Genomic DNA, 56,789 nt, shown 5'->3' on the forward strand with positions numbered 1-56,789 from the left:
CATCAACGAGATCGAGGCGGCCATGAAGGGCATGCTCGCCCCGAAGTTCCAGGAGCAGATCATCGGCCACGTCGAGATCCGCCAGACTTTCAAGGTCTCCAAGGTCGGCACCGTCTGCGGCGGCTACGTCACCGACGGCAAGATCGTGCGCAACAGCAAGGTCCGCGTCGTGCGCGACAACATCGTCGTGTTCGAGGGCGACCTCGCGTCCCTGCGCCGCTTCAAGGACGACGTCAAGGAAGTCGCCGCCGGTTATGAGTGCGGCCTGCAGGTCGATAAGTACAACGACGTCAAGGTCGGCGACGTGATCGAAGTGTATGTCATGGAGGAGATCAAGCAGTAAAAGGAGTTTCCTATGGCTTCCAACAAACTGGCAAGAACGAATGATGATATCCAGCGCGTGCTGGCAAACCTGCTCACCCAGGTCAAAGACCCCCGGGTGCAGCAGGGGATGATCAGCGTCACCCGCGTCGAGACGACGGGCGACCTGCGCTATTCAAAAGTCTGGCTTTCCGTGCTCGGCATGGAAAACGAGAAGGAATTCAAAAAGGGGCTGCGTTCGGCTTCCGGCTGGCTGCGCCATGAGCTGGGCACCGTGCTGGACCTGCGCTACACCCCGGAACTGGTGTTTGAGATCGACCACTCGATCGAGGAGGGCGCGCACATCAGCGCCATGATCGAGCATCTGCACGACAAGGACACCGGAAATGAGGCTTGAAGTATGAATGATCGGGAGTTTGCCGCGGCGCTGCGCGACCGCGACGCAATTCTGATCCTGTCGCACCTGCGCCCGGACGGAGACACGCTCGGGAGCGGTGCGGCGCTTTGCAGCGCACTGCGCCGCATGGGCAAGACGGCGTATCTATTCCCCAATCCGGAGACGACAGCGCGCTATCTGCCGTATGTGGCGCAGTTTTTTGCGCCTGCGGATTTTGTGCCTGCGTGCGTGGTCGCGGTCGACATTGCGACGCCGAACCTGTTCCCGCAGGGCTTTTCCGGCGCGGTCGATCTGTGCATCGACCACCACCCGTCGAACGCGCTGTATGCCGGCGATACGCTCCTGCACGCGGAAAAGTCCGCCTGCGGCGAGGCGGTGCTCGATGTGATCGAGCTGCTGACCGGCAGCGTCACCGAGCAGGAGGCAAACCTCCTGTACATCGCCGTTACGACGGACACCGGCTGCTTCCAGTACGCGAACACGAACGCCGCCACTCTGCGCGCGGCGGCGCGGCTGCTGGAGCTCGGCGCCGATAACCGGAAGATCAGCATGGACTTTTTCCGCAAGATCTCCCGCGCGCGCATGGCGCTCGTGGGGCAGATCTACTCCGGCATGCGCTTTTTCCGCGGCGGTCAGGTCGCCATTGCGGTCGTCACGCGCGCGCTGATCGACAGCGTACACGCGACGGAGGATGACTGCGACGATATCGCCGGTCTGCCCGGCCGGGCAGAGGGCGTGGTCGTGAGCGTCACGATCCGCGAGCTGCTCGACGGCCGCAGCAAGATCTCCGTGCGCTCGAACCCCGAGGTGGATGCGTGTGCGATCTGCGCGGTCTACGGCGGCGGCGGCCACAAGATGGCCTCCGGCTGCACACTCGACTGCGGCACGGAAACGGCCGTGGAGAAAATCCTTGCAGCCATCGACCAGGTGTGGCCCGCATGAACGGGATCCTGCTGGTCGATAAGCCCGCGGACTGGACGAGCCACGACGTTGTGGCCAAGCTCCGCGGCGTGCTCGGCGAGCGGCGCATGGGCCATTCCGGCACGCTCGACCCGATGGCGACCGGCCTTCTGGTCGTGTTTGCCGGCCGCGCGACGCGCGCGGTGTCGTTCTCCGAAAATCACAGCAAGTGCTATGAGGCGCGCCTGCGCCTCGGCCTCACGACCGACACGCAGGACACGACCGGCACGGTGCTCAGCCGCTGTGACCGGCGCGTCACCCGCGCGGAGCTGGAGGCGGCGCTGCCGCAGTTTCGCGGGGATATTCTGCAGACGCCGCCGATGTATTCGGCGCTCAAGGTCGACGGGCAGAAGCTCTATGAGATCGCCCGCCGCGGCGGCGAGGTCGCGCGCAAGGCGCGTCCGGTCACGATCGAAGAACTGACCGTGCTCGGCGAGGCGGACGGGGACTATGTCCTGCGCGTCCGCTGCTCGAAGGGCACTTACATCCGCACGCTCTGCCACGATATCGGCGCGGCGCTCGGCTGCGGCGGCGTGATGAGCGCCCTGCGCCGGACGGAAGTCGGCGGGTATCGCGTGGAGGATGCGCACACCATGGACGAGCTGTGCGTGCTGCCGCGCGAGGCGGCGCAGCGCCTGCTCCTGCCGGTTGACAGCCTCTGGCCGGACGCACCGCGGATCACCGTCGATGCGCGCTCGGAGCGGCTTGCCCGCTGCGGCAATCCGTTTGCACTCGGCGTGCCGGACGGAACTTATCGCATCTATGCTGCGTCGGGGGAGTTTCTCCTGCTGGCGCAGGTCACGGACGGCATGGCCGTCACGATCAAAAGTTTTTTCGAGGTTTCTTGACGTATGGAAAACCAGAAACGGGTCATTGCCCTGGGCTTTTTTGACGGCATTCATATCGGCCACGCCGCGCTCATGCGCCGCACGGTCGCGCGCGCCGGGGAGATGGGCGCCATCCCCACGGTCATGAGTTTTGACGTGCACCCGGACACGCTCGTGCGCGGCACGGAAGTCCCGCTCATCAACAGCGCCCATGGCCGCGAGGAGCTCATCCGCCGCCTGTTCGGCATTGAGAGCGTGGTCTTTATCCACTTTGACCGCACGGTCATGCAGATGCCGTGGCAGACGTTCATCCAGACGCTCGTCGATGAGATGGACGCGGCGGCGTTCGTCGTCGGGCACGATTTCAGCTTCGGCTGGCGGGGCGAGGGCACGGCGGAAAAGCTCGCCGCTTACTGCGCCGAGCGCGGGCTCGGCTGCGACGTCATTCCCGCCGTCACGCTCGACGGCCGCGTCGTCAGCTCCACTTACATCCGCGAGCTGCTCGAAAACGGCGAGGTCGAGCGCGCCAACGCCTTCCTTGGCCATCCGCACACGCTGTCGGACACGGTGCACTACGGCTACCGCCTCGGCACAAAGATGGGCACGCCCACGATCAATATGCAGTTCCCGGACGGGGTGCTCGTGCCGCGCCACGGCGTGTATGCCGCGAAGGTGTATCTCGACGACGGCAGCGAGCATTATGCCGTCACGAATGTCGGCGTGCGGCCGACGGTCAGCGGCGGCCAGCGCGTGAGCGTCGAGAGCTTTATCCTCGACTACCACGGCAATCTCTACAACCGTCAGGTGCGGCTGGAGTTTTACAAGTTCCTGCGCCCAGAGCGGAAGTTCGACTCCGTCGATGCGCTCAAGGCCCGCATCCTCTACGATGCGAACACGACCCGCGCCTATTTCGAAGCGCAGACCCAGCACGCATAAGAACATACAAAACCCGCGGCCCCGGTACTCAGTACCGGGGCCGCGGGTTTGCGTTTTGGGTTATTGCGGGGCTGACTGCGCGGTCTTGGCCGGCCGGCGGCGGGATTTGCCGCGGCCGCGCTTGCGCGGCTGGGCCGCCTTGGCCTTGTAGTAGCTCTCCATGCTGTCCGTCGCCTGATAGGTCAGGCGCGTGGCGCTCCAGGTGCAGTCGTCCGCCTTGCGGAATTTCAGCCGCACGAGCAGCTTGCCGTCCGTCGGGCACTCGCCGAGCGCCATATAGCGCTGGTCGCCCTGGTTGACCCACTTGCTGTAGCGCACCTCGCCGCTGCACAGCGGGCAGCAGGGCGTGACGAACGCGGCGTCGCCGAAGAGCTCCGACTTCGTTGCATAGGACTCCGACGCGACGTGCTCGATCGGATCTGGGCCGTTATTCTCGCCGTGGTGCTCCTTCGGCAGCCGGGTTGTGAGCTTCTGCGCGGCGTCGTGGTAATCGGCCAGGCCCTTCTCCATATTCAGGTGCGTGCACACGAGCGCAGTGTTGTACGCGTCGCCGAGCGCGTCGTGCGCGATGCGCGTCTGTTCGATGGCAAAGTGCTCCATCGCCGTGGCGAGCGATTTCTGGTTGCGGTCGCCGTCGGTCTGGAGGTTGTAGATGAGCTGGAGGTTGATCCAGCCGGCGATCCAATCCCAGTCCAGATCGTGGATGATGATGTTCTGCTCGAGGATGCCCTGATCGTCGCAGCCCCAGGTGAGGAACGTCACATCGTCCCCGCACCAGGCACGAAACTGCGCCAGCGCCTCCGGAAAGCTCACGCCGGCGGCCAGGCGCTCACGGTCGAAGCCAGTGAGCTTTTTGACCTTGTAGTGCATACGCTTGAAGTACATGGGCTTGACATCGATCTGAAATTCTTCGCCGGGGGTCATGTCCTCGTTGAGCTTCACCGCGCCGATCTCGATGATCTCGCCGCGCAGGTGAATGGGCAGCTTGTTGAATACGGAGGATTTGGAACTCATCGCCTGATTCCATTCCAGATCCATCACGACATAATGCATGGCTCTTTCCGTCCTTTCCTGTAACATTAGAAGTATAGCACACAATGGCGCAACTTTCACGCCCTTTTTTCGGGAATTCTATATTTGAATGCAAGCGCATAGTGTGATATAATCAAACAATACCGTCCGTGGGCGGTACGATGAGAAAACGAAGGGGGTATTCCCAATGAAAATTGCAGTTCTTTGCGGCGGCCTGAGCCCCGAGCGCAACGTCTCGATCTCGAGCGGCACGAAAATTGCCGGCGCGCTCCAGGAGAGCGGCCACCAGGTCGTGCTGCTGGATATGTTTTTCGGTCTTGAGGACTATACCGGCGACATCGCCCATGTGTTTGACGATCCGCCGGCGCTCGGCGGCACGCGCATTGATGAGAGCGCGCCGGATCTGGAGGCCGTGCGCGCGCAGCGCAAGCTCCAGAGCCCGAGCCTGTTCGGCGAGCACGTGCTCGAGGTGTGCGCCATGGCGGATATCGTGTTTCTGGCCCTGCACGGCCGCACCGGCGAGGACGGCCGCGTGCAGGCGACGCTCGACCTGCTCGGCATCCCCTATACCGGCAGCGGCTACCTCGGCAGCGCCATCGCCATGGATAAGGACCTGACCAAGCGCGTCGTCGCACCGCTTGGCGTCAAGACCCCGGCGTGGATGCTCGTCGAGAGCGACGGCATGGACATCGACGCCATCTGCGCGCAGGCGAAGCTGCCCTGCGTCGTCAAGCCCGACGACTCCGGCTCGAGCATCGGCGTGTCCATCGCCAATGACGAGGCCGAGCTGCGCGCTGCGCTGAAAGCAGCCGCCAACGAAGGCAGCCGCATCCTCATCGAGCAGTACATCTGCGGCCGCGAGGTGCAGATCGGCATCCTCGGCGACAAGGCCCTGCCCAGCATCGAGATCATCCCGGCCGAGGGCTTTTATGACTACCGCAACAAGTACCAGCCCGGCGCCGCTCGCGAGATCACCCCGGCCGAGATCCCGGCCGAGACCGAGCAGCGCCTGGCCGATGCCGCGCTCACGGTGTTCCATGCGCTGAACCTGTCGGCCTATTCCCGCGCGGACTTCATCCTCGACGCGGAAGGGGAGCTCTGGTTCCTCGAGATCAACACCCTGCCTGGCATGACGCCTACCAGCCTCGTGCCGCAGGAGGCCGCCGCCGTCGGCATCAGCTACAGCGAGCTGTGCGAGCAGATCATCGCCGCCGCGCTGCACAAGTGAGCCGATGACGGGCTACTGCGTATCGGACATCGCCGCCATCACCGGCGGCGTGCTCTCGGGCGACGGGGCTGCGCTTGTGACCGGCGTCGCCATCGACAGCCGCGCCGTCACGCCCGGCGCGCTCTTTGCCGCCATCCCCGGCGAGCGGGTGGACGGGCACGACTACATTGGCAAGGCGTTCGACCTCGGCGCGGTCTGCTGCCTTGCGCAGCGCGTCCCGGCGGGGGAGACCCGTCCGGTCATCTGCGTGCCGGATACGGCCGCCGCGCTCGAGACGCTCGCGCGCGCCTACCGCGCCCGCTTTTCCATCCCGGTCCTCGGCGTGACCGGCAGCGTCGGCAAGACGACGGCCAAGGAAATGGTCGCCTCCGTGCTCTCGCAGCGCTGGAACACGCTGAAAACCGAAAAGAACTTCAACAATCAGCTCGGCGTGCCGCTCACGCTCTTCCGGCTCGGGCCGGAGCACGAGGCCGCGGTCGTCGAGATGGGCGTGTCGCACTTCGGCGACATGGCGCCGCTGGCCGCCATGGTGCAGCCGACGGCCATGCTCTTTACGATCATCGGCCACGCGCACCTGGAGTTTCTGCGCGACCGCCGCGGCGTCCTGCAGGAAAAGACCTCCGTGCTCGACACCATGCCGGACGATGCCGTCGCCTTCTGCAACGGGGACGACGACCTGCTGCGCGCCATGACCTGCCGCCAGCGCAAGGTGACGTTCGGCCTCTCGGCCGGGTGCGACGTGCGCGCGGTCGACGTGCGCGACCTCGGCGACGAGGGCAGCACCTGCACGATCATTGCGGGTACACGGCGCATCCCGGTGCGCATCTCGGCCTATGGGCAGCACATGGTCTATGCCGCGCTCGAGGGCGCGGCCGTCGGTATCGAATACGGTCTGACGGATGATGAGATCATCCGCGGCATCGCGGCCTATCAGCCGGTCGGCAGCCGCGCGCGCGTTGTGCGCACGGCGCGCTATACGGTCATTGACGACTGCTATAATGCCAATCCCGACTCCACGGCGGCGGCGCTGCGCTCCATGGCGACCTTGCCGGCCGGCCGCCGGGTGGCCGTCCTCGGCAACATGGGTGAGCTCGGCACGAACGCCGCGGCTCTGCACCGGGAGACCGGCGTCTGCGCGGCGAAAGCCGGCGTGTCGCTCGTCATCACCTGCGGGGAGCTGGCAAGGCAGATCGCTGCAGGTGCTGCCGCAGAGGATCCCGCCGTTGCGACCGCGTCGTTTGACACGCTCGATGCGCTGCTCCCGGCCTTGCCGGGCCTGCTGCAGCCGGGGGACTGCGTGCTCGTCAAAGCGTCGCACAGCATGCAGTTTGAGCGCATCGTTCAGGCGCTGACACAGGCGTAAAACTTCATGCATGCGCACTGCACCACGAAAAAGTGCAAATGCCGGTGCATGAAGTCCTTGTGCATCCTTTCCGGTTGCCCTGCAGGGGCGAGGAAATGGCACATTTCTCATTTTGCTGTGCTTTTGCATAGCAAATACAGTGAATTTCCAGCCGGGCGAGGCATTGCTTCGCCCGGTATTTTCGCGTTTCGTCAATTCGTCAAAAACGTAACGTTAAAAATCAAACAGCTTTGTTAAAAAAGTAGAAATGCAAAAAAGGGCTTTTCAAATGGCAAAAATGGCGCTACAATGCAGTTGATAAGAAAATAACAAAGCTCGACAGTGTTCGTTCCGATTCGCCGCAGCGGCTGTTGCCGCCTGTGTGGGAAGTGTGGAAAGCGGAACGCAAGAAGATAAAAAATAAAAACACGTTTGATTTCTTAAAGGAGGAATCTGTCATGGCAAAGACTAAGATCGCAGTTCTGTGGGGCCTGCTCATCGCAATGATGGTTGCCTGCGCGGGCATTTACGCCGCGCTCAAAGCGCGCGAGATGAACCCCTACATAGGCAGCACCGGCACGTATGTGGAGACGGTGCAGCCGAATGGTGAAGCGTCCGCCGTCGTTGCGGACAATGTGGTCACGGTCAATGACTGAGCCCTGACAGGCGCGCGGTTCGCCGCCTGAAAATAGAACGAATATACTAACACGCCGGGTGAAGCAAAACTTCACCCGGCGTGTTTTTTGCCCCAATATCGGGGAATTACTTTTCTTTCCCGCCGGAATATGGTACTTTGAATATTGGAAATGGGAGTAATAAGTTTACATAACGTGGTTTTGGGAGGGAACGACCATGTCGAAAACGAGCAGGATCATCCTCTGGTGCGTGCTGATCGCGGTGCTGGCGATGTGCATTGCGCTGTATATTGCGGCGAAGCGGCCGATAGAGGACACGGCCTACCGCAACGCGGGAAAGACATATGCCGAGTCCCAGCAGCCCGGCGACGAGACGCCGGGCATCACGGGCGGGGACTTCACGATCACGGCGCACACGTTTGAAAACATGTGCACGCAAAACCGCGCCTCCGGCATGACGGAGGATGCCTACTGGGCCTCCATGTTCGAGACACGCAAGCTTATGCTCACGCTCGAAAGCTACACACAGGCGCAGGAGGCGGCCTTCCTTGCGGCGGGGCACACGCGCGACGAGGCCGATGCGTGGCATGATTTTTGCTATGCGCTCACAAAAGCAGCCGTGGACGCGCAGAACATCACGCTCGCCGCGCCGTACACTTGGACGCTCACGCGCGACAATTACAATACCGCAGGCACGTGGCCGGAACTGACGCAGAGCGCCGGCGCGCCCGGATAAAGCAGTTCCCCGCATCTTCGGATGCGGGGAAACGTTTATGTAGGCTAAAAGAGATATTTGATGAGCAGCAGCAGCACCAGCCCCGGAAACCCGGTCACGCCGATGACGAGCGCGTTGATCCAGTTGAGGCCGAGCGTGATGCCGATGGCGCTGCCGAAAAAGTTGAGCAGAAACAGCGCCGCGAAGCCGATGGCCGTGTTGAGCAGCAGCTTCAGGATCCAGCGGATCGGCTTTCGGAACAGCCGAATGACCAGCCAGACGAGAAACACGGCCGCGATCACGACCAGAATGTCCGTAAGTGTTTGCGACATAAGAAACCATCCTATTGTGTCAGATTTTTCAGATCGTGCACGGCGCAGTTGTACTTTGCGCGCAGCGCGTTGATCTCATAGATGCACGCCTCCATCAGCAGGGGATCGGTGATGTTGTCAAACTCGTTGTAGGCCTGTTCGAGCTCGCGGCGCACGCCGAGCATCTCGGCGCGCACGCGCTGCACCTCTGCGCGGTGCGCCCGCTGCTGCTTTCTCTGACTGGACATGGAAAAGCCTCCGTTCGCTTTTCTGTATATTCTATGTCAGCGGCGGTGGTTTTAGTCAGAGCGCAGCGAAATTTTCCAGGTATAGCAGCGGGTGACGCGCGCATACTGTGCCTGGACAACATATCCGACGCGCGCTGCAGCGAAGCAAACCCGCGGAGGCCGCCCGGCACACAGGCCGCGGCGCAGCATCCGATCCCTGCAAGAGCTTTGCAGGCTGTTGCATCCAGCGCGGGAACGACCCGCTCCGGACCACCGGAACGCCGTTCGGCACGGATTGCGTCAAGTGCCGGAGCGGCAGGGGACAGCCCAAAAAGTTCCGGGGCGGCGGGGAGCACACTTTTCGTGTTCCCCGTCTATTTTTTGGAATTCCTTGCATTTCCGGCCTTGATACGCTATACTAGATTAGTTAAGGTATGAAACGAATGCTACCACATCTTGTGATATGAGAGGGATCCAACGACATGGCAAAGGCCCCAACAACGACTTACGGCAATGACAGCATCTCGATGCTCAAGGGCGCGGAGCGCGTGCGCAAACGCCCCAGCGTCATCTTCGGCTCTGACGGGCTGGAGGGCTGCGAGCACGCGGTGTTTGAAATTCTTTCGAACGCGATCGACGAGGCGCGCGAGGGATTCGGCAATATTATAACCGTTACGCGCTACGAAGACAAGTCCATTGAGGTGGAGGATTTCGGGCGCGGCTGTCCGGTGGACTGGAACGAGAAGGAGCAGCGCTACAACTGGGAGCTGATCTTCTGCGAAATGTACGCCGGCGGCAAGTATAAAAACAACGAGGGCGAAAACTACGAGTACTCGCTCGGCCTCAACGGCCTCGGCGCGTGCGCCACGCAGTACGCCTCGGAATACATGGATGTGACCATCTGGCGCGACGGGAAAAAATACACCCTGCATTTTCGCCACGGCGAGGTCGTCGGCGGGCTCGAGAGCGCCCCGGCCGACCGCAAAAAGACCGGCACGACCATCCGCTGGCGGCCGGATCTGGAGGTGTTCACGGACATCGACGTGCCCGAGAGCTATTTTCAGGACGTGCTGCACCGGCAGGCTGTGGTCAACCGCGGCGTGACGTTCCGCCTGCGCGTGCAGCGCGGCGGCGCGTTTGAGACGACGGACTACTGCTACGCCGACGGCATCCTCGACTACGTTAAAGAGCTGGCCGGGGAGGACGCGCTGACCGTCCCTACGTTCATCGAGACCGAGCGCCGCGGCCGCGACCGCGCGGATAAGCCGGAGTATAAGGTGAAGATCTCGGCGGCGTTCTGCTTTTCCAACCGCGTCAATGACATTGAATACTACCACAACTCGTCCTGGCTGGAGTACGGCGGCGCGCCGGAAAAGGCCACGAAGAGCGCCTTCACCTCCGCCATCGACGCCTACATCAAGCAGCAGGGCAAGTACCAGAAGAGCGAGAGCAAGATCAGCTTTCAGGACGTGCAGGACTGCCTGATCCTCGTCACGAACTGCTTTTCGACCATCACGTCCTACGAAAACCAGACGAAAAAGGCCATCACGAACAAGTTCATCCAGGAGGCCATGACGGAGTTTTTCCGCGCCCAGCTCGAGATCTATTTCATCGAGCACAAAGCCGAGGCCGACCGCGTCATGGAGCAGGTGCTCATCAACAAGCGCAGCCGCGAGACGGCGGAAAAAGCGCGTCTGAACATCAAGAAAAAGCTCACCGGCAACGTCGACCTCGCCAACCGCGTGCAGAAGTTCGTCGACTGCCGCTCGAAGGACGTCTCCCGCCGCGAGATCTACATCGTGGAGGGCGACTCCGCACTCGGCGCGTGCAAGCTCTCGCGCGACGCGGAGTTTCAGGGCATCATGCCCGTGCGCGGCAAGATCCTCAACTGCCTGAAGGCGGACTATGCGCGCATTTTTAAGAGCGATGTCATCACTGACCTCATGCGCGTGCTCGGCTGCGGCGTGGAGGTGCAGAGCAAGCAGGCCAAGGATCTCTCGGCGTTCAATCTCGAGAACCTGCGCTGGAATAAGGTCATCATCTGCACCGATGCCGACGTGGACGGCTTCCAGATCCGCACGCTCATCCTCACCATGCTCTACCGGCTCGCACCGACGCTCATCCGCGAGGGCTATGTGTACATCGCCGAGTCGCCCCTGTATGAGATCGCGAGCAAGGGCAAGACTTACTTTGCCTATTCCGACCGTGAGAAGGCGGCCATCGTCGACAGCCTCGGCGGCGCAAAGGCGGACATCAACCGCTCGAAAGGTCTCGGCGAGAACGACCCCGAGATGATGTGGCTCACGACCATGAACCCCGACACGCGCAAGCTCATCCGTGTCATGCCGGAGGACGTCGAGCGCACGGCGCAGGTGTTCGACCTGCTCCTGGGCGACAATCTCGCCGGACGCAAGGCGCACATCGCCGAGTGCGGCAGCCAGTTTCTCGATCTGGCCGATATTTCCTGAGAAAAACTTGCGTAAAGGAACGGTAACGTTATGCCGAGAAAAAAAGCACCGGAAATCAAGAAAACCGTTGACCCCAACGTCGTCGGGCTCAAGGCGGAGGTCATCTCCCAGCCCATCACCGAGACGCTGGAGCAAAACTATATGCCGTATGCGATGAGCGTCATCGTCTCGCGCGCGATCCCGGAGATCGACGGCTTCAAACCCAGCCACCGCAAGCTGCTGTACACGATGTACAAGATGAATCTGCTCACGGGCGGGCGCACAAAATCGGCCAACATCGTCGGCCAGACCATGCGCCTCAACCCGCACGGCGATGCTGCGATCTACGAGACCATGGTCCGTCTCTCGAAGGGTTACGACGCGCTGCTGACGCCATTTGTGGACTCGAAGGGCAACTTCGGCAAGGTGTTTTCGCGCGACATGTCCTACGCCGCCTCGCGTTACACGGAGGCGAAGCTCGCGCCCATCTGCGCCGAGCTCTTCGGCGACATTGACAGCGACACCGTCGATTTTGTCGATAACTACGACGGCTCCATGAAAGAGCCGGCCCTGCTGCCGACGCGCTTTCCCAATGTGCTCGTGTCGGCGAACCTCGGCATCGCCGTCGGCATGGCCAGCCAGATCTGCGGCTTCAACCTCGAGGAGGTCTGCCGCACGACGATCGCCTACCTCGAGAACCCGAACCACGACCTGCTCTCGACGCTCCCGGCACCGGACTTTCCGACCGGCGGCGAGATCTTGTACGACCGCGACGAGATGGCCCAGATCTACCGCACCGGCCGCGGCAGCGTGAAGGTGCGCGCCCGCTGGCGCCACCTGCCGAAGGAAAACATCATCGAGATCTATGAGATCCCGTATTCCACGACCGTCGAGGCTGTCATCGACAAGGTGGCCGAACTCGTCAAGGCGGGCAAGCTGCGTGAGGTGGCCGACATGCGCGACGAGACCGACCTCAGCGGCCTGAAGCTCGCCATCGACCTCAAGCGCGGCGCAGATCCCGAGCAGGTCATGCAAAAGCTCTTCCGGCTCACGCCGCTGTGCGACAGCTTCGCCTGCAACTTCAACATCCTCATCGCCGGCAACCCGCGCGTGATGGGCGTGGGCGAGATCCTCGACGAGTGGATCGCCTGGCGCATGGAGTGCATCCGCCGGCGCGTGTTCTTCGACCTGCAGAAAAAGCGCGCCAAGCTCCACCTGCTGCAGGGCCTCGGCAAGATCCTGCTCGATATCGACCGCGCCATCGCCATCATCCGCAATACCGAGCGCGAGGCCGACGTAGTGCCGAACCTCATGGCGGGTTTTGATCTCGACGAGGTGCAGGCAAACTTCGTGGCCGAGATCAAGCTGCGCAACATCAACCGCGAGTACATCCTCAAGCGCACGGCCGAGACCGACGCGCTGGAAAAAGACATTGCCGACCTTGAGGCGACGCTCGAGAGCAAGCGCCGCATCCGCGGCATCATCATCCGCGAGCTCAAGGAGATCATCCGCAAGTACCCGTCGCCGCGGCGCACGGGCATCGTCGCGGCGGAGTCCGTGGCGCAGATGCCGGCCGAGGATCTTGTGCCGGATTACCCGGTGCAGCTGTTCCTCTCGCGCGAGGGCTATTTCAAGAAGATCACGCCGCAGTCGCTGCGCATGAGCGGCGAGCAGAAGTATAAGGACGGCGACGCGCTCAGCCAGAGCTTCGGCGCGACGAACCGCGGGGAACTTCTCATCTTCACCGACCGTCAACAGGTGTATAAGGCCAAGCTCTGCGACTTTGCGGACACGAAGGCGTCCGTGCTCGGCGTGTACCTGCCGACGGTGCTGTCCATGGACGCCGACGAGCACGTCCTGTGCATGGTCGACCCCGGCGACTACCACGGCGAGCTGCTGCTCGTATTCGAAAACGGCAAGGTCGCGCGCATCCCCGTCTCGGCGTATGAGACCAAGACGAACCGCCGCCGCCTGACCGGCGCGTATTCGGACAAGAGCCCGCTCGTGGCCGTGCTGCCGCTGTACGAGGGCAGCGAGGTCGTGCTCTTTGCGTCCGACGGGCGCGCGCTGCTCTTCCCGCCGGAGGCCGTGTCGCTCAAGGCCTCGCGCACGACGCAGGGCGTCGCCGTCATGGCGCTGAAGAAAAAGGCCGTTGTCACGCAGGCACAGTTTGCGCCCGATACGCTCATCCGCAACCATGCGCGCTACCGCGCCAGGAGTCTGCCGGCCGCCGGCGCGCTGCTGCGCGAGGACGACCGCGGCGAGGAGCAGATGAGCCTGATCTGAGGAGAGAGAGATATGGATCTGCATCGCTTTTCCGCTTTTGATTATATGAAGCTGGTCGTCGGTTCGGCGCTCGTGGCCGCGGCGTTCCAGTTCTTTACATTCCCGAACAGCATCGTCTCCGGCGGCGTGACCGGCATCGCCCAGATCATCCGCCTGCTGACCGGCATCCCCGTCGGCGTGCTGTCGATCCTTATCAACATCCCCATTTTCTATCTCGGCTGGCGGCACCGCCTCGGCACGCGCCGGCTCGTTCTGGCGCTGTGCGTCATGGCGCTCATCTCCGTGCTCATCGACGCGCTCGCGCTGACCGGCCTTGTCGTGACGGACGAGCCGATGCTCGGCGCAGTTTACGGCGGCGTGCTCAACGGTGCGGGCTACGGCCTGATCTATACCACCGGCACGACCGGCGGCGGCACGGACATCGTGGCCAAGATGCTGCGCCGGCGCTATCCGTACATCAACTTCGGCACGCTGCTGTTCGGCATGAACGTCGTGGTCGTGCTGACGTTTGCCTTCCTGTTCAAAAAGTACGACAGCTGCATGTACACCATGATCGAGATGTTCATCAGCTCGAAGGTCGTCAACCTTGTGCTCTACGGCCCCGGCGTGTCGGAGGTGTGCTACATCATCACGAACAACGTCAACGCCATCAAGAGCGCCATCACCTGCACGATGGGCCGCGGCGTCACGCTGCTGCGCGGCGAGGGCGCGTGGTCCGGCAAGGAAATGCAGGTCATCCTCTGCGTGGTCAAGCGGCCGGAGATCGCCCAGCTGCGCGAGGTCGTGCGCTCGGTGGACGAGCACGCATTTGTCATCGTGTCCGAGGCCAAGGAAGTCTTTGGCCGCGGCTTTGGAAACATCTACGGCGACGATTGAAAGGAGCGGGGTATGCACAAACGCTGCATCGCCGGCATCCTGCTGGCGGCACTGCTGGTGTCGCTGTGCGGATGCACGTCCGTGTTTGACAAGGAATATCTGTCGGTGCGCCCGTATGAGGAGCCGTCGAACCTCCTGACGGATGCCGACACGACGCAGATCCGCAATTATGCGGGTCTCATGCGCGCGCTCAATACCATGGCGGCGCAGTACGAGCGCTCGTTCGTGCTGGCCTTCGGCGACTATGACGGCATCATTGCCGACGATCTGGCCGCCGCCTGTGAGGAGCTGCGCACCGGCACTGCCATCGGCGCGTACTGTATCGAGAGCGTCAGCTATGAGACCGAGCAGGTGATCGCCTACTGCGAGGCGAGCATCACCATCACCTACAACCGGCCGGAGAGCGAGGTGCGCTCCATTTACAGCGCCCAGACGCAAAAGAGCATCCTCGACTGCGTGGTCGATGCGCTCGACCGGCAAAAGACGCAGTTTGCCATCCAGATCAGCACCAGCACGCTCGAAACGGACGATGTGGCCGCGCTCGTGCGCTCGGCGTGCCTGAACCAGCCGCAGCTCGTTGTGGATTTCCCGAGCATCGACGTGACGGTCTACAGCGGCAGCAGCAACAGCCAGAAGATCTTCGGCATCACGCTGCAGTACAGTGTCAGCGAATCCGCGGTCAATGACCGCCGCACCCAGCTCGACGGCCGCGTGCGCACGCTTACGTCTGCGCTCACGACAGGCGAGCAGGAGACACCGCTGCAGGCGGCGCTCGTCGTCATGCGCGCCTGCGAGCAGCGGATCTCGCCCGTGAGCACGGCGTATGATGCGCTCGTGAACGGTTCTGCCGACAGTTACGGTCTGGCCATGGCCTACAAGGCGGTCTGCGACGCGCTGAACATCCCGTGCCAGGTCGTCAGCGGCCGCTTCCAGGGGACGGATCGCTGCTGGAACATCGTGCAGGTCGGCGGCAATTACTATCATCTGGATCTGTCCATGCAGTCGGAGACGCTGTGGCTGCGCAGCGATGAGAGCATGCGCAGCACCTATCAGTGGGACGCGGAGGGCTGCCCGGCCTGCGCGGCGCAGTCGTTCATCTGGCGCGAGGGACAGAAGCTGTAACGCCGGATTCGCAAAAAAGATCAAAAAAGGCTTGACAAGTCGGCTTTTTGTGGTAAAATAACGCTTGCATTCACGAAATGCGGGCATAGCTCATTTGGCAGAGCGCCACCTTGCCAAGGTGGAGGTAGCGAGTTCGAATCTCGTTGCCCGCTCCAGATCGAGAACCACACACAGCAAAAACACCGCACACAGTGCGGTGTTTTTGCTGTGCTTTGCTGCGCTCAGCAGCGCGTTTTTGGTCAGATCCAGAGAAAGAAAACACAATCTAAGGAGGAACCTTCATGAACGCAGATGTTGTCATTGTCGGTGCGGGCCCTGCCGGAATCTTCACGGCGCTGGAGCTGCTGCGCCGCGGCTCCCCGGAAAAGATCGTCATGATTGAGCAGGGGCAGGCCATTGAAAACCGCCGCTGCCCGAAGGCCAAGACTGGCCGGTGCATGAACTGCAAGCCGTATTGCCACATCACGACCGGTTTCTCCGGCGCGGGCGCGTTCTCGGACGGCAAGCTCTCGCTGTGCAGCGATGTCGGCGGTGACTTGCCCACGCTCGTCGGCGAGCGGCAGGCGCAGGAGATCATCAATTACGCCGACAGCATTTACCTCGAGTTCGGCGCCGATGCGCACGTTGAGGGCCTTGAGAACACGGAGGAGGTCAAGCGCATCCGCACGCGCGCCATCCGCGCGGGTCTGCGTCTGGTCGACTGCCCGATCCGCCACCTCGGCACGGAAAAGGCGCACGAGGTCTACCTCGGCATCGAAAACTACCTGCGCGACCACGGGGTGGAGATGCTCTTCGGCTGCACGTGCGAGGACGTCATCCTGCGCGACGGCCGCTGCTGCGGCGTCGTGGCGCACGATGGGCACCAGGACTACACCATCGAGGCCAGGCACACCGTCATCGCCACCGGCCGCCGCGGCGCCGACTGGCTGGAGAAGGTCTGCCTCGAGAACGGCGTGGAGCACAAGCCCGGCACGGTCGATATCGGCGTGCGCGTCGAGGTGCGCAACGAGATCATGGAGTCGGTCAACCGCGTGCTGTACGAGTCCAAGCTCATCGGCTACCCGGCCCCGTTCAAGAACAAGGTGCGCACGTTCTGCCAGAACCCCGGCGGCTTTGTGTCGCAGGAGAACTATGATAACGACCTCGCCGTCGTCAACGGCCATGCTTACAAGGAGCTCAAGTCGCCCAACACGAACGTGGCCATCCTCTGCTCGCACAACTTCTCCGTGCCGTTCAACCAGCCGATCGCCTACGCGCAGAAGGTCGGCGAGCTGACGAATATGCTCGGCGCGGGCCACATCATGGTGCAGCGCTTCGGCGATATCCTCGACGGCAAGCGCACCTGGCAGAAGGAGCTCATGCAGTCGAACGTCCGCCCCACGCTGCCGGACGCCGTCGCGGGCGACATCACGTCCGCCATGCCGTACCGCGCCATGCTCAATATCATCAACTTCATCAAGGCCATGGACGAGGTCGTGCCCGGCTTTGCCGCCTATGAGACGCTGCTGTACTCTCCGGAGCTGAAGTTCTACAGCAACCGCATCGCCATGGACGCCGACCTGAACACGAACGTGCCCGGCCTGCACTGCCTGGGCGATTCCTCCGGCTGGACGCGCGGCCTGATGATGGCCTCGGCCATGGGCGTGCTCATGGGCCGCAAGCTCGCCGGGATGCTCTGATCCGCAGCGGGAGGCTTTGTCAGTTTCTGCACAAAAATGCTTGACAAATTCCTGTGATCCGGTACTATAAGAGGGATGGAAAACGGATATATCCGCCCCGGCGGAGGGAAGGAATCGTTTATGGATGGACTGAAAAAAGCATATTACCGTACTTATCAGCAGGTGTTTGACATTGGCATGCGCTGCCTGCACTGGCGCAAGCCGATCGTGATCTCCGGCGCCGGCTGCATCCGGCAGGTGCCGGATGTGCTGGGTAAGTGCGGCGTGACGAAGGTCATGGTCGTCACCGGCTCGCACGTGGTCAAGTCGCTCGGGCCGAAGCTGTTTGCCGCGCTTGAGGACGCCGGCATGCCTTACGAGGTGTTCAGTGAGGTCGAGGCCAACCCCTCGGTGAACACGGTCGAGAAGATCCGCACGCAGTACACGGACACCGGCTGCAGCGGCTTCGTCGCCCTCGGCGGCGGCAGCCCGATGGACGCCACGAAGGGCGCGGCCGCCCGCGTCGCCTGCCCGAAAAAGAGCTGCGACGATATGGCCGGCGTCATGCGCGTCGGCAAGACCGTGCCGCCCATCGTCGCCATTCCGACGACGTCGGGCACCGGCAGCGAGACGACGATCGCCGCCGTCATCACCGACAGCGAAACGCACCACAAGTACGCGCTCATGGATCTCAAGCTCATGCCGCTGTATGCCATCCTTGACCCGGAGCTGACTGTCGGCCTGCCGCCGCGCACGACCGCGACCACCGGCATGGACGCGCTCACGCACGCGATTGAGGCGTACATCAGCTGGACGTATAACACCAAGGAGAGCCTGCGCCTCGCCGAAGAGGCCGTCAAGCTCATCTTCGATAATCTCGAGCTGGCATACCAGCACGGCGAGGATCTTAAGGTCCGCGAGAACATGATGATCGCCGCCTTCAAGGCCGGCTTTGCCTTCTCCCGCGCCGGCGTCGGCAACGTGCACGCCATCGCGCACACGCTCGGCGGCCTGTACAACACGCCGCACGGTCTGGCAAACGCGGTCATCCTGCCGATCGTCCTCGAGGACTACGGTGAGGCCGTGTATCCGAAGCTCGCGCGCCTGTGCGAGATCGCCGGCGTCAAGGCCGACGGCACGGATGCCGAGAAGGCGCAGGCCTTCATCGCGGAGATCTATGCCATGAACGAGCGCATGGGCATCCCGAAGGGCTTTGACTTCATTCAGGAAGAGGACATCCCGCAGATCATCACCTGGGCGCTGGCCGAGGCCAACCCGAACTATCCGGTGCCGGTCGTGTACAATGCCGCGCGCTGCCGCAAGGTCATCGATACCATCCGCGCCAAGGCTGCGGAGAACCCGCCCGCCGAGGCATAAGAACAAAAAAAGCCCGCTTCGCATGGCCGTGCGAAGCGGGCTTTCTTGTCCGGCAGGCTCATGCGGTCTGCCGCTCTTTTTTCCTGCCGATGCCGCCGTGGAGTACAAAGCGGCAGAAGCGATTGTCCGGGTGCGCCGACACGATGCGGTAGATCAGCAGCGTGATCGCATAAGCGATCGCGGCGGCGATCAGCCCCACGATCATCCCGCCGAGCACGTCGGACGGGTAGTGCGCCATGAGATAGTTGCGCGCCACGCCCATCGCTGCCACGAACAGATAGGCCCACCAGCGCGCGGGCTTTTTGCCTGTGAGCACGAGCGCGGTCACGCCGGCCATCGCGGCCGTCACATGGCCGGAGGGGAAGGAGTACTCGCTCTCGGCATACGCGCCGGCGGCCTGCCACCAGGTGCGGAAGGGCTCTACCGTCAGCGGACGCGGCCGGGCGACAAAGTCCTTGAGCCAGAAGTTCGTGATGAGCGCGCCGCAGCACACGGCACCGAACATGCAGATGCCCGCCTTGCGCGTTTTTGGAAACAGCATCAGCACGATGCCGAGCACGAGAAAGAGGATGCCCTTCTCGCCCAGCAGCGTGATGGCCCGGCACAGCGGCGTGAAGAAGCCGCCGACCGCTTCGGCCAGATTGTGCAGCGCCTGCAAAATGGCGTAGTCATAGCCCGCAAACGCGGTGTTGAGCCACTGCGCGATCGCAGTCAGTTCCATAAGAAATCACCGTCCAGGTACAAAGAATATCTATAGAAAAGACGAAAAAGTTCGCCAGAGTGTAAAAAGGATTTAAAATCTCTGTAAAGCGACTTTGCAATCTTACACCGTGCGCATGGATTTTGCAACCGTTACCGGCGGCATCGACCCTTAAAATTTTGGATGAATGTTTTTCAATGAAAACGAAAATAGAATGTTTTCTGCGTTTTGGGCGCGATATCCGGCCGGAGGGCTTGACTTTGCCGGGAAAAATCAATATGCTGGTAAGGAAAAATTCTATCTGGAATAGGAGCGATGTTTGCATGATTCTCGATTGCAGCAAATATGTCGGCCCGTGTCGCTGCGGCCGCGAGCACACACTGGAGACGAAGAAGGTCGTCGTGGAGTATAATGCGCTCGACAAGTTCGACCAGTACATGGACGAGGTCGGCCTGAGCGGCAAGCGCGCCGTCATTTACGATACGAACACCTACAACCTCCCGACGCTCAGGCACGTGCGCGCCGACCAGGAGATCGTCCTCAACGCCGAGGGCCTGCACTCCGAAAAGGGCATGATCGAGGACATGATGCGCCAGCTTGACCATCCGGACGTCATCGTCGCGGTCGGCTCGGGCACGATCATGGACTTCGGCCGCTACCCGGCCTACCACCTCGGCATCCCGTTCGTCGCCGTACCGACGCTGGCGAGCTCCGACGGCTTCACGGCCAACATCTGCTCGATCATCATTGACGGACAGAAAAAGTCCATCCCCATGCAGGCGGCGGCGCTCGTCGTCTGCGACCTGAACGTCGTCTCCGGCGCGCCCCTGTGGCTGACCGTGAGCGGCATTTCGGACATTCTGGCCAAGTACATTTCCCTCGCGGACTGGAAGATCGCGCACCTCGTCTCGGGCGAGTATTACTGCCCGATGGTCGCCGACCTCGCGCAGGAGGCGCTGACCATCATGCGCAAGGCGGCCGACGATATGGCGGCCGGCGGCAAGCCGGACTTTGAGGCCATGACCATGGCGCAGATGATCTCCGGCCTGACCATGCAGCTGCTCAACCACTCCCGCGCCGCCTCCGGCGCCGAGCACCTGATGGCGCATCTGGTGGAGATGAAGCCGCCGCGGTTTGAAAATGCGCACGGCATGCACGGCCAGTGCGTCGGCGTGGGCACGTACCTGTGCGCGAAGGAGTACCACTACCTCGCCTCGCTCCCGACGCCGAAGGCCAAGCCCTTTGAGCCGCTGAGCCGCGCGTGGGTGGACGAGAAGTTCGGCCCGCTCGCCGACGGCATCATGAAGGAGAACGAAAATGACGTGCTCGGTACGTTCGATGCGCAGAACATCGTCGACCACTGGGACGAGATCCGCGCCATCATCGCCGAGATCCCCTCGGCCGAGGAGCTGGCCGCGCTGTGCGAGAAGCTCGGCGCGTTCTACAAGCCCGAGCAGATCGGTATCGATCCGGCCCTGTCGGAGGACATGCTCAGCGTTTCGGCGGCCATCCGCAACCGCCTGACGCTCATCCGCATGCGCCGCGTGCTCGATTTCGGCGAATAATTGCAGACATGTTGTGCGCCCGGAAGCCACTGCTTCCGGGCGTTTTCCGCTTGTGAAACAAGGCGGATGGTGGTATAATATTCTGATTTGATTTTTCACGAAGGGAGGCCGTTTCGTGCCGGATTTTGAAGTTGTTTCGCCCTACGAGCCGTCGGGCGACCAGCCCGAGGCGATCGACACGCTCGTGCAGGGGCTGGAAAACGGCATCGACGAGCAGGTGCTGCTCGGCGTGACCGGCTCCGGCAAGACGTACACGATGGCCAAGGTCATCGAGCGCGTCCAGCGGCCGACGCTCGTGCTCGCGCACAACAAGATCCTCGCGGCGCAGCTGTGCAGCGAGTTCAAGGAGTTTTTCCCGAACAACGCCGTGGAGTATTTTGTCTCCTACTACGACTACTACCAGCCGGAGGCGTACATCCCGCACACGGACACGTTCATTGAAAAGGACGCCTCCATCAACGATGAGATCGAGCGCCTGCGCCACTCGGCCACGTCGAGCCTGTTTGAGCGGCGGGACGTGATCGTCGTCTCGTCCGTGTCCTGCATCTACGGCCTCGGCGACCCGATCGACTACGCCAACATGGTCATCTCCCTGCGCACCGGCCAGCAGCGCGACCCGGAGGAGCTCATGCGCAAGCTCATCGACATCCGCTACGAGCGCAACGACATTGCCTTCGCGCGCAATATGTTCCGCGTCCGCGGCGATACGATCGACATTTTCCCGGCCTATTCCTCGGACCATGCCGTGCGCGTGGAGTTCTTCGGCGACGAGATCGACCGCATTTCGGACATCAACGTCGTCACCGGCGCGCCCATCCGCACGCTCAGCCACGTGGCGATCTATCCCGCGTCGCACTACGTCACGACGCACGAGAAGATGGAGCGCGCCATCAGCGAGATCCGCGCCGAGTGCGACGCGCGCGTGAAAACGTTCGAGCAGCAGGGCAAGCTCCTCGAGGCGCAGCGCATTCGCCAGCGCACGGACTATGACATTGAGATGATGCAGGAGCTTGGCTACTGCTCCGGCATCGAGAACTATTCGCGCATCATCAGCGGCCGTGCCCCCGGCAGCGCGCCGATGACGCTGCTGGACTATTTCCCGAAGGACTTTCTGCTCTTCGTCGACGAGAGCCACGTCACGCTGCCGCAGGTGCGCGCCATGTACCGCGGCGACCGTGCGCGCAAGGACTCGCTCGTCGAGTACGGCTTCCGCCTGCCGAGCGCGTATGACAACCGCCCGCTGAAGTTTGAGGAGTTCGAGCAGCGGGTGCATCAGGCCATCTACGTCTCGGCCACGCCGGGCGACTATGAGCGTGAGCACGCGGGCCAGATCGCCGAGCAGATCATCCGGCCGACCGGCCTGCTCGACCCGCAGATCTTCGTGCGGCCCATTGAGGGACAGATCGACGACCTCATCGGCGAGATCAACGCGCGCATCGCCAAAAACGAGCGCACGCTCGTGACGACGCTCACGAAGAAAATGGCCGAGGATCTCTCGGCCTACCTCACGAATGCGGGCATCCGCTGCCGTTATCTGCACCACGACATCGGCGCGATCGAGCGCATGGAGATCATCCGCGACCTGCGCACCGGTGCGTTTGACGTGCTCGTCGGCATCAACCTCCTGCGCGAGGGGCTTGATCTGCCGGAGGTGTCGCTCGTGGCGATCCTTGATGCGGACAAGGAGGGCTTCCTGCGCAGCGAGACGAGTCTCATCCAGACGATCGGCCGCGCGGCGCGCAACGCCGAGGGCACGGTCATCATGTACGCCGATCAGGAGACGGCCGCCATGCACGCGGCCATCCTGGAGACGAACCGCCGCCGCGCCAAGCAGGCGGCGTACAATCAGGCGCACGGTATCGTGCCGAAAACGATCGTCAAGAGCGTGCGCGAACTGCTTGAAATTTCGAGCGACGTCGAGGTGCCCAAACGCGCCGACGGCGTGAAGATGACGGAGGCCGAGCGCCGGGCCGAGATCGCGCGGCTCGAGGCGCAGATGAAAAAGGCGGCCGAAATGCTCGAATACGAGTACGCCGCCGTGCTGCGCGACCGGCTCATTGAGCTGCGCGGCCAGTGACGTGCAAGGAGGACACCCAAATGAAACTCATGATTCTCGACGGCAACAGCATCGTCAACCGCGCCTTTTACGGCATCCGCATGCTCAACGCGCCCGACGGCACGCCGACGAACGCGGTCTACGGCTTTCTGACCATTTTCCAGCGCATTCTCGAGCTCGAGCAGCCGCAGGCGGTGTGCGTGGCGTTCGACGTGCACGCGCCGACGTTCCGTCACGAGCAGTACGCGCCCTATAAGGCCCAGCGCAAGCCCATGCCGGAGGAGCTCGTCGTGCAGATGCCGCTGCTCAAGCAGACGCTCGACCACATGGGCATCCGGCGGCTGGAGCTGGCCGGGTGGGAGGCGGACGACCTGCTCGGCACGGTCGCCAAACGCTGCGAGGCCGCCGGCTGGGCGTGCGAGATCGTCACCGGCGACAAGGACAGCCTCCAGCTCATCACGGATACCACCCATGTCTGCCATGTCAAGACCCGCATGGGCCAGACGGAGACGATCGAATACACGCCCGAAGTCTTCCGCGCCGAGTACGGCTTCGACCCCATCCACATGATCGACCTCAAGACGCTCATGGGCGACAGCTCGGACAACATTCCCGGCGTGCCCGGCATCGGCGAAAAGACGGCGAAGGATCTGCTCGTGCGCTTCGGCACGGTGGCGGATATTTACCGCGATCTCGACACGCTGGACATCAAGCCCGGCGTGCGCAAAAAGCTCACGGAAGGGCGCGAGAGCGCGCAGCTGTCGTTCGACCTCGCCACCATCCGCACGGACGCGCCCATTGATTTCGCGCCCGAATCCGCCGTCTGGGATCGGGACTACCGCCCCGAGCTCTATGACTGGTTCCGGCGGCTGGGCTTTTTGAAGCTCTCGGAAAAGTGGGGGCTGCAGCCGGCTGACGGCGCGGCCGCGCCGGAAAATGCGCTGCCGCCCCTGCCGACCGTCGACGTGACGGACAGCGCCGCGCTGCACACGCTCGAGCAGGCGGTCACGGCGGCACCGTATGTCGCGGTGCTCGCGCCAGAAGGGCTCGACGCGCTCACGCTCTGCGACGGCAAGGCGTGCTATGCGCTCGCGTGGGCGCAGCTCGGCGATGATTACAATGCATTTCTGCGTCTGCTGTTTTCTGACCGCGTGCATAAAGCGGGCCACAACATCAAAGACCTCATGCGCGCGCTGCTCGCCGAGGGCCTGCCGACGGACGGGTTCGTGTTTGACACGGCGCTGGCGGCCTATCTACTCGACGCCACGGCCGGGAACTATGATCTCCCGCGTCTCGCGCAGGCGTATCTCGGCGGGGAAGCGCCGGATGCGCAGACCGTCTGGGCGCTGCAGCCGGTGCTGCTGGAAAAGATGGACGCGCTCGGCATGCTGCCGCTCTATACGGACATCGAGCTGCCGCTGTGCCCGGTGCTGGCGCGCATGGAGCACACGGGCTTTCTCGTGGACCGCAAGGCGCTGTATGATTTCGGCGAGAGCCTCACGAGCGCCATCGAGCAACTGCAGCAGAGCATTTGGGCCTGCGCGGGCGAGCCGTTCAATATCCAGTCGCCGAAGCAGCTCGGCCACGTGCTGTTTGACCAGCTCATGCTCCCGGCCGGGAAAAAGACCAAGACCGGCTGGAGCACGAATGCCGCCGTGCTCGAAAAGCTGCGCGGCAAGCACCCGATCATTGACCAGATCCTCGACTACCGCATGCTCACGAAGCTCAAGTCCACCTATGCCGACGGGCTGCTCAAGGAGATCTCGGCCGACGGGCGCATCCACACGAACTTCCAGATGACCGTCACGGCGACAGGACGCCTGTCGTCCACCGAGCCGAACCTGCAGAACATCCCCGTGCGCCGCGAGCTCGGCGCGCAGATCCGCAACATGTTCGTGGCCTCGCCCGGCAAGGTGCTCGTCGACGCGGACTACAGTCAGATCGAGCTGCGCCTGCTGGCGCATATTGCCGATGATGAGACCATGATCGCGGCCTTCCGCAGCGGGGAGGACATCCACGCCGTCACGGCGTCGCAGGTGTTCGGCGTGCCGCTCGACGAGGTTACGCCGCTGCAGCGCTCACACGCCAAGGCCGTCAATTTTGGCATTGTCTACGGCATTTCGGCCTTCAGCCTCGCGCAGGATATCGGCGTGTTCCAGAGCGAGGCCAAGGCGTATATGGACAGCTATTTTGCCAAGTACCACGGCGTGCGCGACTATATGAAGCGCATTGTCGAGCAGGCGAAGGCCGACGGTTACGTCACGACGCTTTTCGGCCGCCGGCGCGACCTGCCGGAGCTGAGATCGTCGAATTTCAACCTCCGCAGCTTTGGCGAGCGCGTGGCGCTCAATATGCCCATTCAGGGCACGGCGGCGGATATCATCAAGGCTGCCATGGTGCGTGTGGACGCGCGTATGCGCGCCGAAGGACTGGAGGCAAAGCTCCTGCTGCAGGTGCACGACGAGCTCATCGTCGAGTGTCCGGCGGCGGAGGCCGAAACGGTCCGCGCCATCCTCATCGAGGAGATGGAGCACGTGGTCGATTACCGCGTGCCGCTGCTCGTGGACGCAAAGATCGGCGCGAGCTGGGCGGAGGCGCACTGATGGACTACACGATCTGCGACGCCGCGGCGGCGCACCTGCCGCAGCTCGCCGCGCTCGAGCGCGCGTGCTTTTCCGCGCCTTGGACGCGCGCGCAGCTGGCCGGCCAGCTGCCGGACGACCGGCACGTGTTTCTCATCGCGGCTGCGGGGGAGACGGTGCTCGGCTACGCAAACTTTCTGCACGTGCTCGATGAGGGCGACATCGGCAATGTCGCCGTTGCGCCGGAGCACCGGCGGCAGGGCATCGCGGACGCGCTGCTCGACGCGCTGTGCGCGCGGGCGGCGGCGCTCGATCTCGCATTCCTGACGCTGGAGGTGCGCGCATCCAATGCGCCCGCCATCGCGCTGTACCGCAAGCACGGGTTTCAGACCGTCGGTCAGCGCCGAAATTACTATCAGAAGCCGGACGAGGACGCGCTCCTCATGACCTGGTTCCGGAGAGAGGCAGAGACGATATGATTATTCTTGCGATTGAATCCTCCTGTGACGAGACGGCCGTCGCCGTTGTGCGCGACGGGCGCGAGGTGCTGACCGATCAGGTCTTTTCCCAGGCTGACCTGCACGCCATTTACGGCGGCGTCGTGCCCGAGATCGCCTCGCGCTCGCACGTGGAGGTCATCTCCCAGCTGGCCGACCGCGCGCTGGCAGTGACCGGTCTGACCCGCGGTGACATCGACGCCGTGGCCGTCACCTGCGCGCCGGGGCTCATCGGCGCGCTGCTCGTCGGCGTGAACTTTGCCAAGTCCGCCGCGCTCGCGCTCGGCGTGCCGCTCATCCCGGTGCACCATGTGCGCGGCCACATCGCGGCCAACTACATCGCCTACCCGGAGCTGAAGCCGCCGTTCGTGTGCCTGGCTATTTCGGGCGGCAACACGCTCATCTGCGACGTGCGCGACTATACCGACCTGCGCATCCTCGGCGCCACGCGCGACGATGCGGCCGGCGAGTGTTTTGACAAGACCGCGCGTGTGCTCGGCCTGCCATACCCCGGCGGCAAGCCCATCGACGACCTGTCCAAGACCGGCGACGACCGGAAGTACAAGCTCCCCATCGGCCACGTGGACGGCTGCCCGTATGACATGAGCTTCAGCGGTCTGAAAACGGCCGTCATCAACCTTGCCCACACGGCGGAGCAGAAGGGCGAGCCGCTCGATAAGCCCTCGCTCGCCGCGTCGTTCTGCCGCGCCATGAGCGAGAGCCTCGTGCCGCGCACGATGGCGGCGGTCCGCGAGCTCGGCTATGACAAGCTCGCCGTGGCGGGCGGCGTCGCGGCCAATTCCCGCATCCGCGGAGATTTTCAGGCCGCGTGTGACGCGGCCGGCATCCGCCTGTTCGTCCCGCCGCTGAAGCTCTGCGGCGACAATGCCGCCATGATCGGCTGCCAGGCGTATTATGAGTATCTGCGCGGCGCGCGCGCCGGCAGCGAACTCAACGCCTGGGCCAATATGGAGATCTCCGAGGTGCCGTTTTATGGGCGTGCATGACGGCCACCGCGCCCGTATGAAGGCGCGCTTCGTGCGCAATGGGCTCGATAATTTCGATGACCACAGCGTGCTCGAGCTGCTGCTGTTTTACGCCGTGCCGCGGCGCGATGTCAACGAGCTCGCGCACGCGCTGCTGGATCATTTCGGCACGCTCGACGCGGTCTTTGAGGCAAGCTGCGAGGACATGATGCGCGTGCCCGGCGTGGGGGAGAACGTGGCCACGCTCCTCACGCTCATCCCGCAGGTCGGTCGCCGGTACCAGATGGCCAAGCGCCGCCAGCAGACGATCCTGCGCTCGAGCGAGGACGCCGGGAACTATCTCGTGCCGCTGTACCTGTATGAGCGTACGGAGGTCGTCTACCTCCTGTGTCTGGACGCCAAGTGCGGCCTCATCAGCTGTAAGGAGGTCGGCCGCGGCGTGGTCAATGCCGCAGAAGTGTCCGTGCGCGCCATCGTCGAGACGGCCCTGTCGCAGAAGGCGGTGTCCGTCATCCTCAGCCACAACCATGTGGACGCTTATGCGCTGCCGTCGCGCGAGGATGAGCTCACGACGCGCCGCATCCGGGACGCACTTTTGCTCGTAGGAATCACGCTCGCGGATCATATCATCGTCTGCGGCGAGGATTATGTGTCGTTTGCCGACAGCGGCCTGCTCTGAATCATCACCAGCGGCACAAATCTTGCATTTTGCCTGTCAAGCTTTTTTTCAAATCTCTCGCGGCTGCGAGAGATTTGTGTTATGGTAACAAAATCGGTTTTTGCGAAATCCACAAAGTCCGTTTCCACCGTTTCCTTATTTATGCAGAATCGGAGCAAACACTTGAAATAGAAAAGAAAATCCGGTGTTGAAAAGTCGGTTGAAAATGTTGATAACTCACAGCAAACAGGAAGTCGGCAAAAAGTTATGTAAACATATTGTCACGGAAATGTAAGAACTTTGATCTTCTCCGCGGGCGGGAAAGCCTGAAACAGCGCGTGTTTTTCGGGGGGGTGTAACAGTGCAAATTCTGCACAACTGACAGGAAGCGAAAAAAATCGACAACTTGTGCAGAAATGCGACATTTTTTCATGCATGAAAACAAATAGTAATCGTCGAACTTTTTTGTTGACATCCATTGAGACATGTGATAGAATGTGCAAGCTGTAAGAAATGTGCTAGTGTAGCTCAGTCGGTAGAGCAGCTGATTCGTAATCAGCAGGTCGTGTGTTCGAGTCACATCACTAGCTCCAGAAACGCCCTGTGGTCTTTGGCCGCAGGGCATTTTTGTACTCTGCCGCTTGACGCGGCGGCAGGGGCACGGTATAATAAAGTATACATAGAGCCGTTTGGAACGGCGCTTTTATTTTCCTACTAAATTAGATACATCTAACTAAAAACGGGAGGTGCGGCGCAATGGCCACAGCAAAACAAAACGAAACTTTCGCGGACACACTGGCGACGGTGCTGCATCAGGATGCCGAGCACACGGTCTATCGTCTCGGCGGCGCCGATGGGGAAGTGGTGCAGACGGTCTACCCGGTTTTCCCGGGCATTGAGATCGTGTATCACGACGTGCACGCCACGGCCTGCGCCATGCAGCGCACACGCGCGCCCGGCTGTCTGGAGATCCACCACTGCCGCGAGGGGCGCATCGCCTACCCGTATGGCGACGCGTGCTTTTTCCTTTCGCCGGGCGATCTGGCGATCGTGCAGCGCTCGGCGGCAGCGGCCCCGGCGCGCTTCCCAACCGGGCACTACCACGGCATCACGGTGTCGATCGACCCGGCACGCGCACCGGACTGCCTGTCGTGCTTTCTCGAGGATGTTGAGGTGCGGCCGAGCGCACTCATCGAAAAATTCTGCGCGGACTCAGCCTGCTTTGTCACGCGCTCGTCACAGGGCGTGGCGCACATTTTTGCCGAGCTCTACTCCGTGCCGGAGGCCATCCGCAAGGGCTATTTCAAAGTCAAGATCCTGGAGCTGCTGCTGTTTTTGAGCGCGTTCCCCGTGCAGGCGGCCCAGCCGCAGCACAGTTACCCCCAGTCGCAGGTGCAGCTCGCCGAGCAGATCGGCGCATATCTGCTCGAGAACACGGAGCGGCGGCTGACGGTCGCGGAGCTCTCGCAGCGCTTCGGCGCCTCGGCCACGCTCATCAACAGCAGCTTTCGCGGCGTGTACGGCATGTCGCCGGCGGCGTTTCTGCGCGCGCAGAAAATGCATGGCGCTGCCCGGCTCCTGCGGCAGACCGACCGCACGGTGCTGGATATTGCCGGCCAGTTTGGGTATGATAACGGCAGCAAGTTCGCCAAAGCGTTCCGGGATGTCATCGGCGTCTCGCCCAACGCCTACCGCAGCGGCATCGACTGCGACAGCTGCGCGCCGGAGGCGCCGGCGGTCTGACGGTGGGGCGGACGACATTTTTCATTTTGGAGCCATGTTCCGATGATTTGGAGCGGATGCCGGGTGTATCATGCAGTATCATAGCATCAGAAAGCAACGAAACGCGCAGCTTTTCACACATGAGTTAGGCAACTTTAACTATCAATCGCGCAGCATTGCTCACTGCGCGAAAACCGGTAAACAACCACAGATAAGGAGGCAAGCCATGTCGGAGGAAAACGTCGTACGGCTCTGCGCGCCGACACTGGCCGGGATCAAGACCGGCAGCCTGTTCCCCTGTCCGTATGAAAACCGGGAGACTTTGCTCATGGAGATCCGCCAGTATAACCAGGTGCTGGTTCCCAAAGGACTCTGCCTCCTCCCGCTGCGATTCACGGACAAGAGCGCGCTGCTGTATCTGTACCGCCCACGCGATCTGGAGCGGGATCTGCAGGACCAGTTGGCAGCAGAGATCCTGCGGCACGCAGGCTATGTCTGCGGCAGCAGCGAGCAGTGCCTGATGAAGCTCATCGAGCGGCTGCGCGCGTACGACGAATTCCCCCACGAGATCGGCCTGTTTCTGAGCTATCCGCCGGAAGACGTCAAAGGATTCATCGAGCACCACGCGGCTGATTTCAAGTACGCCGGCCTCTGGAAGGTGTACGGCGACGAGCAGCGGGCGCGCGACCTCTTTGCAAAATACCAGCGGTGCACGGAGATTTATTGCCAACGTCTGCACGCTGGCTCGAGCATTGCGCAGCTCGCCGTGAACGTGCAGCAGCGAAATACAGCACAAAATGAAAGGATGTTACCATCATGAAAAAAGCAGCAGTCATCTATTGGAGCGGCACCGGCAACACCGAGGCCATGGCCAACGCCGTGCTCGAGGGCATGAAAAGTGCCGGCGCGGACGCGGTGCTTCTGACCGCCTCCGATGTGGATGGTTCCGCCGTCGGCGGATATGACGCCGTGGCGCTCGGCTGCCCGGCCATGGGCTCTGAAGTTCTGGAGGACATGGAGTTCGAGCCGATGTTCGACGGCTGCAAGTCCAGCCTGAAAGGCAAACGTGTCGCCCTGTTCGGCTCTTACGGCTGGGGCGGCGGCGAGTGGATGCACAACTGGGAGCGCGACTGCCGCAGCTCCGGTATCCAGCTCGCGTGCGACAGCGTGATCTGCAACGAAGCGCCCGATGACGCGGCCCTCGCGGCCTGCCAGGCGCTCGGCAAGGCGCTCGTCGGTTAATTTCTTCCGATCGTACCCGGAATCTCTCCGGTTACCGATACCAACAACAGACGCATCAAGCCAAATCACCTCACCTCTCTTCTCTTCCCCCATTCCCTGCAGCGGTGTGACACCACGCACTTTGCCTGTGCGTGACCGCTGTCCCCAACAAAGAATCGTCCGCCGGATTCCCCTTCCGGGCGGACGATTTTTTTGCTGCCCGCGCTTGACAACGCGGCGCATATCTGCCTATCATAATTCAGAATGCAAATCCGGGAGGGACGTCCATGCGCATACATGAATTCGGAACCGAACACGAAAAGACTGTCCTGCTGCTGCACAGCGCCTGCCTGAGCTGGCGGATGTTCCAGCCGGCGGCAGAGCGGCTGCAGACGCAGTACCATCTCATCATACCGGCGCTGCCGGCGCATGACCCGGACGAAAAGACGCCCTACACGAGCGTGGAGGCCATCGCGGCCGAACTGGGCGACTGGCTGGAGCAGCGGGGCATCAGCGCGCTCTGGGGGCTGTACGGCGTGTCCATGGGCGGTGCGGTCGCGCTGCGGCTGCTGGCAGACGGGAAGGTGGCGGTGCGCACGTGTGTGCTCGACGCGGCCATCACGCCGTACCGCGCGCCGCGGTGGCTGACGCGGGGCTTTTCCCTGCGCAACTATCTCGTCATCCGGTTTGCGCAGCGGCACCTGGCGCTGATCCGCCGGGCGTTTCCGGCGCAGCGCTTCGGTCAGGCGGCGGTGGAGGATGTCTGCATGATCTTGGGGCGGATGGACCGGCGCGATGTCTGGCGCGTGTTTGACTCCTGTTTCCACTATCCGCTGCCGAAGCGCCTGCAAACGGCGGCGCGTGTGTCGTACTGGTATGGGAGCAAGGAATATTTCCAGCGTGCACTGAACATCCGCCATGTGCGCCGCCTGCTGCCGGAGACGGCGTTCGTCGCGTTTCCGGACTGCGCGCACGCGGAGTTTGTCGCCGGGCAGCCGGAAGCTTTTGCCGCGCGGCTGGCCGAGACGCTCGAGCTGGACGGAAGCGATATCTAAAGAATCAGCGCCCTGTACAGGAACGTTTTCCCGCACAGGGCGCTGTTTTCGCTTTTCATTGTGCCGTGACGGCAGCGGCAATCTGCTCTGCGCCGTTGCGCGGCAGCCAGGCGGCCTGCGCGGCCAGCATACGTTCGGCACATGCCGGGTCATAGATGAGCCTGTCGGCAAAGCGCGCCGCCTCGTCCACGCTGCGCGCGAAAAACGACAGGCCGTGGCGCGCGAAGAACGCGGCGTTTTCCGTCTCCACACCGGGGATGGCCATCGTGTGCACGAGCGGCACGCCCAGCATGGCGGCCTCGGAGCTGGAGATGCCGCCGGCCTTGCTCAGCAGCACGTCGGCCGCGTGCATATAGGCCGGCACCTGATCCGTGAACGGCACGGTCAGCACGCCCTGCCCATGATAAGCGTCCTCGAGCGCCTGCCGCAGCGCCTCGTTCCGGCCGGGTAGCACGCACAGCAGCGCGTTTTCATCCGGCACGCGGCGGATCGCGTCGCACAGCGACACGGCGTCGCCGCAGCCGATGCCGCCGGTCATGATGAGGTAGATCTTTTTGTCTGCCGGCAGTCCCAGCGCGGCGCGCGCGGCGGCCTTGTCCATCGGCGCGAGAAAGCGCGCCGCCACCGGCATGCCGGACACGATGAGCTTTTCGGCCGGCATCCCGGCCTGAATGCACAGCTCCCGCACCTCGCTGTGCGGCAGAAAGTAAGCGTCGAGGTCGGTCTCGGCGAGAAACGGGATGCACGTATAATCCGAGAGGATGCCGCAGCATTTCACCTCGCAGCGCTCCCACCGGCGCAGGAACGTGAGCGTTTCCATCGGGAACAGGTGCGAGCAGACAACGGCGTCGTAACCGTTGTCGCGGATGTAGGCGTTGAGCTGCCGTGCGTGGCGGATGTTGGCCATGTAGACCGGCGAGGTGACGCCGGTCGCGCTGTACATCGCACCCGCGTGGTACATCATGCCGAACACGTCCGGCGCCTTGGTCGAGATGCGGTTGAGGATTTTGTCAAAGCTCAGCGGCCCGGGGGCGCCGAACATGTGCAGCATATCGAGGAAGGATGTCTCGTGTCCGCGCGCGTCGAGCGCCTCCTTGACGGCGAGCGCGCAGTGGTTGTGCCCCTCGCCGGTGCTGCAGCTCAAAAGCAGGATTTTCATACCGTTGCCTCCTGTGTGTTTCGTAGCGTGCTCGCCGTCAGCGGCCGGCGCAGCCGAGGTTACTTGCGGAAATGCCCAGAACAGAGGCGGCGAGGCATTTGCCGCTCGCGGTTTTCATGACCGTGTCCATGAAGTGCATGACGCTCTGCTTGCTGTATCCGTTTTCGGATGCGTTTGCGATGTAGTCGGCTTCGATGAGGATCTGGTAGTCCGGGCCGTGAATGTTCCGCAGCGTGTGGTGATGGCCCACAAGGTAGGCCACGCGCGCGATCTGCGCCTCCGTCATGCCGGTGTCGGCCAGAAAGCTGCGCACCAGCACAGCGCCTTCCTGCTCCTGATATTTTCCGTTGGTGTTGCCGTATTTCTCGCGGCAGAGCGGGCAGGCAATGTCGTGCGTGATGGCGGCGACCTCCAGAAGATACTGCGTCTCCGCGTCCAGCCCCTCCAATTCGCCGATCGTGCGGGCGTAGGCCCAGACGCGCAGGAGGTGGTCAATGTCGTGGATATTGCCATTGGATGCGGCAATCATTTTGCTGAGAATTTGTGCGATGGTCATGGGATGCCTCCGTTGGATGTCAGTTAAAATGCCCGTCGTTGGCGGCGAAGAGCCGTGCGCACTGGGCGCGCAGCGCCGCGTGCTCGGGCGCGGAGAGCGTCGGGTCGGCGGCGAGCACCGTGCGGGCCGCGTCGCGCGCGTCGTTGACGGCGGTCATGTTCGTGCCGAGGTCGGCAATGTGCAGCGCCGGCAGACCGTGCTGCCGGTTGCCGAAGAAGTCGCCCGGGCCGCGCTGGCGCAGGTCGGCCTCCGCGATCTGAAAGCCGTCGGCCGTGTCGCACAGCACCTTCAGGCGCGCGCGCGCTTCGTCCGTGTGCGCGTCCGACACGAGCACGCAGTATGACTGAAACGGCCCACGCCCGATGCGCCCGCGCAGCTGGTGCAGCTGCGAGAGGCCGAAGCGCTCGGCGTTTTCGATGATCATGAGCGCCGCGTTCGGCACGTCCACGCCGACCTCAATGACCGTCGTCGAGACGAGAATGTCCGTCTCTCCGGCGGCGAAGGCGGCCATGCAGGCGTCCTTGTCTTTGGCCTTCATGCGGCCGTGGATGCAGGCCACGCGGTGCTGCGGAAACGTCCGCTGCAGCACCTGCGCGTGCTCTTCGGCGGACTTGAGATCGGACGGAACGTCGTCTGTCTCCTCCACCTTCGGGCAGACGACGAACACCTGCCGCCCCTCGCCGATGAGCTTGTCGATGAAGGCGTTGAGCCGCGCGCGGTAGCGCTCGTCCACGCACACGGTCTGCACCGGCTGGCGGCCGGGCGGCAGCTCGTCGATGATCGACACGTCCAGATCGCCGTACACCAGCAGTGCCAGTGTGCGCGGGATGGGCGTCGCGCTCATGACGAGCGTGTGCGGCTGCTCGCCCTTGCGCACAAGCGCGGCGCGCTGCTCGACGCCGAAGCGGTGCTGCTCGTCCGTGATGACGAGACCGAGACGGAAAAACGTCACCGAGTCGCTGATGAGCGCGTGTGTGCCGACGACGACGTCGAGCAGGCCGCCGGCGAGCGCCTCTTTTACTTCACGCTTCTGCCGCGCGGTCATTGCGCCCGTCAGCCGGCCGACGCGGATGCCGAACGGCTCGAGCAGTGTACGCAGCGTGTGTTCATGCTGCTCGGTGAGGATCTCCGTCGGCGCCATGAAGGCGCTCTGGCAGTCGTTTTCGTGCGCAAACCAGATGCACGCCGCGGCGACGAGCGTCTTGCCCGAGCCGACGTCGCCCTGCACGAGGCGGCTCATCGGCACGCCGGAGATCATATCCTGCACGGCGGCGGCGACGGCGCGCTGCTGCGCCCCGGTGGGCGAGAAGGGGAGCGTGCGGTAAAATGTCTCGAGGTCGGCGGCTTTCATACGGATGCCGCCCTCGGCGCGCCGCTGCGAGCGGATGCGCGCCATGGCGGTCGAGAGCACGAACAGCTCCTCGAACACCAGCCGCTTGCGCGCTGTGTCGAGCGCCTGCGCATCGGCCGGCTGGTGGATGTTCTGCAGGGCATAGTCCTGCTGTGCGAGGTGATAGGTGCGCGCAATGTCCGCCGGGATCACGTCCTGCAGCTGCCCGATGCAGGCGTGCAGCGCGGGCGTCATGGCCTTGCGGATGTCGTTTTGCGTCACGCCGGTCGTCAGCGGGTAGACCGGGTAAAAGCAGTTGGTCACGCTGCCGCAGCGCGCCGCCTGCTCGCAGACGGGGTTCGTCATCGTCTTGCGAAAGCCGTTGGCTTCCACCTTGCCGTAGAAAATGTACGTTTCGCCCGCGTGCAGATTGTTTTTGCGGTAGGGCTGGTTGAAGTAGGTCACGTCCAGCGCGCCGGTGTCGTCCGCGATGCGCACCTTGACGAGCGTGAGCCCGCTGCGGACATACTGCGCGCGCGGCTCGGCCGCGACCGCGGCGCGGATGCACACGGCCTCGCCGGGCTGTGCGTCCGCGATCGTGCGAAACTGCGTCCGGTCCTCGTACCGGCGGGGGTATAATCCCGCCAGATCGCGCAGCGTCGCCACGCCGAGCTTTTGAAATGCCTGCGCTTTTTTCGGCCCGATGCCGGCCAGCGCCTCGAGTGGGGTGTCCGGTGTGTAGGTCATGTGCAATCCTCCTGTGCGCCGCATTTCCAGCGCCAGAGCCGCGCCTGATCCTCGGGCGCGGCATAGCCGATGCCGACGCGCGTATCGGTCTCGAGCGCGAAGTGCCGCCCGTCGTCCTCGATCCAGAGTTCCGGGCAGGTTGTGATATCGCCGTCGTTGAACGCCTTGTCGATCTGCAGTCGCCTGGTCAGCTTGCCGGGGCCGTTCGCGCCGTCTGCGCACGCGCGGATGAGCACGGCCTGCGGCTCGTCCACGTGCCCGGTCACGATGTTGAGCATCCAGTGCATGCCGTAGCAGAGGTAGACGTAGATCGTGCCGCCGTCGTGATAGAGCACCTCCGTGCGCTTTGTGCGCCCGTGACAGGCATGACAGGCCGTGTCCTGCGCGCCGCGGTAGGCTTCCGTCTCCGTGATGCGCGCACGCAGCAGCGTGCCGTCCGGCAGCCGGCGCACCAGAATGCGCCCAACCAGGTCCGGCGCGACGCAGAGTACGTCGCGCCGGAAAAATTCCCGATCTTGCAGTTTCCTATCCATCAGCTTTCATACTGGACGACATAGTTGTCGCCGTTGGGCGTGAATTTTCCGTACAGGCCGTTGGTGAGGATGACATGGCCGTCGGACTTGACGAGCACCATCTCAAACCCGCCGTAGGTGCGCCAGTAGTTGAGCGCTGCCTGCGGCCCGAGCACGAACATCGCGGTCGACAGGCAGTCGGCCATGGTGCCGTCCTCGCACACGATCGTCACAGACAGCAGGCCGTTGTTCACCGGCAGCCCGGTCTTGGGGGAGAGGATGTGGTGGTATTTCTGCCCGCCCTCGGTGAAAAAGCGCTGGTAGCTGCCGGAGGTGATGACGGCCGTCTCGCCCACGGTGAGGTAGCCGAGATAGCTGCCGGTGTCGTTCGGATCCTGCACGGCGATGTTCCAGTCGCTGCCGTCCGGCTTTTTGCCGAGCGTCTGCACGTTGCCGCCGAGGGACACCACGCCGCTCGTGACGCCGGCGGCGCGCATGGCCTGAATGGCATAGTCCGACGCACAGCCCTTGGCCACCGCGCCGAAGCTCAGCGACATGTCCGCCGGCATGGTCACGAGCGAGTTTGCGCTGTCGTCCGTGCTCGAGAGCTGTACCTTGCTCATGTCCACGCACGGGAGCAGACGCTCGATCTCCGCGTCCGACGGCACGCGGTAGTTCTGGTCGATGAAGCCCCAGAGCTTGCTCAGGGGGTAGGTCGTCAGGTCGAGCGCGCCGTCCGAGCGCTCGTATACCGTCTGCGCCGTGCGCAGCATCTTGGCGATCTGCTCGTTGACGACGACGGAGCCGCCCATGGCGTGGTTGATCTCATAGGTCTTGCTGCGCTCGTTTTCCGGGTCGAGCAGCGTGTCCATGCTGTTGATGATGCTGATGGCGGCGTTGATGCCGTCGTCGGCCTTCTTGCCGTAGGCGGTCAGGTCCATGACGGTGTCCATGGCAAAGATCTGCTGCGTGGTGCTTTTGTCCTCGCCGCAGGCGCTCAGCGGCAGCACGAGCGCACAGCACAGCAGCAGTGCGAGCAGGCGGGTATGCAGGCGTTTATGGTTCATAGAGGGTGTGTCCTTCCGATACAGGTTTCTTGCGACCAGTATAGCATATCCACCGTCAAATGGGAACAGAAAATCCTGCTTTACATTTTGTCCGGACTTTGCTATAATATCTCCTGCTGAATATGCGCCCGTAGCTCAGCTGGATAGAGTGACAGACTCCGACTCTGTAGGCCAGCGGTTCGAATCCGCTCGGGCGTACCACAAAGGAAGCATCCGAACCGGATGCTTCCTTTTTCATATCGTGCATAATGACAAGCGCCTCAGAGTTTGACTCTGAGGCGCTTGCGTATCTGAGATGCTGTAAGGGGGGGATTACAGCAAAGCCTGATCGGTGACGGCGCGGCCGGCGATGCGTCCATAGAACAGGGCGCTGCCGATCGACGTGCCGCAGGTCGGGTACTGCGTGCCGTACATGCCGGTGCCGGCAACTTCGCCCGCGGCGTACAGGTGCGGGATCACGGAGCCGTCGGGCTTCATGACGCGCGCGGAGACGTCCGTCTCGAGGCCGCCGAACGTGACGGTTACGCACGGGTGCATGCGCAGGGCCACGAACTTGGGCCCCTTGATCGGGTGCAGGAACTCGGCCGGCTTGCCGAAGTCTTCGTCGACACCCTTTTCGACCAGCTCGCAGTAGCGGTCATAGGTCGCCTGCAGCGTTGCCGGGTCGCAGCCCATCTTCTTGGCCAGGCCCTCGATGGAGGTGGCGCAGGGATCTTTGGACTTGCCGGCGACAGCGGACTTGTAACCGTACTGCACGCCGCCGTAGGGCTCTTTGCCGCTGGTGATGTACCAGCCGCAGTTGCTGCCGGAGCGGGCGATGGCGTCGCTGACCGTGTACTGATAGCTCCACTCGTTGACGACGCGCTCGCCGCGGTCGTTGACGATGAGGCCGGACTCGTCGTTGATGCCGATGCCGCAGGTTAGGCTCGTGTACACGACCTGCACGGCGGGATGCTCGTAGTTGAGCGCGCCGATCTTCTCGGCGGCCGTCAGACCGTCGCCGACGTTGCCATGCGGCACGTTGCTGAAGTAATGTGCGACGGGGTAGCGCGCGACCATTTCCTTGTTGCGGGCATAGCCGCCGGTCGCAAGGATGACGCCCTTTCTTGCGTAGAGCGTGAGCTTGGCGCCGCCCTTGCGCGTGCACGTCACGCCGGTGACGACACCCGCCTCGTCCGTGAGGATCTCGTTCATGGCGGTGTCGTAGATGATCTCGCCGCCGAGGTCGTTTTCATAGTACAGCGTCAGGGGCGTGGAGATCTCGCCGCCTTCGCCGTTGGTCTGTCCGCCGCCGCCGGGGGAGTTGTGCACGCGCCACGGCTGCAGGCTGACGTGGATGGGTTCGACATCGAGCACGTCAAAGTGCGTCTTGAGCACGCCGTCCTTTTCCACGGGCTTGGACAGCGGCTGCCACGGCTCTGCGAGCACTTCCGCGGGGTCGCCCTTCACGGTCGCCTCGATGGAGGTGAGCCAGTCGAGCGTCTGGTTGAGGTGATCGACCAGATAGCGGTTTTTCGACTCGTCCATGAACTTGCCGTTGCGGTTGCCGACGTCCATGAGGTAGTCGTAGACCATGTCCGTGTTGTCGTACAGGCCCTGCTTTTTCTGCCACTTCGTGCCGGCGCCGAGGAGCTTGCCGCCGCTTCTCGCGGTGGCGCCGCCGGTGATGCCCTGCTTTTCGACGATGACGACTTCCGCGCCGGCCAGCTTCGCCTCAATGGCTGCGGCCAGACCGCCTGCGCCCGCGCCGCACACGACCACGTCGACCGTGCGCACTTCATCCTGGTACTCCGGCGCCTTCGGGGCGGGAGCAGCCTTGAGCGCGGCAATGTTCTCCTTGGACGCACCGGCAGCCTTGAGTGCTGCCGCCGTCGCGTCGAGGATGGCGGCGCACGTCAGATCTGCGCCGTCGACCGTGGGGATGTTCAGCGTCTGGTACTCCACGATCAGCTTGGGGTAGCGCTCTATCGGCGTCGTGTTCAGGCCCCAGGCAATGCCGCGGTATTCCTTGTGCTGCGTCACTTTTACGGATTCGATCCGGTTTTCCGATACCGTCACGCTGACGATGAGCTTACCGCCGTAGCCGCGGCCGGTGCCCTCGTAGGTTCCGGGATTGTAACTAGCCATATTTGGAACCTCCGTTTTGATTTATGGTTATATGGTTATAGGATGCTTTTACAGATCCAGCTTTTCGGCCTGGTCGTCTCTCCAGAAGAACTGCCAGTCCTTGAGGTGCCACTGGATGGCTGTCTCGCGTGGATCCATGGTCGCGGTCACGCCCTTGGCGTACATGTCGTCGATCTGCGCTTCCGTGTAGCCGAGGAACTCCAGCACCTCGCGGCTGTGCTCGCCGAACGTCGGCGCGGAGGCGACGATCTGCGCGGGGTTCTTCTTGAATTTGTTCGTGATGCCGATGCCCTTCATCTCGCCGTAGACGCTGTCGGTCCAGGTGGCGATGTCGTGGCGGGCGGCGTACTGCGCGCTCTTTTCGATGTCCGCGGGGCCGAAGGCCTTCTGGTTCGGGATGCCGGCCTTGTTCATGATGGCCTCGACCTCATCGACGGTGCGCTCGGCGCAGAACTTCGTGATGGCCGCCTCGATGCGCTGGCCGCGCGGCAGGGACTTCAGCGAGCCCGTCATGCCCTCGGGGAAGTCGGGGTCCGTGCCGTCGCCCGGCGTGGGCAGACCGACGAGCGGGTAGCCCTTTTTCGTGTTGCCGGCGCCGACCATGCCGATGAAGATCGTGCCTCCGTCCTTGCAGTCGTAGAACGAGAAGCCTGCCGCGATGTCGCTGACGTTTCCGGTGCGGTACTTGACCGGCTCGCCCGGGCCGGGGTAGCCCTTGTTGAACCACTCGGCCGGGTAGCTGCCCAGCAGGCGGAACATTGTCTCATACTGCGACACGTCGCATGCGTCGCCCTCGCCGGTGATGCGCGCGTTGGTCATGATGGACAGCGCGCAGATGCAGGCGTTGTAGGCGGTGGCATAGTCGGACAGGTACGGGTTGACCTTCAGCGGGGGAGACGTGGGGCTCGTGCCGTTCATGTACATGTAGCCGCCCATGGCCTGGCCGGAGACGTCGTAGGCCGCCTTGTTCTTGTCCGGGCCGGTCTGGCCGTAGCCGGAGACGTGGACGATGGCGAGCTTGCGGTTGATCTTCCACATATGCTCGTCGCTCAGGCCGTTTTTGGCATACGTGCCGGGACGGCCGGACTCGATCCAGATGTCCGCCCACGCGATCAGCTTCTCGAGCACCTCTTTGCCCTTGGCGGTGCGGGTGTTGAGCGTGATGGAGTACGTGTTGCGGTGATCCTGCGAGTAGCCGTAGTTGCCGCGGGTCTGGCAGGGCATGTTCGGGGACTCGACCTGCACGACCTGCGCGCCCATCTCGGCCATGATGCTCGCGGCGAAGGGGCCGGCGATGTTCGTGCCCGTCATGAGCACTTTCACGCTCGAGAGAACGCCGAACTTCGGGAACTGACCGAACGGCATATGGGTGCCGTAGTAATCTTTATAATGCGTCGACATAGTAGCGTTTCCTTTCTCAGCAGATGTGGGCGGTTACATGTTGAGCCAGCCGGCGTCGACCTTCAGCTCCGCACCGGAGATGTAGCGAGCGGCAACGTCGTCGGCCAGGTAAGCGATGGCGTTGGCGCAGTCTTTCGGCTTGCCGAGGATGGGCTTCTTCTCGCCGGGCTTCGTGATGGTGTGCAGCGGAGCAGCCTTGCCGGCGCGCATCTGCCATTCGAGGATGCCGATGCCCTTTTCGCGCGGCACCTTGTTGATCTCGGTGAGGATGTTCGCGGGCTCGATGCAGTTGCAGCGGATGCCGCGCTCGAAAAACGAGGCGGAGATGTTGCGCGTCAGGCCGAGCACGGCGTGCTTGGTTGTGACGTACATCGCGCCGCCCTTCAGACCGCGCAGGGACGCTGCCGAGGCGACGTTGACGATGTTCGCCGGCGTGCCCTGCTCGAGGAAGATCCTGATGGCGCGCTGGCAGCACAGGAACACGGCGCGCTGGTTGGTCTCGTAGATCATGTCGTAGACCTCCGGTGTCGTCTCATGGATGGGGAGCTGACCGTCGAGCACGCCGGCGTTGTTGACGAGGATGTCCAGATGGCCGAACTCCTTGAGGCAGGTGTCGAACATGGCCTCAATCTGTGCCGGGTCGCGCACGTCCGTCTTGACCGGCAGGATGACGCCGGGGGCGTTTTCCGCCGCGACCTTATCGCGCAGGTCTTCCAGCCGTTTCAGGCGGCGCGCCGCGGCGACGACCTTGGCGCCCTCCATGGCGAACAGCCGCGCGGTCGAGCGGCCAATGCCCGAGCTCGCGCCGGTCACGATGACGACCTTGCCTTCAAAACGCATCTTTTCCATGGTATTTGTCCTCCTTATGAAACGGAATGTTTGATGACCCTTGAACGGGTGTGACTTGATGCTCGTCTTGTTAAAATTGTATCATTTTTATAGAGCGCAGTCCAATATCGTTTTATGACCTTGTCAGAAGAAAAAGTTATGGATATAATAAAAGAAAGCAATATTTCGCTGCTGAGCGTTGCTTATTCGACAAGGAGTGTGGAAACTGTGAGCATTCAGCGCCTTCCGGTGTTCTTATCGGCTGCAGAGCACCTCAATTTCACCCGTGCTGCCGAGGAGCAGTGCATCTCGCAGACGGCAGTCAGCCAGCAGGTCAAGCTGCTCGAGCAGGAGCTTGGCTATGCGCTGTTTGTGCGCGGCAAGCGCGGCGTGAGCCTGACGCCGGCGGGCGAGGTGTTCTACCGGCAGTGCCGGCAGCTCATGATCCGCTACAACGGCGCCGCGGCGCAGGGCAAGAAGGTTGCGCTCGGCAACGCGACGGATCTGCGCATCGGTTATGCCGGGGCCTATGAGCTGTGGACCATCGTCTCGCAGATCCGCAAATATCACCGCCAGCACCCGGAGGCGGAGATCGAGTTCCAGCTCGGCAGCAATCAGAGCCTGCTCGGCGCTCTGGCCGAAGGGCAGCTGGACATGGCCGTGCTCTCCGGCTTCGGTGTGGAGCTCGGCAAGGAGCTCGACAGCCGCGTCACGCTCTCGGATCCGTGCATGGTCATGATCAGCGCTTCGCACCCGCTGGCGGCGAAAAAAGAGATCCACCCAAGAGAGCTCAAGGGCATGCCGATCGTGCTCAACCGCGCGCAGGACAGTCAGCCCTCGGCCGGGCTGATCGCGGGCATGTATGCCAACATGGGCCTGCGGGAGAATAAGCGCATGTATGCCGACGATTTTTACAGCATCGCCCTCATCATCAACACCGGCATCGCCTTCAGCATCATGCCGGCGAGCGTCGCCTGCTGGGGGATCGACGGTGTGGTGTTTCGCCCGGTGCAGGGCTTCAAGGCGAAGGCGCGCACGCTGCTGGTCTATCCGCGCGGCTCGCAGGATACGGGCATCCGGTCGTTCGTGTCGCTCATCAAGCCCAAGCGCTGAATAACAGAAAACCGGGGCGTCCGCGCACATTGGTGCGGGATGCCCCGGTCGTTTATGGTTGTTCTGCGGCGAGATAGCGCGCGAGCGCGTCCTGCCAGTCAGGCAGCGGCCGGAAACCGGCGGCTGCCAGCTTGGCCGTGTCCAGCCGACTGTTGTGCGGCCGCACGGCAAGGCTGCGGCCATATTCCTCGGTCGTCACCGGCAGCACGGTCATGGGGATGCCGGCGGCGCGGAAGATCTCGCAGGCGAAGTCATACCAGCTCACGTAGCCGCCGCTGTTGACCGCGTTGTAGCGGCCGTATCGGTCGGTCTCGACCATGTCGGCGAGCAGCCGCGCGAGATCGGGGACATAGGTCGGCGTGCCGACCTGATCGCATACGACGCGCAGCGTATCGTGCGTGCGGCTCAGCTGCAGCATGGTGCGCACGAAGTTTTTGCCGCCCGCGCCGTAGAGCCACGAGGTGCGCACGATGAAGTGCTGCGCGAGCGTGCCGCACACGGCACGCTCACCGTCGAGCTTGCTCTGCCCGTAGACATTCAGCGGGGCAAAGTGGTCGTAGTCCGCGGGGTAGGGGGCGGGATACGTCCCGTCAAAGACATAGTCCGTCGTCACATACAGCAGCTTGCAGCCGTGGTCACGGCTGGCCTCGGCCACGTTTTGCGTGCTGTCCCGGTTGACGGCAAACACCTGCTCGCGGTTTTCCGGCAGCTCCGCACCGTCCACGTCCGTCCATGCGGCGCAGTGGATGACCGCGTCCGGCTGCACGCCGACAAAGAGCGCCTGCACAGCCGATGCATCGCAGAGGCCTGCCTGCACATACGCCGCCGCGTCTGTGCTGCGGCACTGCGGCGCGCGCCCGACGGCGATGCCGTGATGACCGCGCCGGCGCAGTTCCGTCATAACGGAGCTCCCGAGCAGGCCGTTTGCACCGGTGACGAGTATGTTCATGATCTCACCTCCGCAGCGCTTGTTACATCACAGCTCGATGCCGAGCGCACGCAGCGCCGGCCAGTTTTGATCCTTTTCGCTGAGGATGGGCGTGTCCTGTCCCGGCCAGACGATGCCGATGTCCGCATCGTCGTAGCGCAGACCGCCCTCGTCCTCAGGGTGGTACACGTCGCCGCACTTGTAGGCAAAGACCGCCTGCTCGCTCAGCACCTGAAATCCGTGGGCAAAGCCGCGCGGGATGTAGAGCTGGCGGCGGTTTTCCGCGCTGAGCACGACGCCGACCCAGCGGCCGTAGGTCGCGCTGCCGCGGCGCAGATCCACGGCGACGTCAAAGATCTCGCCCGAGATCGCGCGCACGAGCTTTGCCTGCTGGTGCCGCTTTTGAAAGTGCAGCCCGCGCAGCACGCCGCGGTGCGAGCAGGACTGGTTATCCTGCACGAACGCATCCGTGATGCCGGCAGCGGCAAAGTCGGCCGCCCTGTAGGTTTCCATGAAATAGCCGCGCGCATCGCCGAAGCTCTTTACGTCGACGATCTGCACGCCGGGAATATCCGTGGGCGAAAAGGTGAAATTGCTCATGGCTGCTTCACCGTCTCGTAGGCGTACTGCGCCGGGTCACCGTAAAAGTCGAGCAGCATGTGCGCGAACTTGTCGTGCACGCCGTGCTTGGCCGGTGCCTGCACGATGTTCATGCCGGGGTTGTGGTTGCCCTCGATGAGCTCCAGTTTGCCGCCGGGCAGAATGGCCACGTCCCAGCCGACGACACGCAGGCACGGCAGCGTCTGCGCGGCGCTGCGGCAGAAATCGCAGATCTCCTCCCACTGAGGGATCACCTCGCCCCGGAAGGGCACGCCGGTCATCGGGTGGCAGAGATAGCTGTTGCCGTGCTCGTCGAGACCGTCGGTCATGATGACGCCGGTGGCCGGGTCGATCTCGCAGAAGATGCCGCCGCCGTGGGCGTTATCGACGTGCAGGCCGTTGTTGCCCACGCGCAGGCCCGCGCCAAAGACCTCAAAGCGCTCGCCGCGGCGGAACGTGATCACGCGCAGCGTGTTGAGCGACTCCGGGTGAAAGCGCGCGAGGGAGGCATCCGACTGGATGAATTCCTCGGCCAGATACTTGCCCGCGCACAGCTCGTCAAACAGCGCCTGCCGGTCGGGGGCTGCGTTCCACTCAGCCTCCGTCAGCTTGCGGAAACCGATGCCCCAGCTGGAATACTGCGGCTTGAGCGCGATGCTGTGGTACCGGCGCACAAAGGCGTCAAAGGCCGCAAGATCGCTCTCCGGCAGGTACAGCCAGCCGCGGCTGACAAACTGCGTGAAATTTTTCAGGAATGTTACCTTACTCTTGAGATACGGCTCGGCGGCGCTGTTGTACGGGCGCATGAGCAACGTCGCCTCCACGTCGGTGAGGTACTGCTTTTGCTGCGCGGTCGTCAGGCCGTAGAAGCCGAAGATCATGTACTCGGACATGGACACGCGCTTTTCCGGGTTGCTGCGTCGCACCTTGAGGTAGTCGTGAAAGAGCTGTTCGGCCGTGAAGCCCTCCGGCAGTTCACGGACGCCTTTGACGTAGTCGCACCAGCGCTTGTGCAGCACGGGGTAGGCGCGGAGATTTTTGACCAGTTTATTTTCAGTGAGGATGTTCTTCATCGGTTTCACCTGCACAGTCCCGGAGCAGCGGATATTTGCCCACTCCGTCGAATTGAATGATGTTGCCGCCCGGCCAGTGCCAGTTGCCCTCAATGAGCTCCGGCCCGTCGGGCGTGACGGCGATGTCCCAGCCGACGTAGCCCATGCCGGGCACGCGGTCCATGGCCCGGCGCACGCACGCGGTGAGCTCGGGCCAGAACGGGATCTGGAACCCTGGCAGATACGCACCCGATGCCGGGTGGCGGGTATAGTCGCCGAGATCGGTGTTGTTGCGGCCCGGGCCGGACACGCGGCCGGACGCCAGCTCCAGCGGGTAGGCGATGCCGCCGGTGTGGAAGTTGTCGGTCGCGGCGCCTTGACCGCCGCACTTGAGGCACGCGCCGATGAGCCGGACGCGGCCGCCGCGGCCGCGCGCGGCGTTGACGCGCACACTGTTGACGCACCCGGGGCTGAGTGCCTCGAGCGCGGGGTGCTGCCGGATGGGCGCCTCGAGCAGCAGCCGCTGCGCCCGGCAGTCGTTGTAAAATGCGGCACGGTCGGGGATGGCGGCGCTGCGGCGGCGCTCGATGCCGCGGCCCATCGTGCCGCCGACGGGCTTGAGAAAGAACGTGTCGTTTTCATCCAGAAAGGTGCAGAAAGCGGCAAAGTCCGCTTCCGGCGCGTAGACGTGTGCCCGCCGGACATCGGGCGCGAACACCGTGAGAAAGCGCGCCTTGCTTGCAAGGGCTTCCTTTTCCGCCGCCGCGGCATTGCGGTTGAGCGCCCGGTCGAGCGCACCGGAGCGGCCGGATGTGAGGAAGGCCGCACGCTGCCAGTCCGGCAGGGCAAAGAAGCGGAGCACAAAGTAGTTTTCCGGCGATGCGCCGTGCCGCACACTGCACCACAGCGCGTCGAGCAGATAGCCCGTCCGGCTGCCGCCGCGCTGCGCGCGTAGGCGCGTGCACATGCGGTAAGTCTTTTTCAGTGCGTTCCAGCGGGACATGGTTCAGCGCCCCTCTCTGCATCGTCCAGAATGGCCCGGATGTTGTCCCGGCCGAGCCGCTCGATCGTGCGGCCCTGCGCGCGCAGGTCACAGCCGAGCGCCGCCGAGGCGATCTCGATCAGCGACGAGCACACCGGCGTCGGCACACCCAGCGCCGCACCCAGCGACTCCAGCAGGCCGAGCCCCTGCGGCACATCCTCCATGATGTAGCGCGAGCGCACGGTCAGCGGCCCTTTTGCCCGCTCCGGCATGGCGGCGTAGGCGAAAAAGACCTCCTTCGCGTCACGCGCATCGTCGAGACTGTTGCGGAATTTACACGCCTCGACATACGGCACGGGGTCGCAGCCAAGGTGCTCGAGCACGCGCATTTTCTCGCCGTCGAGCGCCTCGAGCAGGTTCCAGGTCGACGGCGTGAACGCCTCGTGGTACATGCAGAAGTCGCCGTGCGTGGCCTCGATGCGCGGGATGCTCATCACGGCGCCGACCGTGTGCACGATCATGTTCGGGTTGTGCAGCGCGGCCTCGGCCACGCTCCTGAGATACACAAACGGCGTGCCCAGCCGGTCGAGCACTTCCCGTGCCGCCGGGAGCGCGTTGTGCGGGTAGACGCCGATGGGGTTGCGCACGTTGCGAAAGCCCACCTGAAACTCGCCCGGCGCGCCGATGCGCCCGTCGATGAAGTTGCTCTCCGCCTCGGCGAAGATGACGCCGTCGGCCGGGTGCAGCCCGAGCGCATAGGCGGTGGAGAGGTAGCCCGGGATCATCAGCAGGATCTGCCCCGGCGTCAGAAACGGCACGACGCGCCGCAGCACGTCCGGGTGGTAGCCCGTCTGCGTGCACAGCAGCACGATGTCCTTGCCGCGCACATCCGCCACGTCGCGCGACAGGTGCGCGATCACGCAGTCCGTGTCCGTGCCGAATTCGTGGATGCGCATCCGGCCGCCGGTCGCGCACAGGTGCGAGAAATTGTCGTCGTGCAGGCTGTGCGAGGTCTTGATGAGCGTGACCTCATGGCCGCGCGCGGCGTAGTCGGCCGCAAGTGCGCAGCCGCTGTTGCCCGCGCCGAGAATGGCAATGTTCATAGTGTTTCCTCCATCCTGCGGCCAAAGCGCAGGTCGGTCTCCGGCAGGCGCTTGTTGTCCAGCGCGGCCGCCGGGGTGAATGTCAGCTCACCGAAGCGCACGCCGCGCGGCGTGAGATACAGATCCACGCGCACGAAGTCAAACGGCTTGCTCAGCCGGTCGGCAATGGCAAAGGCTTCGTCCAGCCCTGCCGGCTTCGGCAGCGTGAAGTCCTCGGGTGCGGCCTGCGAGTCACGGTTGATGCGCAGGAGCCGGAAGTCCCGGTCGAAGAAATAAAACCTCGGCCAGCCCTCGTCGCGCCCCACGCAGAGCATAACACAATCCGCCCGGCCGTGGAAGCAGTAAAATTTATAGTCCTCCGGCAGCGTGCCGTCCGCGCTGCCGATGTACTCCTCCACGAGCAGCTTTTTCTCGACATGGCGGTACTGGAGCTCGGAGTAATACGCCCAGAACGGCTCGCGCCCCCAGGCGCGCAGCTGCTTTTCGGCGGCGTTCGTGTCGAGCGCGCTTTTGTCCGTGCAGATGAGGTTGTAGCCGCAGCCGAAGTTCCACTTGACGGCGAAGCGCTCTGGCAGCGCGTCCCAGTCGATGTCCTCCGGCCGGTCGTACACGGCGAGCAGGCGGTTGAGCGTGCCGCCGCAGCCGCAGCCGTCCACATAGTCGCGCACGCGGTATTTGTCCGCGCACTGGCGCACGACGGGGTCCGTGCCGAAGCGCTCGAGCTTTTGCTTGAGCAGCTTTTCGTTGAGCGTCTGCGGGTGCTTCAGATCCGGCAGACGGCCGAACTTGCGCAGGTATAACAGTTTGGTGTTCCACCGCGGCGAGAGGTAGGACAGCCCGGCGTAAAACGCCCGGGTCGCGCGGCGGGTCTTTTTCTTTTTCATGGCGCGGTGCCGCCTTTCTGCGCGCTCAGGCGTCCGCGAGCGCGACGGTGTTTACCGGCTGCGCTGCCGCGGGCTCTGCCGTCTCGGATGCAAGGATCAGCTCCTCGGCCGCATCGAGCGAGTCGAGCAGGCAGTCGATGACGAATTTTGAGCGCCGCACGATCGAGCGGTACTCCATCTTCGAGGCCACGTACTGATAGTGCAGCACGGAGATCGACGGGTCGTAGCGCACGACGCTGCCCTCCTGGCGGCAGATCCAGTCGAGGATCTCCATCTCGTAGTACATGAACGTTTTCGGGTAAAACGGCTCGGGGTGGCGGGCAAGATAGCGCTGCGAGAAGATCACGCACGAGCCGTGCAGCACGACGCCCTCCGCGGGGCGCGTGGTGTCAATGTGCTGTTTTTTCCGGTTGCGGATCTGCACGAGCCGCCAGATGGCGGGGCTGTTTTTCTCGCCGCTGCTCAGCAGCAGGAGGATGGGATTTTTGCTGCGCGCAACGCACGCACGCTTGTGCCGCACGCTCTCGAGCGTGCAGCCGTGCAGCGTTTTCGGGCTCTGGTGAATGCCGGAGAACACCGACACAATGTCCGGCCCGAGCAGGTCGAACGGGTGCTGCGCGTAAATGCGCGCGATCTGGGGAATGAAGTCGTGCTGCGGGATCTCGACGTCGTTGTTGAGCACGACGGTGAAGTCCGCGTCCAGATGCTCGTACACCCAGCGCGTGCCGACGTTGTTGCCGCGGGCAAAGCCGTCGTTCTTGCCGTGCAGCAGCACGGTCACGTCCGGGCTCGCGGCGAATTCCTCCGCCAGAACAGCGCCCGTGCCGTTCGGGGAGGCGTTGTCCACGATGACGATGTGCTTGTCGCCCGCGAGCGCGCGGATGCTCTTGACGCAGCTGCGGGTCGTGTCGATGGCGCGGTAATGCAAAATGACGAATGCGGTCATGGTGTCTGTCCTTTCTGCTGCCGGCGGGCGCGTAGGCAGTTGGCGAGGTAATAGCTCAGGTCATAGGGATTGTGGCTGAGCCGGAAACTTTTGCGGAAGTGCGCGGCGGCGCGCGCCGGATCGGTCGGGTGGCTGCGCTTGCCGAGACGGCGGTTCATCACGGCGTCGCTGCGCGGAAAGCGTTGGTAGAGCGCTGCGTGCTTTTCATACAGCCGCAGCAGGTGGGGGTAGGATTTGACGACGGCGGAGATGCTGTCGCCGCCGACCTCGGACTCCACCAGTGCCTCCGGCAGGTACACGAGTCGGAAGCGCTCGGCCGCCCGGATGGCAAAGTCCCAGTCCTGATAGCGGCGGATGGTCTCGTCGAAGCGCACGGTCTCCCACACGGCGCGGTGCATGAGCATGGTCTGGGTGCTGGCGCGGTTCTCGGCCAGAAAATCCTCCAGCGCGCGGCCGGGGTGCGGCGCGTGCACGGGATAATAAAACGAGCTGCCGTTTGCGGCGACGCGGTTCATGCCGCAGTAGCACAGATCGGCCCCGGTGGCCGTGAGCAGATCATACTGCTTTTGCAGCTTGTCCGGGTGCCAGAGATCGTCGCTGTCCTGAAAGGCGAGGATGCTGCCGCGTGCCTGTTGCGCGCCGAGATTGCGGGCATAGCACGCGCCGCGGTTGTCGCCGTAGCGCACGTAGTGCACGCGCGGGTCGGTGCTGCGGTCGAACAGGCGCTCCGTGCCGTCGGTCGAGGCGTCGTCCACGACGATGACCTCGATGTTCCGGTAGGTCTGCGCCAGCACGCTTGCAATGCACGCCGGCAGCTTGTCCCTGCGGTTATAGGTCGGGATGACGACCGAGATCAGATCATTCATAGGCTGCCTCCATTCACGGCCGGGTAGGGGAAAGCCGCGCGCATCTGGCGCTTTTTCTCCTCGACCTGCTCCGGCCGGATGCGCCAGCCGTCCCGGATCTCGGCGATGGCGGGCGCTGCGCTCACGCGCAGGTCGCGCGGCGAATGCTGCACGCCATAGGCGGAATAGTAATCATCGAACTTATACCCGTCGCCGAGCGGGCGGTCGGAAAAGACGATGTGCAGATTCGGGATGTGGAAGCTGTCGGCCGCGATCAGCCCGTGCAGACTGCTCGAGAGGATGCAGCGGCACTGCGCGATCTCGGTCAGCACGGCGATGGGGTCATCCTTGACGTTGATGAACTTCGCGTTTTCGTACCGGCCCAGCAGATCCGTCACGGTGGGGTCATTCAGGTCGCAGACGTGCGGCACGATGCCGATATCATACCGTTTTTCGGGCAGCGTGTCCAGCAGCTCGTCTGCGAGAATGCCACCGTCGCCGGTCGGAATGTCGAGCGTGCGGCCGGTCATGCGCTCGACGCTGCGGCGCGTCAGCTCGCCGCGCACGGCGTGAAAGCGCATGTCGCGCTTGAAAAAGCGTCCGCGCGCATCGTCGTAGTTGATGAATCCGGAGCCCCAGACGTCCACGTGCGGGTGCGTCCGGCCGTTGATGCACTGCTGCAGCTTCATGAGCGGATTGCCGTGCAGCTTATACTGTGCCAGACCGCTGCCGATGGCGCACAGGTCGCCGGTGAGAAACGAGCAGCGCTCGACCCGGTAGCCGAAGCAGCGCTCGATGATGAGCGGGTTGAGCAGATCGCCCATGTTGGCGATGCGGGCATAGTACAGATTCAGCGTGTCCGACATGGCGGTCACCTCCGGGGAAGATCACAGCGCGCGGCTGTAGGGAATGGCATAGAAAAACAGGAAAAACAGGCCCACACACAGGCCAAATACGAGGTACACCCGCCACAGCCGCCGGTCCTTTCGGCAGGCGGCGGCCTCCTCCGGGCCGGTGGGCGCATCGAAGAGCCGTTCGCGCGCGAGCTGTTCTGCCTGCGTCGGCGGCCGGAGCGCAGAGCCGATCACCGCGCCGAGGATACTCAGCACGATGCCGATGAAAAACGCATCCGCCCAGACCGGCGGCGTGATGCCGCGCAGGGCGTAGATCGCCTTCGCGCCCACACAGCCGAGAAAGCCGAGCAGCATCCCGAGATACGCGCCGCAGCGGCTCAGGCGGCGACTCCACACGCTGCCGAAAGCCACGAGACTCCACGCGCCCGCGATGACGGTGCCGCCGAAATACATGATGAGGAAGATCTGCGGTGGATTGAGGTAGGCGAGCGCGAGCACGACAAGACTGACCGCCAGCATCGCCCAGCGGGAGCGGGTGAGCTTTTTGCGGTCGCTTTCGGCCTCGGGCAGAATGTCGTTGACGACGGAAAACCCGATCAGCGACAAAAACGTCGACGCCGACGAGATGCCGGCGGCGCTGATGCCGATGAGCAGCAGCATGCCGATGACCGGCGGCAGCACGTGTGTGGCGGCCCAGATCATGGCCTCGCTGCCCGGAAGGCTGCCGTTGATGTTGCGCACGAACGCGGCGGAAAAGTACAGCGCGATCGTCACGACCATGACGCCCATGGACGACCACACGGATGAGCGCAGGACGACGTGCTCGTCCTTTGCCATGAGGTAGCGGCTCGTCTGCCATGGACTGATGGCCACAACGAGCGCCCAGACGATGCCGTAGGTCACCGCCCAGGCGGTGTTGCTCACGCCGTCAGGATAGAGGTAGTCCGGGTTTCCGGCCCAGGAGAGGATGCCGGGCATGGTGTCGCTGTTGGCGAGCGCCTCGATGCCGGCGAACCAGCCGCCGCCCGCACGGATGAGAAACGGGACGGCGACGAGCGCGGCCGCGAGAAAGACGAGAAACATGATCGTGTCCGTCAGCAGCACGCCCGGCGAGCCGGAATAGATCGTGAAGGCGGTGAACGCCAGCCACACGATCACGGCGCACAGGCGGTAGTCATAGCCCGTGATGCTGCTCATGAGCGTGGCCACGCCCTGAATGGCGCTGAGCAGATATGCGCTCACGGACACGAGCAAAATCACGGCCGAGAGTCGGCGCAGATGCTTCGAGCAGAAGCGGCGGCCGAAATACTCCGGCAGCGTCGTCACCTCGCTCCGGCGGATGTACCGGCCGAAGAAGCCGGCACCGTAGATATAGCCCGTCGCCTGAATGACGCCGACGGTCACGATGCCGATGAAAAAGCCGGAGTAGACCTCGCCCGTGTCGCCGAGAAACGCGCCCGTTGAAAGAAACGACGCGATGAGCGACCCGACGATCAGCAGCGTTGGCGCGTTGCGGCCGGAGACGTAGTAGTCGTTCGTATCCTTGACCATGCGCCCCGCGGCGATGCCGACGGCGAAGAACACGACGAGCGCAGCGAGAATTCCCAGGAAATACAGATTCATTTTTTCCGCCCGTCCCCGCGTTTCGGGCCCGTCACGGCCCGGTAGACAAATGCGGTGATGACGATCCAGACACCGAAAGCGACTGAGAGAACAGCTTCCATACCGGAACCTCCGTGAGATGTTAGTCGAGCTTCAAGAGCACGCGCGCATAGTGGTCGTTATTGACGAACGGGCGGCCGTTGAGCTCGTCGAACAGCGGCTGATAGCCATAGCCGTCCGTGACCCAGGCATAGCCGCGGTACTGCGCGGTGTTGAAGCCCGGAATGGTGTTGGCCTCGATGATGAGCGGGCCGTCCGCGGTCATGGTCACGTCCCAGCCGATGTTGGAGATCTTGCTGGCCAGCGGCACGGCGCGGCGCATCATGTCAATGGTCTCGGCCCAGAACGGGAGCTGCAGGCCGGGGAAGGGCACGCCCGTGACCGGGTGCGTATGATAGTCGATGAAATTGTTCTGATCCACGGCGTCCGTGAGAACGACACCGGTGCGGATGTCGATCATCGCGGTCAGTGCGTCCTGGCAGCCGTTGGAGATGTCCTTTTCGATGGCGGTCGTGAGCACCGGGGCAAACAGATACGTCCCGGACGGCGCGGTCACGGTGTAAAAGCGCACGATGCTCACGGCGCCGGGGTTGAGCTGCGCGAGCGTCGGATGCTGCTGGATGTATTCTTCCACGATGCCGCCGGAATTTGCGCGCAGATACGCGAGTGCGTCTGCCTGTTCGGCCTCGGTCGCTGCCGGGAGGATGCGCACGCCCGTGCCCTGACCCTTGCAGTTGGGCTTGTAGACGACCTTCCCGGCGTCACCGGCGAGCGCGCGCAGCAGCGCCGCGTCCACGGCGGACGCCTGCACGCAGCGGCGGCCGTAAAAGTCGGAAAAGACCTTGGAGAAGATGTATTTGTTCATCAGGATCGCAATGTAGCGGCGGTCGGTGAAGTTCTTGCGGAACTCCGCGCGCGTCCAGAGCGTGGACATGGTGCGCTTTTGCGCCTCCGTGCGGTCGTGATAGCCGACCCACTCATATTCGTTGAGCGAGATGTGGTTGCGCTTCTTGGCCTGCAGGATGTCCTTTTCGATCTCGGCGGCGTTCTCGCCGTGCCGGGCAGCGTAATCCGCGGCGAAGTCGCGGATGTATCTGCGTGCGGAGATCCAGCTGCCCAGTGTCCGTTTTTGTTCCATGTTGCATTCTCCTGCGTCAGATTTGGAGCTTCCTCAGCTTTTCAAAGGCATTCACCGGGGATGCTTTTGAGAAAATGAGGCGGCAGGGAAGCCGCACGAATGTGCGGCTTCCTCGTTTGCTTAGTAGTTTGGTGTGTCCCATTCATCCGGCACCCAGTCCTTGGGTACCATGGTGCTGCGGAAGCTGCCGTCCATCTCGCGATAGGCCATGCGCAGCTTCTGGATGCGCCACGCACCATCGCTGCCCTTGACAAAATCGTCGCAGTAGACCAGCCAGCCCTGCAGGACCTCGCTGTCATCATAATAGCACATATGGTCCTCGTATTGGAATACCCCGCGTGCGTGCGTGTCGTCGATCAGCCAGATCATTGGCTGATGGCCCATGTGCATCGTCTGCATGTCCTTGTTGCACCATTTGGCGTTGCGCGCCTGCAGGAGCTTGTCCTTGACGGCGAGATGGCCATTGAGGTAGTAGCGGAAGTCGTCCGTAAACAGCTCCATCACATACTCTTCTTTTTTCATGTCCATGCACCACCAGTAGAAGTACTTGCATTCGATGATCTTCTGGAGCTGGCACAGCTGCTCAGGCGTGTATTCCTGACGGCGGACGTGCTTGATGACATCGAGCACCATGTCGCGGACTTTGTCCGGGAATGGGATGTTTCTCGTCGCCATGGCGGGATTACTCGATGGTCTCGAAGTAGTCGTAGGACGGATCCTTGACCTTGTCGCGGCCATTGTTGTAGTCAGGCGCGAAATCGGGGTGCAGGATCATGGTGTTGTCGCCGGCGACGGTGCGCTTGACAACGAGCCACTTGCCGTCGCGCTTCTCCCAGAGGTCGATGTCACGGCAGCGTGCCACGACGACCATGCCGTTGCGATACTTGCAGGCGGCGTACATGTAAGCCTCGGCGGCGGCCTTGGTGCCGTCCTCGTTGAGCTTGATGAGGATGTTGGTCATGACGTGGTGCGTGGAGACCATCTTGCGGTGCATCTTGAGCATCATGTCGATGAAGCCGTAGCCGGTGCCCTTGTAGGTCGGGCCGTAGTCGACCTGCGCGTCCTCGGCGAACACGGTCTTGCCGAGCGGGTTGTCGATGCGGTCCAGTGCGCGGGCGTAAACGTAATACTGGTCACGGATTGCGTCTTTTTCTACGAGTTTTTCAAGTTCAGTCATGGTTTTTTCTCCTTTCGATGTTGTCCTTGTTGGCTTCCTTTGCTTATTTACAGCAGTGGCGTCACATCTGCGCGATGAGCGCTTCCAGTTCTGCCTTTCTGCCGGTTTGTGTGATGATCTGCATGCCGCCCATCTGCGCGGTGCAGTTGGCCTCGACCATGCACCAGCCGTGTGTGCTGTAGGCAAGGTCCCAGCCGCAATAGTGATTTCCGGGCACCATGTGCGCCGCCGTTGTGACCATGGCAACGGCTTTGTCCCATTCCGGGAGGCGGTAGCCGTTAAAGCGCACGCCGGTGTCCGGATGGGCCGCGTAGCGGCGGCCCTTTTTGTCCGCGCCGTCGGAGCAGATGCACCCGGTCTCGGGGTCGATGAGTGCGCTGATGCCGCCGGCGCTGAAATTGTCGATGATGCCGTCGCCGCGTCCGACGCGCAGCGTGGGGTGAAACAGCCGCACCTCACCGTCGGCCAGGACGACTGTCGGGATGCGCAGCGTGTTGACCGACTGCGGGTGGATGCGGGAGAGCGCCTCGCCCTGCTCGATGATCTGCTCGAGGATGGCGCCGTGCGCACTGTAGGCGGCGTGCGCAGCCTCGAGATAGGGGTAGTCGCGGATGGACTCGGTATGTACGCCCTTGCCGAAGGCGGCGTAAATGGGCTTGACGATATAATCCGGGTGCGCCTGCGTGAAATCGCGCAGTGCCTCGAGCGCGGCGGGCGTGGGCTGCGCGCCTTTTTTGATGCGCAGCACATCGCGGCCGTAAAAGTCGCGGAATTTCTGGTACGTCAGGTACTTGTTCTCGAGCAGGTTCGTGTTCTTCGGGTCGTTCATGCGCGGGTAGTAGCTCATGCGCACGCCCTCGGTGATGAAGCTGTCGCGGTAGGCGGCGTCCTTCCCCTCGTAGCCGAAGAGGAAATATTCATTGTAGTACGAGCCGTACCGGAACAGGCTCCGGATCATGTCGCGCCGCAGACGGTACAGGCGCTTTTTGTCGCTCAGTACATCCACGCCGCGGTACTGGGCGATGGTCTTGTCCAGATCCCGCCGCTTGCGGTGGTAGTAGTATGCCTTGCGGTACCAGGTCTGAAAACGGATCTTTCGGTAGACTTTGCGCCGCAGTTTTTTCAGCACGGGGATCACGCTCCGTTCGCAGGGATTTTTTCACTCATTTTGGTTCAAGCCGCCATACATCGAATGTACGACGGCTTGAATAAAGCGGGTTTCTTTACTTTTTCTTGATGACTTTCTTTTTCTTCGGGCGGAACATGTTGATGCGGATGCGGTGCGTGTTGTCGCGCTGGAAGGATTCCTCATACACGCGCAGGTAGCCGGTGTCCTCGATCAGCCACTCACCGTCGACCTTGACATACTTGTCGGTGTAGATGGCAGAGCCCTGAATCTGCGTGCCGCAGTAGGGGTTGCCCTCGGCGAAGATCAGGTTGTCCTGCAGATACCACTTGCCGTAGGCGACCGTGTCGCTTTCAAACCAGATGACCGGGTTGTGACCCTGATGCAGGGTGATCTCGGTGTGGGGCATGGACTCCTTGAAGTAGTTGGTGATCTCCTTCGGGCCGTGGAAAACGAGCTTGCCGTTGGAGTAAGCCGTGGAGATGTTCGGGGTCATGGTCGTCTCCAGCTCGTCCCAGTTCTTGGTGTCGAGCGCGCGGAAATACTTGCTCTTGAGCTCCTTAATGGCCTGCACGTCCTTGAGACGCTGCACTTCTTTCTCGAGTGCTTCGAGACGTTCTTCAACTGTCATAATGATAACCTCCTGACTTGTTATCTGTGTTTGACGTTTGCGATCAGACCTTCATGGCGGCGGCGTAAGCGTCGGCGGTGGCTTCGATGCCCATGTCGGCCTTCTTGGCGCTGCCGATCACGTCGCAGGGGATGCCGAGCTCGCTGCACGCATCGGTCAGCTCCTGCGTCGGGCGGGAGTGCATGCCGGTGGCGATGACGAGGGAATCAAAGTGGCGGGTCTTCTCAACGGTCTTCTTGGCCTTGTTCGTGAACGCGTAGGTGATCTCGTGGTCGCCGATGT

Annotated in this window: 54 protein-coding genes, 3 tRNA genes and 1 pseudogene (2 of these 58 only partly in view); 30 read left to right on the plus strand and 28 right to left on the minus strand. The window is 63.0% G+C overall.

The window, feature by feature from the left end; genetic code table 11:
* The 5 genes in view from infB to ribF are tightly spaced (at most 12 nt apart) and all read left to right on the plus strand, a layout consistent with a single transcriptional unit that may run on beyond the window.
* Positions 1-343, plus strand: the 3' end of a protein-coding gene (gene infB / locus OGM61_05305) for a translation initiation factor IF-2 (protein UYI85496.1). 1,997 nt of this gene lie to the left of the window's left edge; the window shows 343 of its 2,340 coding nt (coding positions 1,998-2,340); the start codon falls outside the window, past its left edge; the stop codon is at positions 341-343.
* A gap of 12 nt (positions 344-355) precedes the next feature.
* Positions 356-718 (plus strand): 30S ribosome-binding factor RbfA, encoded by a 363-nt coding sequence (gene rbfA / locus OGM61_05310; protein ID UYI85497.1) that lies wholly within the window; start codon positions 356-358, stop codon positions 716-718.
* A 3-nt stretch (positions 719-721) separates the two neighbouring features.
* The gene (locus OGM61_05315; GenBank protein UYI85498.1) at positions 722-1,660 is read left to right on the plus strand and encodes a DHH family phosphoesterase; all 939 of its coding nucleotides are present in this window, start codon (positions 722-724) and stop codon (positions 1,658-1,660) included.
* A complete protein-coding gene (gene truB / locus OGM61_05320; GenBank protein UYI85499.1) occupies positions 1,657-2,526 on the plus strand; it encodes a tRNA pseudouridine(55) synthase TruB in 870 nt (289 codons plus the stop codon). Before OGM61_05315 ends, truB begins: the two co-directional genes overlap by 4 nt.
* Positions 2,527-2,529: 3 nt before the next feature.
* The gene (gene ribF, locus OGM61_05325) at positions 2,530-3,441 is read left to right on the plus strand and encodes a riboflavin biosynthesis protein RibF (GenBank protein UYI85500.1); all 912 of its coding nucleotides are present in this window, start codon (positions 2,530-2,532) and stop codon (positions 3,439-3,441) included.
* Between the two features lie 60 nt (positions 3,442-3,501).
* On the opposite strand, the gene OGM61_05330 is transcribed toward ribF, so the two are convergent.
* Complete coding sequence (locus OGM61_05330; GenBank protein UYI85501.1) at positions 3,502-4,494, minus strand: exonuclease domain-containing protein; 993 nt, start codon at positions 4,492-4,494, stop codon at positions 3,502-3,504.
* A gap of 166 nt (positions 4,495-4,660) precedes the next feature.
* Here OGM61_05330 and OGM61_05335 point away from each other — a divergent pair, with 166 nt between their 5' ends.
* From OGM61_05335 to OGM61_05350, 4 genes are all read left to right on the plus strand, one after another.
* Entirely contained in the window at positions 4,661-5,701 is a 1,041-nt protein-coding gene (locus OGM61_05335) for a D-alanine--D-alanine ligase (protein UYI85502.1), read from the plus strand.
* A 4-nt stretch (positions 5,702-5,705) separates the two neighbouring features.
* Complete coding sequence (locus OGM61_05340; protein ID UYI85503.1) at positions 5,706-7,064, plus strand: UDP-N-acetylmuramoyl-tripeptide--D-alanyl-D-alanine ligase; 1,359 nt, start codon at positions 5,706-5,708, stop codon at positions 7,062-7,064.
* A gap of 437 nt (positions 7,065-7,501) precedes the next feature.
* Entirely contained in the window at positions 7,502-7,699 is a 198-nt protein-coding gene (locus tag OGM61_05345; GenBank protein ID UYI85504.1) for a hypothetical protein, read from the plus strand.
* 196 nt (positions 7,700-7,895) lie between these two features.
* Complete coding sequence (locus OGM61_05350) at positions 7,896-8,414, plus strand: hypothetical protein (GenBank protein UYI85505.1); 519 nt, start codon at positions 7,896-7,898, stop codon at positions 8,412-8,414.
* A gap of 44 nt (positions 8,415-8,458) precedes the next feature.
* Here OGM61_05350 and OGM61_05355 read toward each other — a convergent pair whose 3' ends face one another.
* Positions 8,459-8,725, minus strand: coding sequence for a pro-sigmaK processing inhibitor BofA family protein (locus OGM61_05355; GenBank protein UYI85506.1), 267 nt, complete (start codon positions 8,723-8,725; stop codon positions 8,459-8,461).
* A gap of 11 nt (positions 8,726-8,736) precedes the next feature.
* Positions 8,737-8,952 carry a DUF2508 family protein gene (locus tag OGM61_05360; GenBank protein ID UYI85507.1) on the minus strand — a complete coding sequence of 72 codons (216 nt, stop codon included), beginning with the start codon at positions 8,950-8,952 and terminating at the stop codon, positions 8,737-8,739.
* Between the two features lie 461 nt (positions 8,953-9,413).
* On the opposite strand from OGM61_05360, the gene OGM61_05365 reads away from it, so the two are divergent.
* The 7 genes from OGM61_05365 (at position 9,414) to OGM61_05395 (ending at position 18,697) form a co-directional block, all read left to right on the plus strand.
* Positions 9,414-11,399: a toprim domain-containing protein gene (locus tag OGM61_05365; GenBank protein ID UYI85508.1), complete on the plus strand. Its 1,986-nt coding sequence runs from the start codon at positions 9,414-9,416 to the stop codon at positions 11,397-11,399.
* Between the two features lie 30 nt (positions 11,400-11,429).
* On the plus strand, positions 11,430-13,664 hold the full coding sequence (locus OGM61_05370) for a topoisomerase IV (protein ID UYI85509.1): 2,235 nt from the start codon (positions 11,430-11,432) through the stop codon (positions 13,662-13,664).
* 12 nt (positions 13,665-13,676) lie between these two features.
* Complete coding sequence (locus OGM61_05375) at positions 13,677-14,540, plus strand: YitT family protein (protein UYI85510.1); 864 nt, start codon at positions 13,677-13,679, stop codon at positions 14,538-14,540.
* Between the two features lie 12 nt (positions 14,541-14,552).
* Positions 14,553-15,662 carry a hypothetical protein gene (locus OGM61_05380; protein ID UYI85511.1) on the plus strand — a complete coding sequence of 370 codons (1,110 nt, stop codon included), beginning with the start codon at positions 14,553-14,555 and terminating at the stop codon, positions 15,660-15,662.
* 79 nt (positions 15,663-15,741) lie between these two features.
* Positions 15,742-15,817: transfer RNA gene (locus tag OGM61_05385), tRNA-Gly, on the plus strand.
* A 126-nt stretch (positions 15,818-15,943) separates the two neighbouring features.
* Positions 15,944-17,341 carry an FAD-dependent oxidoreductase gene (locus OGM61_05390; protein UYI85512.1) on the plus strand — a complete coding sequence of 466 codons (1,398 nt, stop codon included), beginning with the start codon at positions 15,944-15,946 and terminating at the stop codon, positions 17,339-17,341.
* Positions 17,342-17,461: 120 nt separating this feature from the next.
* Positions 17,462-18,697 (plus strand): iron-containing alcohol dehydrogenase, encoded by a 1,236-nt coding sequence (locus tag OGM61_05395; GenBank protein ID UYI85513.1) that lies wholly within the window; start codon positions 17,462-17,464, stop codon positions 18,695-18,697.
* Positions 18,698-18,755: 58 nt separating this feature from the next.
* Here OGM61_05395 and OGM61_05400 read toward each other — a convergent pair whose 3' ends face one another.
* On the minus strand, positions 18,756-19,418 hold the full coding sequence (locus OGM61_05400) for a phosphatase PAP2 family protein (protein ID UYI85514.1): 663 nt from the start codon (positions 19,416-19,418) through the stop codon (positions 18,756-18,758).
* 302 nt (positions 19,419-19,720) lie between these two features.
* Here OGM61_05400 and OGM61_05405 point away from each other — a divergent pair, with 302 nt between their 5' ends.
* The 11 genes from OGM61_05405 to OGM61_05455 all read left to right on the plus strand — a co-directional run bounded on the left by OGM61_05405 (position 19,721) and on the right by OGM61_05455 (position 31,739).
* On the plus strand, positions 19,721-20,962 hold the full coding sequence (locus OGM61_05405; GenBank protein UYI85515.1) for a sn-glycerol-1-phosphate dehydrogenase: 1,242 nt from the start codon (positions 19,721-19,723) through the stop codon (positions 20,960-20,962).
* 115 nt (positions 20,963-21,077) lie between these two features.
* Positions 21,078-23,039 carry an excinuclease ABC subunit UvrB gene (gene uvrB / locus OGM61_05410; protein ID UYI85516.1) on the plus strand — a complete coding sequence of 654 codons (1,962 nt, stop codon included), beginning with the start codon at positions 21,078-21,080 and terminating at the stop codon, positions 23,037-23,039.
* A 20-nt stretch (positions 23,040-23,059) separates the two neighbouring features.
* A complete protein-coding gene (polA, locus tag OGM61_05415; protein ID UYI85517.1) occupies positions 23,060-25,621 on the plus strand; it encodes a DNA polymerase I in 2,562 nt (853 codons plus the stop codon).
* On the plus strand, positions 25,621-26,079 hold the full coding sequence (rimI, locus tag OGM61_05420; GenBank protein UYI85518.1) for a ribosomal protein S18-alanine N-acetyltransferase: 459 nt from the start codon (positions 25,621-25,623) through the stop codon (positions 26,077-26,079). Before polA ends, rimI begins: the two co-directional genes overlap by 1 nt.
* A complete protein-coding gene (gene tsaD / locus OGM61_05425) occupies positions 26,076-27,104 on the plus strand; it encodes a tRNA (adenosine(37)-N6)-threonylcarbamoyltransferase complex transferase subunit TsaD (protein ID UYI85519.1) in 1,029 nt (342 codons plus the stop codon). Before rimI ends, tsaD begins: the two co-directional genes overlap by 4 nt.
* Complete coding sequence (gene radC / locus OGM61_05430; GenBank protein ID UYI85520.1) at positions 27,091-27,762, plus strand: DNA repair protein RadC; 672 nt, start codon at positions 27,091-27,093, stop codon at positions 27,760-27,762. Before tsaD ends, radC begins: the two co-directional genes overlap by 14 nt.
* 496 nt (positions 27,763-28,258) lie before the next feature.
* A tRNA-Thr gene (locus OGM61_05435) sits at positions 28,259-28,334 on the plus strand.
* 163 nt (positions 28,335-28,497) lie between these two features.
* On the plus strand, positions 28,498-29,484 hold the full coding sequence (locus OGM61_05440; GenBank protein ID UYI85521.1) for an AraC family transcriptional regulator: 987 nt from the start codon (positions 28,498-28,500) through the stop codon (positions 29,482-29,484).
* A gap of 205 nt (positions 29,485-29,689) precedes the next feature.
* A complete protein-coding gene (locus OGM61_05445; GenBank protein ID UYI85522.1) occupies positions 29,690-30,283 on the plus strand; it encodes a DUF3793 family protein in 594 nt (197 codons plus the stop codon).
* Complete coding sequence (locus tag OGM61_05450; protein ID UYI85523.1) at positions 30,280-30,705, plus strand: flavodoxin; 426 nt, start codon at positions 30,280-30,282, stop codon at positions 30,703-30,705. Before OGM61_05445 ends, OGM61_05450 begins: the two co-directional genes overlap by 4 nt.
* Positions 30,706-30,971: 266 nt before the next feature.
* Complete coding sequence (locus OGM61_05455; GenBank protein ID UYI85524.1) at positions 30,972-31,739, plus strand: alpha/beta hydrolase; 768 nt, start codon at positions 30,972-30,974, stop codon at positions 31,737-31,739.
* Positions 31,740-31,794: 55 nt separating this feature from the next.
* Here OGM61_05455 and OGM61_05460 read toward each other — a convergent pair whose 3' ends face one another.
* The 5 genes from OGM61_05460 to OGM61_05480 are packed head-to-tail and all read right to left on the minus strand — an operon-like array spanning position 31,795 to position 37,110.
* Complete coding sequence (locus OGM61_05460; GenBank protein UYI85525.1) at positions 31,795-32,898, minus strand: hypothetical protein; 1,104 nt, start codon at positions 32,896-32,898, stop codon at positions 31,795-31,797.
* A gap of 37 nt (positions 32,899-32,935) precedes the next feature.
* Complete coding sequence (locus OGM61_05465) at positions 32,936-33,454, minus strand: HD domain-containing protein (GenBank protein ID UYI85526.1); 519 nt, start codon at positions 33,452-33,454, stop codon at positions 32,936-32,938.
* Between the two features lie 19 nt (positions 33,455-33,473).
* Entirely contained in the window at positions 33,474-35,531 is a 2,058-nt protein-coding gene (gene recG / locus OGM61_05470; GenBank protein ID UYI85527.1) for an ATP-dependent DNA helicase RecG, read from the minus strand.
* Positions 35,528-36,064: a DNA-3-methyladenine glycosylase gene (locus OGM61_05475; protein UYI85528.1), complete on the minus strand. Its 537-nt coding sequence runs from the start codon at positions 36,062-36,064 to the stop codon at positions 35,528-35,530. Before OGM61_05475 ends, recG begins: the two co-directional genes overlap by 4 nt.
* Positions 36,064-37,110: an FAD:protein FMN transferase gene (locus OGM61_05480; protein ID UYI85529.1), complete on the minus strand. Its 1,047-nt coding sequence runs from the start codon at positions 37,108-37,110 to the stop codon at positions 36,064-36,066. The genes OGM61_05475 and OGM61_05480 overlap by 1 nt, the downstream gene beginning before the upstream one ends.
* Positions 37,111-37,234: 124 nt before the next feature.
* Here OGM61_05480 and OGM61_05485 point away from each other — a divergent pair.
* Positions 37,235-37,311: transfer RNA gene (locus tag OGM61_05485), tRNA-Arg, on the plus strand.
* A 111-nt stretch (positions 37,312-37,422) separates the two neighbouring features.
* Here OGM61_05485 and OGM61_05490 read toward each other — a convergent pair.
* From OGM61_05490 to OGM61_05500, 3 genes are read right to left on the minus strand one after another with little or no spacing between them, the layout of a single operon-like run.
* Positions 37,423-39,237: an FAD-dependent oxidoreductase gene (locus OGM61_05490; GenBank protein ID UYI85530.1), complete on the minus strand. Its 1,815-nt coding sequence runs from the start codon at positions 39,235-39,237 to the stop codon at positions 37,423-37,425.
* 48 nt (positions 39,238-39,285) lie between these two features.
* Positions 39,286-40,638, minus strand: coding sequence for a CoA transferase (locus OGM61_05495; GenBank protein ID UYI85531.1), 1,353 nt, complete (start codon positions 40,636-40,638; stop codon positions 39,286-39,288).
* 33 nt (positions 40,639-40,671) lie between these two features.
* A complete protein-coding gene (locus tag OGM61_05500) occupies positions 40,672-41,487 on the minus strand; it encodes an SDR family oxidoreductase (GenBank protein UYI85532.1) in 816 nt (271 codons plus the stop codon).
* A gap of 198 nt (positions 41,488-41,685) precedes the next feature.
* On the opposite strand from OGM61_05500, the pseudogene OGM61_05505 reads away from it, so the two are divergent.
* Positions 41,686-41,868 (plus strand): annotated as a pseudogene (locus OGM61_05505) (LysR family transcriptional regulator).
* A 39-nt stretch (positions 41,869-41,907) separates the two neighbouring features.
* Complete coding sequence (locus OGM61_05510) at positions 41,908-42,579, plus strand: LysR family substrate-binding domain-containing protein (protein UYI85564.1); 672 nt, start codon at positions 41,908-41,910, stop codon at positions 42,577-42,579.
* A 52-nt stretch (positions 42,580-42,631) separates the two neighbouring features.
* Here the strand turns inward: OGM61_05510 and rfbD are convergent, their stop codons facing one another.
* From rfbD to OGM61_05590, 16 genes are all read right to left on the minus strand, one after another.
* Positions 42,632-43,528 (minus strand): dTDP-4-dehydrorhamnose reductase, encoded by an 897-nt coding sequence (rfbD, locus tag OGM61_05515; protein UYI85533.1) that lies wholly within the window; start codon positions 43,526-43,528, stop codon positions 42,632-42,634.
* Between the two features lie 27 nt (positions 43,529-43,555).
* The gene (rfbC, locus tag OGM61_05520) at positions 43,556-44,107 is read right to left on the minus strand and encodes a dTDP-4-dehydrorhamnose 3,5-epimerase (GenBank protein UYI85534.1); all 552 of its coding nucleotides are present in this window, start codon (positions 44,105-44,107) and stop codon (positions 43,556-43,558) included.
* Positions 44,104-45,180, minus strand: coding sequence for a hypothetical protein (locus OGM61_05525; GenBank protein UYI85535.1), 1,077 nt, complete (start codon positions 45,178-45,180; stop codon positions 44,104-44,106). Before OGM61_05525 ends, rfbC begins: the two co-directional genes overlap by 4 nt.
* Positions 45,161-46,162 (minus strand): hypothetical protein, encoded by a 1,002-nt coding sequence (locus tag OGM61_05530; GenBank protein UYI85536.1) that lies wholly within the window; start codon positions 46,160-46,162, stop codon positions 45,161-45,163. The genes OGM61_05525 and OGM61_05530 overlap by 20 nt, the downstream gene beginning before the upstream one ends.
* On the minus strand, positions 46,141-47,244 hold the full coding sequence (locus OGM61_05535) for an NAD/NADP octopine/nopaline dehydrogenase family protein (GenBank protein UYI85537.1): 1,104 nt from the start codon (positions 47,242-47,244) through the stop codon (positions 46,141-46,143). Before OGM61_05535 ends, OGM61_05530 begins: the two co-directional genes overlap by 22 nt.
* Positions 47,241-48,128 (minus strand): hypothetical protein, encoded by an 888-nt coding sequence (locus tag OGM61_05540; GenBank protein ID UYI85538.1) that lies wholly within the window; start codon positions 48,126-48,128, stop codon positions 47,241-47,243. The genes OGM61_05535 and OGM61_05540 overlap by 4 nt, the downstream gene beginning before the upstream one ends.
* A gap of 25 nt (positions 48,129-48,153) precedes the next feature.
* Complete coding sequence (locus OGM61_05545; protein ID UYI85539.1) at positions 48,154-49,074, minus strand: glycosyltransferase; 921 nt, start codon at positions 49,072-49,074, stop codon at positions 48,154-48,156.
* Entirely contained in the window at positions 49,071-49,940 is an 870-nt protein-coding gene (locus OGM61_05550) for a glycosyltransferase (GenBank protein UYI85540.1), read from the minus strand. The genes OGM61_05545 and OGM61_05550 overlap by 4 nt, the downstream gene beginning before the upstream one ends.
* Positions 49,937-50,785 carry a polysaccharide pyruvyl transferase family protein gene (locus OGM61_05555; protein UYI85541.1) on the minus strand — a complete coding sequence of 283 codons (849 nt, stop codon included), beginning with the start codon at positions 50,783-50,785 and terminating at the stop codon, positions 49,937-49,939. The genes OGM61_05550 and OGM61_05555 overlap by 4 nt, the downstream gene beginning before the upstream one ends.
* 21 nt (positions 50,786-50,806) lie before the next feature.
* Complete coding sequence (locus tag OGM61_05560; GenBank protein UYI85542.1) at positions 50,807-52,396, minus strand: sodium:solute symporter family protein; 1,590 nt, start codon at positions 52,394-52,396, stop codon at positions 50,807-50,809.
* A 121-nt stretch (positions 52,397-52,517) separates the two neighbouring features.
* Positions 52,518-53,573, minus strand: coding sequence for a hypothetical protein (locus tag OGM61_05565; protein ID UYI85543.1), 1,056 nt, complete (start codon positions 53,571-53,573; stop codon positions 52,518-52,520).
* Positions 53,574-53,693: 120 nt separating this feature from the next.
* Positions 53,694-54,248, minus strand: a complete 555-nt coding sequence (locus OGM61_05570) for a nuclear transport factor 2 family protein (GenBank protein ID UYI85544.1) — start codon at positions 54,246-54,248, stop codon at positions 53,694-53,696.
* 7 nt (positions 54,249-54,255) lie between these two features.
* Positions 54,256-54,750: a nuclear transport factor 2 family protein gene (locus tag OGM61_05575; GenBank protein ID UYI85545.1), complete on the minus strand. Its 495-nt coding sequence runs from the start codon at positions 54,748-54,750 to the stop codon at positions 54,256-54,258.
* Between the two features lie 61 nt (positions 54,751-54,811).
* On the minus strand, positions 54,812-55,879 hold the full coding sequence (locus OGM61_05580) for a hypothetical protein (protein UYI85546.1): 1,068 nt from the start codon (positions 55,877-55,879) through the stop codon (positions 54,812-54,814).
* A 94-nt stretch (positions 55,880-55,973) separates the two neighbouring features.
* Positions 55,974-56,507, minus strand: coding sequence for a nuclear transport factor 2 family protein (locus OGM61_05585; GenBank protein ID UYI85547.1), 534 nt, complete (start codon positions 56,505-56,507; stop codon positions 55,974-55,976).
* 43 nt (positions 56,508-56,550) lie between these two features.
* On the minus strand, positions 56,551-56,789 hold the 3' portion of the coding sequence (locus OGM61_05590; protein ID UYI85548.1) for an NAD(P)/FAD-dependent oxidoreductase. 1,687 nt of this gene lie beyond the right edge of the window; 239 of the gene's 1,926 nt are visible here — the last part of the coding sequence; the start codon falls outside the window, past its right edge; it ends in the stop codon at positions 56,551-56,553.

The organism is Clostridiales bacterium, from assembly GCA_025757645.1.
Classification (GTDB): Bacteria; Bacillota; Clostridia; order Oscillospirales; family Oscillospiraceae; genus CAG-103.

Bases quoted from the DNA above. Each gene is read 5' to 3' on its own strand.
- rbfA (UYI85497.1), top strand. From the start codon at position 356: ATGGCTTCCAACAAACTGGCAAGAACGAATGATGATATCCAGCGCGTG.
- OGM61_05315 (UYI85498.1), top strand. From the start codon at position 722: ATGAATGATCGGGAGTTTGCCGCGGCGCTGCGCGACCGCGACGCAATT.
- truB (UYI85499.1), top strand. From the start codon at position 1,657: ATGAACGGGATCCTGCTGGTCGATAAGCCCGCGGACTGGACGAGCCAC.
- ribF (UYI85500.1), top strand. From the start codon at position 2,530: ATGGAAAACCAGAAACGGGTCATTGCCCTGGGCTTTTTTGACGGCATT.
- OGM61_05330 (UYI85501.1), bottom strand. From the start codon at position 4,494: ATGCATTATGTCGTGATGGATCTGGAATGGAATCAGGCGATGAGTTCC.
- OGM61_05335 (UYI85502.1), top strand. From the start codon at position 4,661: ATGAAAATTGCAGTTCTTTGCGGCGGCCTGAGCCCCGAGCGCAACGTC.
- OGM61_05340 (UYI85503.1), top strand. From the start codon at position 5,706: ATGACGGGCTACTGCGTATCGGACATCGCCGCCATCACCGGCGGCGTG.
- OGM61_05345 (UYI85504.1), top strand. From the start codon at position 7,502: ATGGCAAAGACTAAGATCGCAGTTCTGTGGGGCCTGCTCATCGCAATG.
- OGM61_05350 (UYI85505.1), top strand. From the start codon at position 7,896: ATGTCGAAAACGAGCAGGATCATCCTCTGGTGCGTGCTGATCGCGGTG.
- OGM61_05355 (UYI85506.1), bottom strand. From the start codon at position 8,725: ATGTCGCAAACACTTACGGACATTCTGGTCGTGATCGCGGCCGTGTTT.
- OGM61_05360 (UYI85507.1), bottom strand. From the start codon at position 8,952: ATGTCCAGTCAGAGAAAGCAGCAGCGGGCGCACCGCGCAGAGGTGCAG.
- OGM61_05365 (UYI85508.1), top strand. From the start codon at position 9,414: ATGGCAAAGGCCCCAACAACGACTTACGGCAATGACAGCATCTCGATG.
- OGM61_05370 (UYI85509.1), top strand. From the start codon at position 11,430: ATGCCGAGAAAAAAAGCACCGGAAATCAAGAAAACCGTTGACCCCAAC.
- OGM61_05375 (UYI85510.1), top strand. From the start codon at position 13,677: ATGGATCTGCATCGCTTTTCCGCTTTTGATTATATGAAGCTGGTCGTC.
- OGM61_05380 (UYI85511.1), top strand. From the start codon at position 14,553: ATGCACAAACGCTGCATCGCCGGCATCCTGCTGGCGGCACTGCTGGTG.
- OGM61_05390 (UYI85512.1), top strand. From the start codon at position 15,944: ATGAACGCAGATGTTGTCATTGTCGGTGCGGGCCCTGCCGGAATCTTC.
- OGM61_05395 (UYI85513.1), top strand. From the start codon at position 17,462: ATGGATGGACTGAAAAAAGCATATTACCGTACTTATCAGCAGGTGTTT.
- OGM61_05400 (UYI85514.1), bottom strand. From the start codon at position 19,418: ATGGAACTGACTGCGATCGCGCAGTGGCTCAACACCGCGTTTGCGGGC.
- OGM61_05405 (UYI85515.1), top strand. From the start codon at position 19,721: ATGATTCTCGATTGCAGCAAATATGTCGGCCCGTGTCGCTGCGGCCGC.
- polA (UYI85517.1), top strand. From the start codon at position 23,060: ATGAAACTCATGATTCTCGACGGCAACAGCATCGTCAACCGCGCCTTT.
- rimI (UYI85518.1), top strand. From the start codon at position 25,621: ATGGACTACACGATCTGCGACGCCGCGGCGGCGCACCTGCCGCAGCTC.
- tsaD (UYI85519.1), top strand. From the start codon at position 26,076: ATGATTATTCTTGCGATTGAATCCTCCTGTGACGAGACGGCCGTCGCC.
- radC (UYI85520.1), top strand. From the start codon at position 27,091: ATGGGCGTGCATGACGGCCACCGCGCCCGTATGAAGGCGCGCTTCGTG.
- OGM61_05440 (UYI85521.1), top strand. From the start codon at position 28,498: ATGGCCACAGCAAAACAAAACGAAACTTTCGCGGACACACTGGCGACG.
- OGM61_05445 (UYI85522.1), top strand. From the start codon at position 29,690: ATGTCGGAGGAAAACGTCGTACGGCTCTGCGCGCCGACACTGGCCGGG.
- OGM61_05450 (UYI85523.1), top strand. From the start codon at position 30,280: ATGAAAAAAGCAGCAGTCATCTATTGGAGCGGCACCGGCAACACCGAG.
- OGM61_05455 (UYI85524.1), top strand. From the start codon at position 30,972: ATGCGCATACATGAATTCGGAACCGAACACGAAAAGACTGTCCTGCTG.
- OGM61_05460 (UYI85525.1), bottom strand. From the start codon at position 32,898: ATGAAAATCCTGCTTTTGAGCTGCAGCACCGGCGAGGGGCACAACCAC.
- OGM61_05465 (UYI85526.1), bottom strand. From the start codon at position 33,454: ATGACCATCGCACAAATTCTCAGCAAAATGATTGCCGCATCCAATGGC.
- recG (UYI85527.1), bottom strand. From the start codon at position 35,531: ATGACCTACACACCGGACACCCCACTCGAGGCGCTGGCCGGCATCGGG.
- OGM61_05475 (UYI85528.1), bottom strand. From the start codon at position 36,064: ATGGATAGGAAACTGCAAGATCGGGAATTTTTCCGGCGCGACGTACTC.
- OGM61_05480 (UYI85529.1), bottom strand. From the start codon at position 37,110: ATGAACCATAAACGCCTGCATACCCGCCTGCTCGCACTGCTGCTGTGC.
- OGM61_05490 (UYI85530.1), bottom strand. From the start codon at position 39,237: ATGGCTAGTTACAATCCCGGAACCTACGAGGGCACCGGCCGCGGCTAC.
- OGM61_05495 (UYI85531.1), bottom strand. From the start codon at position 40,638: ATGTCGACGCATTATAAAGATTACTACGGCACCCATATGCCGTTCGGT.
- OGM61_05500 (UYI85532.1), bottom strand. From the start codon at position 41,487: ATGGAAAAGATGCGTTTTGAAGGCAAGGTCGTCATCGTGACCGGCGCG.
- OGM61_05510 (UYI85564.1), top strand. From the start codon at position 41,908: ATGATCCGCTACAACGGCGCCGCGGCGCAGGGCAAGAAGGTTGCGCTC.
- rfbD (UYI85533.1), bottom strand. From the start codon at position 43,528: ATGAACATACTCGTCACCGGTGCAAACGGCCTGCTCGGGAGCTCCGTT.
- rfbC (UYI85534.1), bottom strand. From the start codon at position 44,107: ATGAGCAATTTCACCTTTTCGCCCACGGATATTCCCGGCGTGCAGATC.
- OGM61_05525 (UYI85535.1), bottom strand. From the start codon at position 45,180: ATGAAGAACATCCTCACTGAAAATAAACTGGTCAAAAATCTCCGCGCC.
- OGM61_05530 (UYI85536.1), bottom strand. From the start codon at position 46,162: ATGTCCCGCTGGAACGCACTGAAAAAGACTTACCGCATGTGCACGCGC.
- OGM61_05535 (UYI85537.1), bottom strand. From the start codon at position 47,244: ATGAACATTGCCATTCTCGGCGCGGGCAACAGCGGCTGCGCACTTGCG.
- OGM61_05540 (UYI85538.1), bottom strand. From the start codon at position 48,128: ATGAAAAAGAAAAAGACCCGCCGCGCGACCCGGGCGTTTTACGCCGGG.
- OGM61_05545 (UYI85539.1), bottom strand. From the start codon at position 49,074: ATGACCGCATTCGTCATTTTGCATTACCGCGCCATCGACACGACCCGC.
- OGM61_05550 (UYI85540.1), bottom strand. From the start codon at position 49,940: ATGAATGATCTGATCTCGGTCGTCATCCCGACCTATAACCGCAGGGAC.
- OGM61_05555 (UYI85541.1), bottom strand. From the start codon at position 50,785: ATGTCGGACACGCTGAATCTGTACTATGCCCGCATCGCCAACATGGGC.
- OGM61_05560 (UYI85542.1), bottom strand. From the start codon at position 52,396: ATGAATCTGTATTTCCTGGGAATTCTCGCTGCGCTCGTCGTGTTCTTC.
- OGM61_05565 (UYI85543.1), bottom strand. From the start codon at position 53,573: ATGGAACAAAAACGGACACTGGGCAGCTGGATCTCCGCACGCAGATAC.
- OGM61_05570 (UYI85544.1), bottom strand. From the start codon at position 54,248: ATGGCGACGAGAAACATCCCATTCCCGGACAAAGTCCGCGACATGGTG.
- OGM61_05575 (UYI85545.1), bottom strand. From the start codon at position 54,750: ATGACTGAACTTGAAAAACTCGTAGAAAAAGACGCAATCCGTGACCAG.
- OGM61_05585 (UYI85547.1), bottom strand. From the start codon at position 56,507: ATGACAGTTGAAGAACGTCTCGAAGCACTCGAGAAAGAAGTGCAGCGT.